Raw genomic sequence first — 57,671 nt, 5'->3', positions numbered from 1 at the left:
TTTTCTACAATTTCCGACTTCAATGGGACCAATGACTGTAACGGGCATGGGACTTTTGTGGCTGGACTTGCAGGTGGAACAACCTATGGTGTTGCCAAAAATATCAATTTAATTCCTGTCCGTATCGTCGGATGCACAGGCACAGGTCTTATGAGTAATATGATTGCAGGCATTGATTGGATACTCAAAAATGGGCAAAAACCAGCCGTGGTCAATATGTCGATTGGTGCACCTGCATACGCGCCATTAGATACCGCTATTAGCAACTTATACGACCAAGGTTTTGTCCCCGTTGTCGCTGCTGGAAATTCTAATACCAATGCCTGTGATCTTTCACCTGCACGTGCAGCAAAGGCAATTACAGTTGCAGCGACAGACAATACCGATACCCGTGCGAGTTATTCCAACTATGGCGCATGCGTCGATATTTTCGCGCCAGGTAGTGCTGTCTCGTCTGCTTGGAACAGAAGTAATAGTTCAGTTGCGACAGGTAATGGAACATCGATGGCTGCACCGCATGTTGCAGGTGCTGCTGCACTTTTATTAGAACAAAACCCAAATGCCACAGCTAAAATGATCATTGACCAACTACTTACATCAGCAACACCAAATGTCGTCAAAAACACTTCTGGCAGCCCCAATCGTTTACTCTTTAGTTCAACCACAACAGCCTCGGCATATACCACCACACCGACCTTAGTCACTCAGCCCTCTACAACCACCATTGCCCATGTCAAACAATTGATCGGATACACCACACGTAATTGGCTTTTTGGTACTTGGCGAGCAAATGTCAGCATTGGTGTTGTTGACCAGAATAATAAAGCAGTGAGCAATGCAACCGTCACAGGTGCTTTCACTGTTGGCGCATCATCTGTCAGTTGTATCACCAATAGTCTAGGTGAATGTCAGTTGAATAGCGGAACACTCGCACGTCATGTAACAAGCACCACATTTAACGTGAGTAATATCACCGGCACAAATTTAACTTACGCTGCGGCGAACAACACTGTGAGTCAGATTACTTTGACCCCTTGAAATCACTTGACCCACCCGTGAAACACCTGCAACATGGGCTTATACTCTTCTTTGAATGATAAAAAATATGTCTTACCAATACCATGATGAAAGCATCGTAACCGAACTTCCAGAAGATACTGTCTTTGTTTTTGGCAGTAATCTTGCTGGTCAACATGACAGTGGCGCAGCGCGTATTGCTGCACAACATTTTGCAGCAGTCAAAGGTGTTGGACGTGGTTGGGCAGGTCAAAGTTTTGCTATTCCAACATTGAATGAACATATTCAGCAAATGCCACTTTCACAAATTGAGCATTATGTGAATGATTTTAAAATCTATGCCGAAAATCATCCCAAAACAAAGTATTTTTTGACCGCACTCGGTTGTGGAATTGCGGGCTATAAAGTGTCAGAAATTGCACCTTTATTTAAAGGGATTCATTCCAATGTTATTTTCCCAGAATCATTCCGTCCCTACATTGAAGAAGATGCCGTTTCACAATTTCCAAACTTAACGGCAGAGATGGTCCATGCCTTTATCACCGATGATGTCATTTTCTATTTCAATCACGGCCATGAATCCTTTACTGAAGCTTTAGATAAAACCCAATTATCTCCTGCCGAAAAAGCCATTGCCTTAATTGTTCTGAATGAAGAACTATACCCACGTGATCGTTATGGACGTGGACGCGAACATGAAATCAACGATATTTTAGGAAAGTTAAATGGAAAAATTTTCCATTTTCAAAATAACACCGAAGGCGCGATGATATTTGTCAGTGTGATTATTGCGCTGATGGAACTTTATGACATAGATGAACAAGACTTCATCAAACTTTGGCGTGGCGAACTTGAGATTCAGCACCCAATTAATCGTACTTAAAATAAAAAAGCCAATCATATAATGATTGGCTTTTTTCTAACGTTTCCCCATCGAGCGACGAGTACCACGCGGTGGCATCCACGTTCGATCTGCGTATTGTTCAGGCTTTGGACGTACCTGATTATGCACAGCACTCTCAGAATCATCCAGTGCCGATGGCATCGGGAAAGGTAATTTGACCAAAGCTTTTTTGGCTTTTGGTTGTTGATCACTCATTGAAATTCTCTCGAAATCAAAATTTCTAACCGCTATTGTAATAGATTTTTTATGATGATGATAAAAATAAAATATGAAAAAAATGAGAACCAAACCAACACTTACAATTTGGTAACTTTTTATACGATTAAGGCAGGTTTCAACCACAACCATTTCTATTTAAGCTAAGATAACATGCTTTTTTATTTTTTAATCCCATAAGAAGGAATAATGCCGTGGACGTACGTCTCTCTGATCGTGTCAATGCCATCAAACCATCTCCTACACTTGCAGTTACCAACAAAGCTGCTGAGCTTAAAGCTGCTGGTAAAAACGTGATTGGTTTAGGTGCAGGCGAACCAGACTTTGATACCCCTCAACATATCAAAGATGCTGCAATTGAAGCGATTAATAACGGCTTTACGAAATATACGGCTGTAGATGGTACTCCTAGCCTAAAGAAAGCAATTATTGCAAAATTAAAACGTGACAATAATTTAGATTATCAAGCTAACCAAATTTTGGTGTCTTGTGGTGGTAAGCAAAGCTTCTTTAACTTGGCACTCGCTTTGTTAAACAAAGGCGATGAAGTGATCATCCCTGCACCTTTTTGGGTAAGCTACCCAGATATGGTGATTATTGCGGAAGGTACACCTGTGATCGTCAAATGTGGTGAAGAACAACGCTTCAAAATCACCCCTGAACAATTAGAAGCAGCCATTACTGCAAACACTCGTTTAGTGGTCTTAAATAGTCCATCTAACCCAACAGGCATGATCTACACGAAAGCTGAATTAGAAGCTTTGGCTGAAGTTCTTCGTCGTCATCCACATGTTTATGTCGCTTCTGACGATATGTATGAACCGATTCGTTGGGAAGATGAGTTCTATAATATTGCGACTGTCGCGCCTGATTTATATGACCGTACCATTGTATTAAATGGTGTATCGAAAGCCTATGCAATGACAGGCTGGCGTATTGGTTATGCAGCGGGCCCAGCAAAAATTATTGGTGCAATGAAAAAGATCCAATCACAATCAACGTCTAACCCGACATCGATTTCCCAAGTTGCTGCTGAAGCGGCATTGAATGGTTCACAAGATGTTCTTAAGCCGATGATTGAAGCATTCAAACGTCGTCACGACTTAGTGGTAAATGGCTTGAATGAAATCAATGGTATTTCTTGCTTAACTGCAGATGGCGCATTCTATGCTTACGCTAATATTCGCCCTTTAATTCGTGCCAAAGGTCTAAAATCTTGCACAGAATTTTCTGAATGGTTACTCGAAGAAACTGGCGTTGCTGTTGTTCCTGGCGACGCATTTGGTTTAGGTGGCTTTATGCGTATTTCTTATGCAACGGCTGACGAAGTTTTAGTTGATGCGCTTGCACGTATCAAACAAGCAGCAGATTCAATTGATGGTGTAGATGCAGCGATTGCATCAATTGAAGCAGAAAAAACTGCTAAATAATCACCCTTTCCGCTTTAAAAAAGGAAACTTCTCAATGGAGTTTCCTTTTTTATTATCCAATCAAATCCCTAATTCTGATCCGAAGATTCAGCATTAAATAAAGCAACGACATCAGCTTCGGTCAATTTCTTGGTTGAGTTTTCGAAAGCATAAAACTCAGGTTTGCAATCAATGTAGATTTCCATATCCAAGTTTAAGTCTTTCGGCTGTTCATTCAGTGAGAATACATTGATATTGCAGTAATTCTGGTCTTTAGTCCGCCAGAACAAAGTTGTACCACAAACATTACAAAAACCACGCTCACCCCAAGCAGATGAGTTGTAAACCGAAAGGTAATCTTGCTTAAGAAATTTTAGACTTCCCTGCTCAACATCAATCGTCATGATTACACCACTGGTCTGTCTACGGCAGATTGAACAATGGCAGACATGCACATCATGATTTTTTAATTCAACTTCAAAAGTGGTTTCACCACAAACACATTGTCCATTCATTATAAATTCACCTTACTTTTAAATTATTCTTAATAAGTTCAAATAGTTTAAAACAACGCATATTTTTAACAAACGGACAATTTGTAAAACCTCATGTTAAAAAATAATCTAAGTAAATTAAGCAATTGCCTTTTTTACTTTAAAATTTTTCGGTCTAGTACATAAATGACTGAATACCGCATATTGCCAAATACTCTTCACTTGTACTGTAACAATCTTCTCTTCTGCAACAGACCACGCCAAAGCTGTATTTGCGCCTAAAATCAATTCACCACCGAGTTGAAATAAATATAAAGGGCTTTGTTGGTTTACGGTGAGTGGATTTTTTTGACTCAATAAATTGCGTGAATCTAGGATTTTCCACTTATTACCGAACCATAACTGCAATAAATCACCCAAGAACAAAGCTTGTTGCTTAAAAGGAAATGTATTGATAAATGAACTTTGAACAGGCGTGTAATAACGCTCAGGATCTTGGAGGATATCAAGATAATGTTCTTGATAAAAAGATAGATTTGAAAAAATAGATTGAATACGAAGAATAGTCATTTTGACCTCCGGTTTAGCCATTTTAGTGCTGGCAAGTAGGGTTAAATCCACACTGTCTAGATCGATGTCTAAACGCTCTTTCTAAATTAAATCTAGCAATCACATGTTCAAGTTTCAAGTATTTTTTTCGATTTCACGCTAATTGTGCAAATAAAAAGCATACAACACAAAAATGAAAGAAACATGGCAGTTTTAACTTGACCGATCTTAAAAGCCGCCTATAATGGCTGTCAGATTCTCCCATAGCTCAGTCGGTAGAGCGACGGACTGTTAATCCGCAGGTCCCTGGTTCGAGCCCAGGTGGGAGAGCCAAGATTCTAAAAAGCCCATATCACTGATATGGGCTTTTTATTGCTTAATTAAAAATAGAAATAAAAAAACCTCTGAAATTATCAGAGGTCTTCTCAACTTTAGTTCAAAATTAAGCGACGATCTTTGCTGGCACGCCACTATGAAAACGGAAAGTATCATCTGGAGTTAAAATCAGATTCTTCTCCACTTCACGAATATACTCAATCCGTTGTTGAATGGTTTCTTCAGGATCTTTTAGTTTCGCCGTTTTCGCAACATCTAAAGCCAGCGCCAAATAATCCTCAAAATGACGTGATTCTGATTTAAGCAAGTAACGATAGTAGCGACCGAGCTCATCATCAACAATTGGTGCAAGTGCATAGAAACGCTCACAAGAACGTGCCTCTACAAATGCCCCGATGATCATCACGTCAATCAAGGCCTCAGGTTCATAGGTACGGATTTCTTTGCGTAATCCACCTGCATAGCGCCCTGCACTCAACCCCTTCCACTCTTGACCACGTTTGTTCATAAACTCAAGAACTTGCTCATAATGCAGCATTTCTTCACGCACGAGCTGCGCCAACTTCACTTGTAAGTCAGTAAAAAAGCTATAACGAAACATCAGGTTCATTGCCGTACTGGCAGCTTTCTTTTCACAATTTGCATGGTCTTGCATCAATATCTCAAGATTATTGATAGCTTCATCTAACCATGCTTGAGGTGTAGTACAACCTAAAAAACCAATCACAGGTTGCATCAACTCATCGTAATTTATACTACTCATCAACTTATCTCGCAGCAGCCTGAATCGCTGCTTTCATCTCTTTTACCGCTTGAGCCAAACCGACAAATACACTATCCGCAATAATCGAATGCCCAATATTTAATTCATGAATTTGCGGGATCGCGGCGATAGGCGCAACATTTTCTAGATTTAAACCATGTCCAGCATTAACCACTAACCCCTTCGCAGCGGCGTATTCAGCACCTTTGACGATGCGTGCCAATTCTGCTTGCTGCTGTTCATCCGTCTCCGCGTCCGCATAAGCACCTGTATGGATTTCAATGGTTGGCGCACCACAGGCAACTGCCGCATCAATCTGGACTAAATCTGCATCAATGAATAATGACACATCACATCCAATCGCTTTGAGTGCTTCTGTCGCAGCTTTAACTTTTTCAAAATGACCAACCACATCCAAGCCGCCTTCTGTGGTGACTTCTTGGCGACGCTCAGGCACGAAACAGACATGTTGCGGTTGAATTTCTTTGGCAAATGCAACCATTTCATCAGTCACTGCCAACTCAAGGTTCATGCGTGTTTTCAATAATGGACGCATACGACGAACATCATCGTCTTGTATATGACGACGATCTTCACGTAAATGTAAGGTTATGCCTTCTGCACCTGCTTGTTCACAGACCAATGCTGCCTGTACAGGATCAGGGTAAGTTGTACCACGTGCTTGTCTTAATGTCGCAACATGATCAATGTTTACACCTAATATTGCAGCCATAAAAATATCCTATTGTTTTTCACCCTAAAGCACTTAAAAGTTTTGCTTTTGAATGATTAAGTTTGAGTATTTTGAATCCAAAGTTGACGGCTTTTCAGCGGTCGATCACCCAACAATGAGCTAATCATTTGACGGTATAGTTTACCCAATAATTGCAATTGTTCGTGAGAAAAATCCTGACCTTGTTCATAACTGTGCATGGATGCAATTAGAGCACCATCCAGCGTTGAACGTGAGGCTTTTGCAACAGGCATAAAACCATCATTCAGCTGAAATTGATAATGCTGAGATGGTTGAACTTGTTGCTGGCTAGCATCCACTGAAAAATCAATTGCATAGCCTAGCTCTTGCAATAAAACATGCTCAAATTGACGCAAAATTTGACGCAAAAACAAAGATGCTTGTTCATGTGATGCAAGTAGCTGTAACTGCAATAAAACCATTTGATATTGTTGAAATGTTTGTGGCATCGCTTCTTCTAGTGAGCACAAACGCAAAATGACTTCGTTAAGATAAAAACCAGCAAAGAATGCATCACCATGGAAAAAAACGGGCTGATTTAGAATTTCCAACTTGGTGAAATTTTTAAGTTCAGACTTTCCTGTGGCTTGCACACGAATCGGTTGGTATTGGGGTGGCGGAGTCTGTCTCAGGATTCCATCCACCCGACCATATTCCTGCGTAAACAGATGCACAATATGGCTTTTTTCTCGATATTTACGATGATGAATTAAATATCCATGCAAGACTTCATTGCGCATCATAGCATGCGACTCATCCTAGTCCTTTGCATCCTTTTTTTCATCATCTTCACCATCAGGAATCACAGCACCCACCACAGCCGCTGTGCCTTTCACAACGCCCTTGGTGGTTTTATAGGCAACTTTAACAGGTACAGTCACCACTTTATGAATACACCCTTGCAACATGAATATACATGTCACGATCGCTATTACTCGTATTGTGATTTTCATACCTGCTTCCACCGACTTAATAGATCGTTTTAAATATCGCTATAACCTAGACTTTTCAGCGCACGTTCATCATCCGACCAGCCACCTTTCACTTTAACCCAAAGTGTCAGCATAATCTTTTGCTCAAACATTCTTTCCATGTCTGCACGTGCATCCATACCGATACTTTTCAGCTTCGCACCTTTATCACCAATCACAATGGCTTTTTGACCTTGGCGTTCTACAAAAATGGTCGCATCGATATAAGTACAAGCAGACTTCAATTTACCCGTCTTTTCATTCATCACTGCTTCTTCAGTTTTAAATGATTCGATCTGTACAGTTAAATCGTATGGTAGTTCTTCACCCAACTGACGCATAATTTTTTCACGGATAATTTCACTTGCAAGGAAACGTTCTGAACGATCCGTGATCTGATCCAATGAATATAATGGCGCTTGATAAGGTAAATACTTTTCAATGGTGTCACGCAAATGATCTAGATTCGCACCACGCAAAGCTGAAACAGGTACAATCTCTGCAAAGTTCATTAATTTGGCACGTTCACGAATCAGTGGAAGTGCTTCATTTTTATTTTCAAAAGTATCAAGTTTGTTGATCACTAAAATCACAGGCATTTCTGCGTTTTTAAGTTTCTCTAAAACAAGCTCATCATTTTGAGTCCACTTTTGTGCATCAACCACAAATAAAACCAAGTTCACATCACGCAACGCAGAATGTGCAGCACGGTTCATCATTTTATTGATCGCACGGACTTCTTTTTTGTGCATTCCTGGGGTATCAACAAATACTGCTTGTGATTTTTCACGCGAATCAATACCCACAATCTTATGACGCGTGGTTTGTGGTTTACGTGAAGTAATCGAAAGTTTTTGTCCTAATAAATGGTTCATCAACGTTGATTTACCCACATTTGGACGACCTACAATTGCGACAAAGCCGCTTTTGAAATCCGAAGGAATGGTAACTTCTTTAGAACTAAAAAATTGATCAACTACATTTTGATCATCTTGCTGTTCAGTAGTTTCTGATTGATTGTCATTTGAATGAGACATCAAGTTATTGCTCCAATAATTTTAAAATTTCAGCCGCTGCTGTTTGTTCAGCGAATCGACGACTTGAGCCCTCACCATGGATTTTAGGCAAACCATCAATCAAACATTCCACCGTAAAATGTTGATTTGGCGCATCGCCCTGAATATCTACAACCTCGTAAACTGGGAGAGGTTTTTTACGTGCTTGTAAATACTCTTGTAAGCGTGATTTCGGGTCTTTGAGTTGATCTGTGGGTTCAATATAATCGAGGTATGGTTCATACCATTTTAACACAATGCTTTGTAGCTGGTTTAGATCATTACAGTCTAAATAAATCGCACCGATAATCGCCTCAACCGTATCAGCAAGGATAGACTCGCGGTGATGACCACCTGATTTTAACTCACCAGTACTTAAGATTAATGACCGACTGAGCTGTAAATCATTGGCGATTTTACCGAGCGCTTCTTGTCTCACAAGCGTCGCTCGCATACGCGTCAAACGCCCTTCATTTTCTAAAGGGTAGACCTGATATAAATAATTGGCAATGATCATTCCCAATAATGAATCGCCTAGAAATTCTAGGCGTTCATAATTGTGTTTATGGCTAACAGAGCGGTGGGTTAAAGCCAGTGTCAACAAGTCAACTTGTTTAAACTGGTGACCGATTCGCCCTTGTAAGCGACTATCACTGAGTTTGTTTGGCAGATTTTTGGTCAAAAGTCTTCTCAAAAGTCATCACTAAACTAATATTGAGCATGAAAGGCTTCCGCACTTCATACTTTTTGTTTACGATCAAATCATCTTTATATGTGGCTTGTGCGACATCCTTAAAACGAAGATCACGTATTCCATTCATATCTAAACGCTGATCCATCTGAGATGCAAATTTACTCGGTGTCGTATTTTGCGGACTATCTTTTAATAGTCCCTCAATTTGACTGTCGATCACTTTGTCATCCCAGTACGCTGGCCAAATTGCAATTGCTGCTTTCACAGCAACTGCAAATAAAACCACCCCAAATAAAATTGCAATATACGAAGTCCCCAACTGAGATTTACGCATCTTTATATTTCCTATGTGTTTTTTATTTATTAGTCAATTTTAGCATTTCGGTTAAAACTTGGAAGTTTAAAACCAGGTTCTTTATGCATCCATACATAAAAAGCACGACCTGTTAAGTTTTCTTCAGGTACAAAGCCCCAAAAACGGCTATCAGCACTTTGATCACGGTTGTCACCCATAGCAAAGTACTGACCTTCTGGTACAGTCACTTCCCAATCTTGCCCTTGTGTTTGAATAAACACGTCATTGGCTTTAGCAACAAATGGAACCAATGCATCTGCACCTTTGGCTTGTGCAAATTGATAGGTTTCAACCAAAGAATTACGTCCGTCTATATAGCGAACCGAATACTGATGATCACCTAAAGTTTCTTTAAAATAAGAGACTGTTGGTGTTTCCAATAGATCTTTTTCACGCTTAACTTCAGTCGCAACTTTAGCAACCTGCTCACCATTAATAACCAATTGACCATCTTTATATTGAATATGGTCACCCGGCAAACCAACAACGCGCTTGATATAACTAATCGTAGGTTGTGGTGGATAACGGAAGACAATGACTTCACCACGTTTTGGCTCACCAACATTGATCACTTTGGTATTTACGATCGGTAAACGCACGCCATAATCAAATTTATTGACCAAAATAAAATCACCAATTTCTAAGGTCGGAACCATAGACTCAGATGGAATATTAAATGGTTCATATAGGAAAGAGCGCAAAACGAGTACGATCGCCAATACAGGCCAGAAATCATACGCCCACGTAATGATAAAATTTTCCTGATCTCGCCCTTTGTTTGCACGATGTTTGAGTACAAACTTATCAAGCAACCACACCATGAAAAATATAAGTGTGGCAGGTACCAGAATCAAATTAAAATCAAAATCCACACACCCTCACTTGCAGCCGACAAGCTGCTTGTCTTGGGCTGGACAAAGCAACACTTTGTTCTGCCAGCCACATTTATTTATCTTTCAACTTTCAACACAGCTAAGAACGCTTCTTGTGGGATTTCAACACTTCCCACTTGTTTCATGCGTTTCTTACCTTCTTTTTGTTTTGAAAGTAACTTTTTCTTACGCGATACGTCACCACCATAACATTTTGCTAATACGTTTTTACGCATCGCTTTTACAGTAGAACGTGCAATGATTTGCGCACCTATGGCTGCTTGAATCGCCACATCGTACATTTGACGAGGGATTAAGTCTTTCATTTTTTCAACCAGTGCAATACCACGGTGACGTGCATCATTACGATGACAAATCATTGCTAAGGCATCAACCTTTTCGCCATTAATTAACACATCAACCTTAACCAATGCTGAACTTTCAAAACGTACAAAGTTATAGTCGAGCGATGCAAAACCACGTGAACAAGATTTCAATTTATCAAAGAAATCCATGACCACTTCAGCCATTGGGATTTCAAAAGTGAGTGAAACTTGATTGCCCAAGAATTTCATGTCCTTTTGCACACCACGGCGCTCAATACACAAAGTCATGACATTGCCTAGATATTCCTGTGGCACAAGAATATGACATTCAGCAATTGGCTCACGCAAATCTTCAACTGTCGAACCATCTGGCATTTTTGATGGGCTATCGATATAGATGATATCGCCCTTCTTGGTCAATGCTTCATAAATCACTGTTGGTGCAGAGCTGATCAAATCAAGATCATACTCGCGCTCTAAACGCTCTTGTACGATCTCCATGTGCAGCATGCCTAAGAAGCCACAACGGAAACCAAAACCTAAAGCATCTGAACTTTCTGGTTCAAAAAATAAAGCAGAGTCATTAATCTGTAGTTTTTGTAGTGCTTCACGGAACGGTTCAAAATCGCTAGCATCAATCGGGAATAAGCCCGCATAGACCTGCGGTTTCACCTTTTTAAAGCCGGGTAAAATCGGAACATCTGGCGTGCTTGATAAAGTAATGGTATCGCCCACTGGCGCACCAAAAATATCTTTAATCCCTGCAATAACAAAACCAACTTCACCCGCTTCGAGTATATCAGTTTCACTATGTTTTGGATTGAACACACCTACAGAAGTGACTGGATGCGTCTGACCTGTCGATCGAACCAACATTTTGTCGCCCTTACGGATACGACCTTGTTTAATGCGAACCAACGAGACAACACCTAAGTAATTATCAAACCATGAGTCAATAATTAAAGCTTGTAACGGTGCATCACGATCACCTTCAGGTGCAGGAATCACATCCACCAAACGCTCTAAGACACCTTCAACGCCTAAACCTGTTTTTGCTGAACATGTCGGTGCATCTGTTGCTTCAATACCAATAATTTCTTCAATTTCATGGATAACACGTTCAGGCTCTGCTTGAGGCAAATCAATCTTGTTTAAGATTGGCAATACTTCTAAGCCTTGCTCAATTGCGGTATAGCAGTTCGCCACTGACTGAGCTTCTACGCCCTGTGCAGCATCCACAACCAACAACGCGCCTTCACATGCAGCCAAAGAACGCGAAACCTCATAAGAGAAGTCAACGTGTCCTGGTGTATCAATAAAGTTCAGTTGATATTCTTGACCATTTGGATGCGTGTAATACAACGTAACTGACGCAGCTTTAATGGTAATCCCACGTTCGCGCTCAAGCTCCATAGAGTCCAGTACTTGAGCCTGCATCTCACGATCTTGTAAGCCACCACACATTTGAATAAAGCGGTCAGCCAAAGTTGACTTACCATGATCAATATGAGCAATAATCGAGAAATTGCGTATATTTTTGATATCTACGGATTTTTTAGCTTGCGCCATGGGTTACCTTGAGAAAATAGAACGCTCTATCCTTTAAAAAAGCGATGAGCCAAAGCGGTTTAACAAAATTGTTAGGGATTATAACAGAACGACCTTTCAAAGTATTCAAAATAATGATGCCTATTTAAGAGCAAATAGAAGCATCTTATTTAGATTTAAACTGAAGAAATCTGTTCATAAGAAACCGAAAAATCCATCGGATTCAAATCGTTTGAGATAGGTTGATACGCCTGAGTAAAACTAGGTGACATACGCTTTGGACGACCTGTTGCAATTTCGATGCAAGCCCATTTGGTATTGCCAATAAACAATACACTCTGATCTTTTGGACGATAAAATGCATACTGACGGAACGAGTACAGCGCATTTATATCATCTAGCCATGTCCGTAAAATAATTTCTTCACCTTCAAGCGCAGCTTTGCGATATTGCACATGATGTTCAACTGCAACCATGGCATGTTTTAGTTCTAAATACTGCGCCAAACCTAAGCCTAATGTTTCAATATGCGCAGCCGCCACATCTTGCATCCACTGCACATAGATCACGTTATTGACATGACCCAGCACATCAATATGTTCAGGTTGAACCTGTATTTTTAAATCAAAAATCGTACTCATAATGTAGCTATACTTTTTAAATCCATACACTGCTGCACACAGTAATCCAAACCCATCGATATGACAAAATAAAAAACCACTCAAAGCGAGAGTGGTTTTTTTATTTGCATTATGAAATCTTATTGTAGGCGTAAACCCAATATTGCTCGTTGACCCTGACGAATAATTGCAACACGCGCAACGCTACCTTTAGGCAATCCAGCAATCGCTTTGGCAAAAGCTGCACTATCCGTAATCGCAACCCCGTTGACTTGTAGAATCACATCACCAGCAACAATATTTGACAACGAAGCTAAACCACCACGTTTCACCTCTTGTACCAAAATACCACCAGACACATCTAAGCGAGATTGCTCAGCAGGTGTCAGATTTCGGATACTCATTCCCAATCCATTGGTTGGGTTATTTTTATCTTCTGCTGCAGGTGTGTCATCTGGTGCAGTACTTAAAGTTGCTGAAACGGTACGAATTTTTTCATCACGTAAAACATCTAATCGAATGGTTTGATTCGGTGCAGTACGGTTTAGCGTATAGAGCAAATCACTGGTACGAGAAATAGCTGTGCCATTAATTTTTAAGATCACATCACCTGATTTTAAACCTGCTTTTTCTGCTGGTGATTTTGGTGCAACTTGAGTAATCAATGAACCTTCAGGTTTTGGTAATTTATATGCTTCAGCCAAATTACGATCAATATCTTGGAGCATGATACCCAGATAAGAACGGGTCACTTTACCATTGGCTTTCAGTTGCTGAACCACATCCATCGCGACATCAATCGGAATCGAGAATGACAAGCCCATATAACCGCCTGTGCCACTAAAAATTCGAGAGTTGACGCCGACCACTTCACCGCGTTGGTTAAATAATGGACCACCAGAGTTACCCGGATTTAAAGCTGCATCAGTTTGAATAAAAGGAACTGACGTCTCACCACTCATATTACGTGATTTTGCACTGACGATCCCTGCTGAAGCTGAATAATCAAATCCAAAAGGAGAACCAATGGCCAGAACAGGCTCACCAACTCTAAGCTGGTTTACATCACCCACTCTTAACTCAGGGAAATTCGCCCCTTCAACCTTAAGTACAGCGACATCGGTCCTTTCATCACTTCCCACCAATGTTGCGTCAAACTCACGACGGTCATTTAAAGTGATGCTGATACGTGAAGCATTTGAAATCACATGATGGTTTGTCACCAAGTAGCCATCTTTACTAATAAAAAATGCACTACCAAAAGCTGTTTTTTCTTGCGGGCCTTGGCGTTGAGGAATAATCACTTGATTGCCAAAAAACCGTCGTAAAATTTCTGGAACCTGTTGTTGTAATAACTCTTCCTGAGTCATTTTTTTCACAACATTGACACTCACCACAGCAGGGCTAACCTGCTCAACCAGATTTGAAAAATCTACTGGCGCTGCAGCATTGACTTGAGCAGCGGCAACTGTAAATACCGCAGCATACATTCCTTGTTGTAAAAAGCGACTTTTCATGAAGCAAGAACCTACAGACTGATGATCAAAAAATTTTAGACTATGTTTTTAGCATATGCCCACTCATATTTTCGTAAAAATATGTTTATCTTTTCAAGATATAAACAGGTGTTGCAGATAAAAATGTGAATAAATAATCAAAATACCGAACATCACTCATACTTTCATTTTCGAGCGTATGAGAATCACCAACAATAGCCCCATCACTCGATACGAAGATATAGTGAACCGCTACGCAGATTAAATATCATCACATTTGCTAAAAATTCATTCAACTCTAGGCAGATTAGCCCTTGCCTTTTTAATGAAAAAGCGTTGTCATTAGCGAACGTTTAAAACTGAAGCAGATCGACATGCCTGATTTAAAAGCAATTCACCATTTTGATGTGATTATTGTGGGCAGTGGCGGTGCAGGTTTAAGTCTTGCACTCTCTTTACCAAGTCATTACAACATTGCCATTTTAGCAAAAGCAGCTTTAACAGAAGCGAGCACTTTCTATGCACAAGGTGGGGTTGCTGCGGTCTTAGACGAAACAGACTCTATTCAACAACATATTAATGACACAATGATTGCAGGCGGGTATCTATGTGAATTAGATGCAGTCAAACATACGGTTGAAGGTGGTAAGCCTTCTGTTGATTTCCTCCTGAAGCAAGGCGTGCAATTCACTTTAGATGATGATGAACAACTTCATCTCACTCGTGAAGGCGGACATTCTCAACGTCGTATTATTCACTCCGCCGACGCGACAGGTAAGGCCATTTCAACGACCTTGGTTGAACGCGCACAAGAACGCGAAAACATTACAATTTTTGAAGATTATATTGCGATTGATCTTATTACGCTGCACAAACTGGGTCATCAAGATCAAACCAATCGCGCGATTGGTTTATATGCCTTAAATGAAAATACCGAACAAGTTCATACCTTCTTAGCCCCATTCACAGCTTTAGCTTGTGGTGGTGCGATGAAAGCGTATCTGTATACTTCAAATCCTGATATCGCAACAGGTGATGGTATTGCAATGGCCTATCGTGCAGGTTGCCGTGTTGCCAATATGGAATTTAACCAATTCCATCCAACCTGTTTATATCATCCGAAAGCGCGTTCTTTCTTAATTACTGAAGCGATGCGTGGTGAAGGTGCATATTTACGTCTGCCAGATGGTGAACGTTTTATGTTGCGTTTTGACGAACGTGCTGAACTTGCACCACGTGATATTGTGGCGCGTACGATCGACCATGAAATCAAGCGCCTCGGTATCCGCCATGTTTGGTTGGACATCACACACAAGACACCTGAATTTATTACTGAACACTTCCCTACACTCTATGCTCGTTTGCTTGAGCTGGGGATTGATATTACCAAAGACATGATTCCTGTGGTTCCAGCAGCGCACTATACCTGTGGTGGAGTGATGGTCGATGAACATAGCCAAACGGATCTCGATGGTCTATATGCGATTGGTGAAACCTCTTATACAGGTTTACACGGCGCAAACCGTATGGCGAGCAACTCACTGCTTGAATGCTTTGTCTATGGTATGAGTGCGGCAGAAGATATTCAGAGCAAACACAACACAAGCTTTGAATTTCCAGATGTACCCTCTTGGGATGAATCTCAAGTGACCGATGCAGATGAAGATGTGGTCATCCTACAAAACTGGGATGAACTACGTTCAACCATGTGGAACTATGTCGGTATTGTTCGTACGACTAAGCGTTTACAACGTGCTTTACATCGTATTGAAATGTTGAAACGTGAAATTAATGAATACTATCGAGATTATCGTGTCAGTAAGAACTTGATCGAATTGCGTAATTTGGTTTTGGTTTCTGAAATGATTGTACGTTGTGCGATGGAGCGTAAAGAATCACGTGGCTTGCATTACACGCTGGATTATCCTGAGCTTTCTAATGAAATTCGCAAGACAGTGTTGACTCCACCAAACTTTAAAGTGGAACAACCGTTGGTGAATGAGTGATACAAATATTTTTGGATTGCATTACATAAACATAATGTAATCCAAAATATAACCTACCTTCTTTTCAAATCACTACACATTTTCCCTGTTTGTGCTTTAAATAAACTACTATAGCCCTTAATATGAGATTCCGTTATTTTTACTTCTATATCAGTTCTTTTTTGATCAATTTTCCTATTCATTTTCAAAAAATCTAGATATGAATATTGCACACCAATTTGATTGCACAAAGAGTATTTAACATTTATTAATCCAGATAAAACATCAGCTTGATTAAGCAACTGTTTCACATAATCAAATTCTTGCTTAGTACTAACTTTAACTGGTGCAATATAGGTACTAAATGTTTGCCTATCTTCATTTAAATCAACTTCATGTTCATACATACTCATTTTTTTAACTGTATCACCCAATATCTTTTGATCAATTTCAGAGTAGGCGTTTGTCATTGTAAATAGTAAAAAAACTATTAATAAGAAATTTTGTTTTTTCATAAAATTCTACTTATTTAAAATGCTTAAGCAAAAGAATTATAACACTCAAATTCCACTTAATAAAAATTTAAAAGAAGCAGTTGTTAATATAAAAAACATAATCTTAAATTAACAACTCCATCTTTTAAAAAACAATGTAAAATAGTCTTAAACGGAATTTTTTACATAATTCAACGCTTCTTCAAACACAACATCCGCATTCTGTGTTGCATCCAAACGTTTGATCCGTTCCGGCTCTGCTTGCCACAAGGTCTCATAACCTGCACGAACTTTAGCAAAGAAACCCAATTTCTCTTGCTCAAAACGATCCAAGGCACCACGTTCTCGCGCACGGGTCATGCCCAACTCAATTGGTGCATCCAACCAAAAGGTAATATTAGGCATTTTCGCCACAAAAGTTTGATTCAACAGTTGCGACTTTTCCTGACTCAAACCACGCCCAGAACACTGATAAGCAAAACTTGCATCGGTAAAACGATCACTTAAAACAATTTTTCCAGCATCCAATGCAGGTAAAATCACTTGTTGTAGATGTTGAGCACGTGCCGCGTAAATCAATAATAGCTCAGTATCATGACTCATTTGCTCATCATGATTCACCGCCAATAATAATGAACGAATCTGTTCAGCCAAAGGCGTGCCACCCGGCTCACGAGTCAACACCACCTGTTTACCTTGCTGCTCAAAATACTGATGAATCTTACGAATCAACGTGGTTTTGCCTACACCTTCTGTGCCTTCAAAGCTAATAAACATTTACTCTTGCTCCTGCCTCTTGGCACGTAAAACCACCAAATACTCTTGAACGGCTCGGTTATGATCTTGCAAATTGGTTGTGAACTTATGTCCACCCGTTCCTGTTGCAACAAAATAAAGATTTTCCGCATCATCTGGATGCATCGCTGCTTCAATCGCTTTTTTACTTGGCAATGCAATCGGTGTTGGTGGTAAACCATTGATCGTATAAGTGTTATATGCCGTTGGAGTACGCAAATCATTACGTGTGATATTACCTTTATAGTTATCACCCATACCATAGATAACCGTTGGGTCCGTTTGTAGACGCATACCTATTTTTAAACGGCGTACAAATACACCCGAAACCTGTTGAAGCTCACTATCCAAACTGGTTTCTTTTTCAATAATCGAAGCCATGATTAACGCTTCGTATTTATTTTTATACGGCAGATTAGCCGCCTTATTTGCCCACGCCTCATCCAATGCTTTCATCTGACGACGATATAAATCCGTCAAAATCTTCTTGTCTGTTTCACCTTTAGCAAAAAAATAAGTATCAGGAGCAAATAGACCTTCAGGGTGAGAATAAGAAATATCTAAAGCTTTTAACAATTGATCTTGCGGTAAATCTAAAATCGTCTTGGTGACATTCGGATCATTTTTTAGCTTCTGCACCAACTGCTTAAAATTCGTACCTTCGATAACTAAGATTCGATTCATTTGCGCATTATCTGCATTGGCCAGCATTTCCAAAACCTGACGAACACTCATGCCCCGCGTAAGCTCATACACTCCAGCTTTCATACTGTCATGTATCATAAACTTCTGGTAAAGCTTTAAAATAATCGGAAAACTCACCTTTTGATCTTGGGCTAAGCGATCAATAAATTTTGAATAGGTGTCACCAGATGAAATCACCAATAATTGTTTTTTACTGTCTAATGGATACGGCTTAAATAAATTTGCCCATACAACACCAAAAACCACCAAAATAAAAATGCAGATGGCCAATAAAAATGCTTTAAACGTAAATCTAAATTTCGGTTTAGCTTTTGGTTTTTTCTTACTTTTGCTTGGGTTCGGTGGCTTTGGCATATTTAATCAATCTGGCTAAGTTTTAAAGTTTCAAATAAATCAAGATAAGGTTGTTGCTCGAAAGCTCGATCATTGAATCGAACAACCGCCTTCATCGGATGCAATGCATTACAAAAAAATAGGTTTTGAATACGATCAACTTCATCAATGCCCATACAACGTTGCTCACATGCCACATCGTACTGCTGCATTCTTGATAAGATTTTGGCTCGCATCACACCGTGGACGCCATTATAACGAAGTTCTGGGGTAATCCATCGATCATTTATACGAATAAAACAATTACTGCTCACCCCTTCAACAACATAGCCCTGTACATCACTGACCAATGCTTCAAGCCAACCGCGTTGATCAGCCTCTTGTTTCAGTAAAACCTGTTCTAAACGATTGAGGGTTTTCAATCCAACGAGATGCGGCATATTTAAGCCCATCGTATGATTTAACACGCCACTTTCAATCCACTCAGGTTGAAAAACTTGTGTTGCTCTCGGGTAATACCACACATAAAGATCGGCAGCATGTAAAGGTAAACTATAGCCACGATCCCCTTCACCACGGCTAATTACGATTTTTAAAGTGCCACTTAAATTTGCATATTGTTGTTTTAATTTTTCAAGTGAAGCCTCAATCTGAGACAAATCAGCATCTAAACCTAAGCGCTGGCAAGCCAATCTTAAGCGTGCCAAATGTTGTTCTTTGAGTTCAAAATGATTTTGGAACATTCGTGCTGTAGTAAAGCAACCATCACCATAATGAAATGCCCGATCAAGTAAAGGGATCGAATCAATCAACTGTCCATTTTTATAACATTGCATCGTTGAGTACAACCTAGATTTACTCTTTAAATAATACCCTTAAATTTGGTACTCGGAAACGTCATCTGCGACCTGCGTGGTATCAACACTATAATGTTTTTGCAATAAAATTAGAAAGATGAAAGAAGTGAACAGGTTTTGCAGATGACAATGGTTTTGCCTACTTTTGCCAAAACACTTGCGAAGCTTTAGTCGCTTCTCAGGTCGAGCCTGAACGAAGTTGAAATATATTTCAACTGAAGTGCAAGACGTAGTTGCTTATCCTAAAATTGGAGAAGAATCCAGTATTACTCCGTTATGATCATTAAATTATTTTGAATAATTAATAACAATCATAGTTTTTATGCAAAATAAAATATTGATTTTAAAAAATTAAATAAAAAAATTCAAAAACTAATATTTTCTTATTTATCAAAAATTCAGCATAGCTTATCTCTTTAATCTATTTCTATATTTTTCATATCAAATGCGTTTTTAATTATTTTTTTTGCAAAAAAACCAGCGTTATGCTGCATCCATATTCTAAATGCTTATGCAATTTTAAGGGGTTTTTATGCGTTTATCTCAACTCAAAGTCGGTCTTTTAGCCGCTTTACTTTCAGCATCTAGCTTGGCAGCCCAAGATTTTTTAAATGTCTCTTACGATCCAACACGTGAGCTATACACAGATTTTAATAAACAATTTGGTAGCTTTTGGAAACAACGCACTGGTCAAGACATCAACTTCAAACAATCTCACGGTGGTTCAGGTAAACAAGCACGTGCAGTCATTGACGGTCTCAATGCCGATGTGGTGACTTTAGCTTTGGCTGCTGATATTGATGAAATTGCAAAAAATGCCAAACTGCTTCCAAATGATTGGCAAAAGAAACTGCCAAATAACTCAACACCCTACACCTCTACCATTGTCTTTCTCGTTCGTAAAGACAACCCTAAACAGATTAAAGATTGGGGTGATCTAGTGAAACCCGGTGTAGAAATCATCACACCAAATCCAAAAACATCGGGTGGTGCTCGCTGGAACTATCTAGCTGCTTGGGCTTGGGCAAAACACCAAAAAGGCGGCAATGATACCAAAGCGCAGGACTTTGTCCGTCAAATTTATAAACAAACCAAAGTTCTTGATTCAGGTGCTCGTGGCGCAACCACAACATTTGCAGAACGCGGTATTGGCGATGTTTTACTGGCTTGGGAAAATGAAGCTTATTTAGCTGTGCGTGAACAACCGAATAAGTTTGAAATTATTACTCCTTCATTGTCGATTTTGGCCGAACCTCCTGTTGCAGTTGTAGAAAAAAATGCGACTAAAAACGGCAATCTGCAAATCGCACGTGGTTATTTAAATTACCTCTATTCACCAGCGGGTCAAGACATTGCTGCTCGTCATTTCTACAGACCTCGCAATGCCGATGTATTGAAGAAATATCAAACTGTATTTAAGCCACTGAAACTCGTCACCATTGATAAAGAGTTTGGCGGCTGGAGCAAAGTGCAGAAGCAGCATTTTGAGAACGGCGGCATCTTTGATCAGATCGTCAAGGCAAATAGTCGATAAGAATTACTTTTCAAAGAAATTTGAAGGAGAGCAGACATGACTCATACCCTCATTGTTCCTGGTGTAGGCGGTAGCGAAGTACAGCATTGGCAGTCTTGGTTACAACAGCAACTCGTGTCTAGCTCTCGCGTTCAACAGAAATATTGGGATCGACCAGTATTAAGTGAATGGGTGAGTCAATTTGTCAAAACCGTGGCAGAGATCAAAGCACCAATACAAATCGTTGCACATAGCTTTGGTTGCCTCACCAGTGTTGCAGCACTTGCAGAACATCCTGAACTTAAAGCAAAGGTGAAAAATCTAGTTCTGGTCGCGCCTGCAAATCCAGCTCGTTTCGGTGAAAGTGGTTTTGCACGCCATAGCTTGACAGACTATAAACAGTATTTCTATCAACTCAATATAGACGTGCCAACGACATTATTGATCAGTGAAAATGATCCTTGGTTGAACTATGTCGATGCACTACAACTCGCACAAGCATGGAGGCTCACACCGATCAATTTAGGTCCTGTTGGTCATGTCAATGTCGCATCTGGATTTGGTCCATTTCCTGAAATTTTCAACTATTTGTCGTCTGAAAAAAACATACAGCCAGTATCTCGAATGCATCAGTCGAATTTTAATGTGAAATTTGCCTAGCCATAGCTCCCTGTATTTTTATATTTAGCTTATTTACTTGTTTTAGCAAACATTTCTCTTTGAGGAAATATCATGTCGCAGCGTTCCCGAGTGCTGCCTGGGTTTGGTCTGTCATTAGGCTTTACCCTCGCTTACGTGTCTTTAATTGTGCTTATTCCTTTATCTGCTGTCTTTATCAAATCTTTTGGGATTGGATGGGATGGTTTATGGGAAATTTTAACCTCAGAACGGATTCTAAAATCCTTACAACTCAGCTTTAGTGCTGCACTGATCGCTGCATTTGTAAATGTGGTATTTGGTTTGTTGCTGGCTTGGTGTTTGGTTCGCTACAGCTTTCCCGGTAAAAGATTAGTCGATGCTTTAGTGGATTTGCCATTTGCGCTACCTACTGCTGTCGCAGGTATCGCCCTTACGTCTCTCTACTCAAAAAATGGATGGATTGGACAATATCTTGAACCATTAGGAATTCAGGTCGCCTATACCCCAATAGGTATTACCCTCGCATTAATTTTTATTGGTTTACCTTTCGTGGTCCGTACCGTGCAGCCAGTGCTGAGTGATATTGAAACTGAACTAGAAGAAGCAGCTTCTGCTTTGGGCGCAAATCGTTGGCAAACCATTACCAAAATCATTTTGCCGATTTTATTTCCTGCCCTACTGACAGGTTTTGCACTCGCCTTTGCACGTGGTGTTGGTGAATATGGTTCAGTGATTTTCATTGCAGGCAATATGCCTTATAAAACGGAGATCGCACCGCTGATGATTATTTCTCGTTTAGAAGAATATGATTATGCCGGTGCGACCACCATTGCAGTCGTCATGCTGCTGCTCTCTTTTGCCATCTTATTCTTGATCAACTTAGTACAAGCATGGGCGAGCCGCCGTACAGGGAGAGTTGCACAATGAGCTTAAACAACACTAGCGATACCTTAGCAATTAAGTTGCAAACACGAGATGCTACCCGTGAACCTGCGTGGGTGCGTTACAGCCTGATTGTGGTGGCACTGATTTTCTTCTTGAGCTGTTTAATCCTGCCACTCATTTTGGTTTTTGTTGAGGCATTTAAACAAGGTATCGAAGTCTACCTCAATGCTTTAATTGATCCAGACACATTATCAGCAGTAAAGCTGACTTTACTCACAGCAGCGATAGCCGTACCGATAAATGTGGTGTTTGGTGTTGCAGCAGCATGGTCTGTGGCGAAATTCCAGTTCCGTGGTAAAGCCATATTAACCACGATTATTGATATGCCTTTTTCGGTTTCACCAGTAATTGCAGGTTTGATGATCGTTTTAATTTTTGGTTCGCAAGGCTGGATCGGTGGCTGGTTAATGGATCATGACATCAAAGTCCTCTATGCCGTACCTGCAATTGTTTTAGCCACTATTTTTATTACCGTACCATTCGTTGCGCGTGAATTGATTCCACTGATGGAAGCACAAGGAACAGAGGAAGAAGAAGCCGCCATTGTACTCGGTGCTTCAGGCTGGCAAACCTTCTGGAAAATAACACTGCCAAATATTAAATGGGGTTTGATCTATGGCGTGATTCTGTGTAATGCCCGTGCCATGGGTGAGTTTGGCGCGGTGTCTGTGGTTTCAGGGCACATTCGCGGTGAAACCAATACCTTACCGTTACACGTTGAGATTCTCTACAACGAATATACCTTTAGTGCTGCATTTGCGGTGTCTTCATTATTGGCATTTTTAGCAATCATCACCTTGATCTTAAAAACTTGGTTGGAAATACGCCAAGAGCAAGCACACCAAGCAAATCCTTAAGGAATGAACTTATGAGTATTCAAGTTAAAAATATTGAAAAACACTTTGGTGCATTCCATGCGCTAAAAAATATATCTCTAGACTTTCCTGAAGGTCAGTTGGTTGCGCTTTTGGGTCCTTCTGGTTGTGGTAAAACCACACTTCTACGCATCATCGCAGGTTTAGAATCGGCTGACGGCGGTCAAGTTCTGCTTGAAGGTGAAGACGCAACCAATACGCATGTGCGTGAGCGTCAAGTCGGTTTTGTATTTCAACACTATGCGTTGTTCCGCCACATGACGGTATTTGACAATATTGCCTTTGGTTTAAGGGTTCGCCCCCGTTCGACTCGACCATCAGAAGCAGAAATAAAAAAACGTGTCACTCGCCTACTCGACCTTGTGCAACTGGGCTTCTTAGCAGACCGTTATCCTGCGCAACTCTCTGGTGGTCAACGGCAACGTATTGCGCTTGCTCGTGCTTTGGCGGTTGAACCGCGTGTGTTATTGCTAGATGAACCTTTCGGCGCATTAGATGCTAAAGTGCGTAAAGAACTCCGTCGTTGGTTACGTGCATTGCATGATGAACTACATATCACTTCGATCTTTGTGACGCACGATCAAGAGGAAGCTTTGGAAGTTGCGGATCAGATCATCGTGATGAATAAAGGTGATGTGGAACAAATCGGTTCACCACGTGAAGTTTATGACCAACCCGCAACTCCCTTTGTTTTTGATTTCTTGGGTCAAGCAAATCGTTTTGAAGGCGAACATACCAGCGGTATTATCCGTATCGGTGATGATCGTATTCAGTTACCAACTGCATTGGAAGCGCCGCAAGGAAAAGTCATTGCATTTGCACGACCAAATGAATTACATATTCACACCCAAGCTCAGCCAAATACAATTGAGGCAACATTCTTACGTGAAGTGTGGATTGCTGGTAAAGTCGTGGCTGAATTACAAGATCGCAGTGGACATAGCATTGAAATTTTATTAACTGTAGAAGAGGCGAATTTGCATCAATTCAGACCAAATCAAACGGTTTGGATTAGTGCAGCTCAATTTCACTTATTTGCAGATCAAACGACGCAAGTCGCTTAAAAAATCTCCCTTGTGCTGCTGTAACCGCAGCTCCCCCTCTTCTTAAAAGTGGGGAATTTAGAGATAAGGAAAAACTTTTATGAACTTTCAACAGCTCAGAATTATTCGAGAAACTGTTCGCCAAAACTTTAATTTAACTGAAGCATCTGCGGCACTCTATACCTCCCAATCAGGTGTCAGTAAACACATTAAAGATTTAGAAGATGAATTAGGTGTACAACTTTTTGTGCGTAAGGGGAAGCGCTTACTTGGTCTCACTGAGCCAGGTTTATCATTACTTAATATCGTTGAACGGATGTTGGTCGATGCAGACAATATTAAACGTCTGGCCGATGACTTTAATAAAGTCGATGAAGGCACACTTACTATTGCGACTACACATACCCAAGCACGCTATGTACTCCCCCCTATCGTCAATCAATTTAAAAAGCTATTCCCCAAAGTTCATTTGGTTTTACAACAAGCCAGTCCAGTTGAAATCGCAGAGATGTTGCTTCAAGGTGAAGCTGATATCGGGATCGCTACAGAGTCCTTAACCACAGAAGAAAACTTAGCCAGCGTACCTTATTATGAATGGCATCACAGCATCATTACCCCGAAAGACCACCCATTAGCCAAACTCGATAAAATTAGTCTAGAGCTTTTGGCTGAGTATCCATTGATCACTTATCATGGCGGTTTTACAGGACGTTCTAAAATTGATAAAGCCTTTGATGATGCACAATTACATGCTGATATCGTCATGTCAGCGCTGGATGCCGATGTCATTAAAACCTATGTTGAGATGAATATGGGCGTTGGGATCGTCAATGCTGTGGCTTATGATGCTGAGCGTGACCACCGTTTACAACAGATTCAAACCGATATTTTTGGTGTCAATACCACGTGGATTGCAGTCCGCAAAGGGCATTTGCTTCGAGGCTATGGCTATGAGTTTATTTCTTTATGCTCACCAGAAACCGATATCAAAACGCTAAAGAAAGTTGCTTATCCTGAAGAGTAACAGCATAAGTCTCTTGTTATTTAGAAAATAATCAAACATAAAAAAACGAGCATAAAGCTCGTTTTTTTATGTTGAATAGATGGATTAGAACTTGAAGCTCACACCAACTTTAGCAACTGGCATCCATTCGTAGCGACCTTTATTAGCAATTTTATTTTGCTCATCTGCTACAGCTTGGTCAATTGGTTTAGCTCCAGTAACACCCTCTAAGTTATATGCAGTAAGTTTCACATCTGGATTACCCGTGTAATATGCACCAACCTCTCCAAACAAGCCAAGGTTCTTATAAACTGGTGCATTCAAACCTAAGCCTAGGTAAGGAGCAATATCATTTTTATATGACATTTTACCATTTACACCACCCTCTTGATTTGCATTAACGACCTGATAATCATTGTTATTAATACTTAATGTACGGCCAGCCGATGTGCGTTTTTGCAGATCATAGTCATTGTCTAGATATGCAACACCTGCTGCTACATAAAGAGCACGAGCAAATGCATTCTCATTTGCACCCCATGGATAAATCTCAGCATTTAAGTAGGTGTTATTGTTATCCATATCTATATCATACTTAGTCCCATCGATTTTGATATCGTCAGACCAAGAAATATCACCGCCGTTATAACCTAAAGTTACACCAACGTATGGATTGACACGGTAAGAAATCGCACCACCATAACCAGTCGTACCAACTTCAGCACGAACTGAAACTGGAGCTAAGTAAGAAGGTAATCCATAAGCTGATTCTTTAACAATTTGCTCATCTGCAAAAGCAGTACCTGCAATTGCTGTTAATACACCAGCCGCTAACATAACGCGTAAAGTTTTCATCGAAGTCTCCTTAAAAAATACTTTTCTTAAATATAATTGTTTCTGTGATTGCATCATAAAGGATTGATCGCTATGTTTTTATACAAAAAATGATTACTTTTTGTTATTTTTTGATACAAATTAGACATAATTGTGTATTTGGAAATAATTTATAAAAAACAATATATTTCATTTTATGACAAACATATTGCATAAATTTTAATCATTTTATTGTAACAACTTTTTTCAAAGATTCTTGGTTCAAACTAGTGTAAAATCAACAAAATTTTTTTGGAAGAAGGAAGATCATGTCTCAGCTTTCTACAATCATTGAGCAAGCATTTGAAGACCGTGCCAACTATAGTGCAGCGGATTGCCCTACCGAAATCCGTCAAGCTGTTGAAGAAGCATTGACTGGTTTAGACAACGGTACACTTCGTGTTGCTGAAAAGATCGATGGTGAGTGGGTTGTCCACCAATGGTTAAAAAAAGCAGTTTTACTTTCATTTAAGCTGAATGACAATACGCCAATCGAAGCGTGTGATCTTCGTTTTTATGACAAAGTCGCAACCAAATACTCAGGCTGGACTGAAGAACAGTTTAAAGCTGCTGGTGTTCGTGTCGTACCACCTGCTGTTGCGCGTCGTGGTAGCTTCCAAGCGAAAAACGTCGTGTTAATGCCTTCTTATGTCAACATTGGTGCTTATGTAGATGAAGGCACCATGGTAGATACTTGGGCAACTGTAGGTTCATGTGCTCAAATCGGTAAAAATGTTCACTTGTCAGGTGGCGTAGGTATCGGTGGTGTTTTAGAACCATTACAAGCAAATCCAACAATCATTGAAGACAACTGCTTTATCGGTGCGCGCTCAGAAATCGTTGAAGGCGTCATTGTTGAAGAAGGCTCAGTCATTTCAATGGGTGTTTTCATTGGTCAGTCGACAAAAATCTTTGATCGTGAAACTGGTGAAGTACATTATGGCCGCGTACCAGCAGGTTCTGTTGTGGTTGCGGGCAGCCTTCCATCTAAGTGCGGTACATACAGCCTTTACGCTGCGATCATCGTGAAAAAAGTAGATGCAAAAACTCGCGCTAAAACAAGTCTAAACGACTTATTACGCGCTGACTAATTTAATCCCTATTACGCAACTTTAGTCGTCTTGCGTCTCTACGATCAGTCATGGTCGTAGAGATTTTGTTCTTTTATATGGTGTGGTTCTGATTATATGGCTTCCTTACGTTCTTCTGCAATTCCTGTCTCTGACCCTGCGGCTGGTTTACGCATTACCGAGATTTTTTATTCTTTGCAAGGCGAAGCGAATACTTTTGGTCTACCCACTGTTTTTATTCGCTTAACAGGCTGTCCATTACGTTGCAGCTATTGTGATACCACTTACTCTTTTGAAGGTGGCGAGCGTTTATCCCTTGAACATATCATCGAAACGGCTAACCAATTCAAAACACCTTATATTTGTGTCACAGGTGGTGAACCGCTTGCACAACCGAATTGTTTGATCTTATTACAACGCTTATGTGATCTTGGTTTTGAAGTTTCTCTAGAAACCAGTGGCGCTTTAGATGTCTCTAAAGTCGATCCTCGTGTTTCAAAAGTGCTCGATTTAAAAACACCAACATCTAAAGAAGATCATCGTAATTTATTCAGCAATTTTGACTATTTAACCCAGCATGATCAGATCAAATTTGTGATCTGTAATCGCGCTGATTATGAATGGTCAAAGCAACAACTTGAACAGTTCCAGCTACAAACGAAAGTAAGTACAGTGTGGTTCTCTCCTGCTTTCGCAGTTGAAAAAGGTGCTGCTGTTTTACCCGCTTTTGCGCGTGATTTAGCGCAGTGGATTTTAGATGACCATCTCCCCGTTCGTTTCCAACTCCAGTTACATAAACTGTTATGGAATGATGAATCTGGTCGTTAAAATCTCTCTCGTCGTACTTCTTATACTTTCAAAATGAGAAGTGTCATAAATTTATCTTTAGGTTGAATCATGGAAAATAATATGCGTTCACGTGCCATCGTATTATTATCTGGCGGCTTAGACTCAACAACGTGCCTTGCTTGGGCACAAGCTCGCTATGAATGTGTTGCCATAAGCTTTATGTATGGGCAACGCTCTACCACAGAACTTGATGCGGCGAGAACACTTGCACAAAGTGCTGGTGTAGAACATCGTGTGATTAATATTGATTTAGGTAATCTAGGCGGGTCTGCACTTACAGATCACAACATTGATATACCAGAACAATTACAAGAAGGTATTCCTGTAACTTATGTTCCAGCACGTAACACCATTTTCTTATCTTATGCCCTCGCTGCAGCCGAAGTTTTTGACGCTGAAGCCATTGTGATTGGAGTCAATGCTGTTGATTATTCAGGATATCCTGACTGTCGCCCAGAATTTATTGACGCTTTTGCCAATCTTGCTCGTCTCGCAACAAAAGCTGGCGTTGAAGGAAAACCCCTTAAAATTGAAACACCTTTGTTACATTTATCCAAAGCGAATATTATACGCTTAGGGATCGAACATGGCGTAGACTACAGTCAAACGGTATCCTGCTATCAAGCAGATGCTCAAGGACGTGCGTGTGGCAAATGCGACAGTTGCCGTTTACGTCATCAAGGTTTTATCGAGGCAGGTATTGCGGATCCTACGCGTTATACTGAACAGACGATATAGGGTAATAATTAGGTACATATATATGAAGTTTTTAAAATCAAATCTTATTCTTTCTACCATGATGTCTGCTGCTGCTTTAGTTGCGACAGCGACACATGCAAATACTAATCCTCTTGAAGCTGCATATAAAAGTACCAATGTTAAAGCAGGATTGGTCAATGTATGTAAAGATCAAACTGCTAAAGGCGGTAAACTTACAGCAGCAGAAGTAAGCAAGTTCTGTGGCTGTCAGATTGATGCTCAAGGAAAAGTAACCGAAGCGCAAAAATGGGAAATTCAAAGTGCAATTAATGCCAAGAAAAGCCCAAGTTCTTTAGCTTTTGTACAACAGCAAAATAAAGAATTGCAAAACTGCTTAGGTGCGCCACTTGTAAGCAAGTTAGAAAAGCTCACTGAAGAAGCAATGAAAGCTGCTCAACAACAAGCGCCGAAAAAATAAGCTCTTATTGTTAGAAGAAAGCCTGCATTTTATGCAGGCTTTTTTATAGCTCTGCTAAAATCCACTTATCTTTAAATAAGTTGAATGACATCATGCAGGATCAGTGGAAAACCAATACCCATAACAGCCAATGCATTGTCTCATTTAGTGGTGGCAAAGATAGCTCACTGGCGTTGTACCATGCGATGCAAACAGGCACGGTGACTGGATTAATCGTTATGTTAGAAGAACAAGGACAACGTTCTCGCTCGCATGCTATGCCCCTTGATGTGATTCAAGCCCAAGCCGATGCGATTGGTTTGCCAGTTTTCATGGCATCTTCAAGTTGGACTGACTATGAAAACAAATTTATAGAACTGCTCAATCAAGCCAAGCAACAAGGTGCTGAAGTGCTTGTTACAGGCGATTTAGATATGCCTCAACATGGTTGCTGGCATGATCGTGTAACACAGCAAGTCGGTCTAAAACTCGGCATGCCTCTTTGGTTACGCCCGCACAAAGAGGTGGTTGAAGAATTTATCTGCCTTGGCTTCCGCAGTATCATCGTCACTGTAAATCTCAAACTCGGTATGCAGATTGAAGATTTGGGGCAAATCTTAACCTTAGAATATATCCAAGCATTAGAAAATAGAGGTATCGATCCTTGCGGCGAAGGTGGTGAGTTTCATACGACTGTGATTGATGGTCCAATTTTTAACAAAGCTATTCCTGTACGTCAGGGCAATATTGTTTATCATGAGGAATATGCTTTTTTACCACTCGAATTAGATCAAATAGATTGAAGGATGAAAAATGTCTGAGAATATCCAACTACCGAATCACACATTCCCAACAACGCAAGGTGAAATTAATTTAGCTGAACTCGCAAATGGATGGTTGGTTTTATATTTCTATCCAAAAGATTCAACACCGGGCTGTACCACTCAAGCAGTCGGCTTCTCTTGCTTGAAAGATCAGTTTGATGCGTTGAATTGTCAAATTATCGGAGTATCACGTGACTCTGTAAAAGCACATCAGAATTTTACAGAGAAACAAGCACTCACGATTAACCTAATTAGCGATAAAGAAGAAGTGCTGTGCAAACACTTTGATGTGATCAAAGAAAAGAACATGTATGGCAAACAAGTTATGGGCATCGAGCGCTCAACGTTTATTTTCCATAATCAGCAATTGGTAAAAAGCTACCGAAAAGTCAAAGCTGCTGGACATGCGGAACAAGTGCTTGAGGATTTAAAAGCACTACAAGCTGCTCAATAAATTTGATAGCGTTATCATAAAGTGAGTCTGCGGCTCACTTTATTTTTTAAAGAGAATTATGCAATATCGTGCGCTTAGCTTATGATCAAAACATGACAATAATTATAGTAAGGGCTGACCAATGAATCATCTAAAATCATTTATTCAAGCACCTGTTTTTATTCTGCTCACTGCATGTAGTGCCAGTTCATCCAGTATTCCTCAAACGACCGCAGCATCCATCCCACAAACTCAAAAATCAAGCACCGAAATCAGTTGTCAAGATTTATCAAATCCAGCCTTTCAACAAGCAATGCTGAATGCGATCAATGAAATTCGAAAACAGCCCCGCCAATGTGGACAACAACATTTCCCTGCCGCTGCACCTTTAGTTTGGAATAATCCGTTATATCAAAATGCCTTTGCTCACAGCAAAGATATGACGAATCATAATTTCTTAGGGCACGTCAGTAGCACAGGACTCGATCTAAAAGCGCGGTTAAAACAATCTCAATTCAAAGGTCGTGGTGGTGGCGAAAATGTAGCGCGTGGTCATCAGAATCTGAATGACGTTACCCAAAAATGGCTAACCAGCCCAGTACACTGTAGCAATATCATGCACCCCAAATTTACGGATTACGCAATCGCTTGCGCCTCTGACCAAGCAAAGCAACCAAGCAATTACTGGACCCAACAATTTGGTGTTCGCTAAAAGGAATAATCATGCAAACTGGTTCAATCACCCCTATTCTTCGTATCTTTAATATCGAAGTCGCCCAATCTTTTTACATGGATTATCTCGGGTTTAACATCGATTGGCAGCACACTTTCGGAGATAACTTCCCTGTTTATTTACAGATTTCTAAAGGTGATTGCATTATTCACTTATCCGAACATTTTGGTGATGCAAGTCCACACAGTGCTATCCGTATTTACTGGGAAAATATAAGTTTGCTACATGCGGAACTAGATGCAAAAGACTATAAGTTTGCCAAACCACAAATTGAAAAAACGGATTGGGAAACACTTGAACTGAGCATCACAGACCCATTTTCTAATCGTCTAATTTTTTGGGAAGATGCTTAGCATTTCAACCTATTCAATCACTTGATAATCGAACACTTTGGTTATAATTTTCCAAACACCTTTGTCACAGATAAAGGTTAAGACATCATAAAAATATTTCGGTTCAATCGCACATTCAACATGAGCGATTGCTGTTTTTGCACTGATGATATTGATCGAAATGATCTTATCCTGCCTCAACTGTTGTTTTGAAGCAGGTGAAATCCGCTGTTCAACGATTGGGAAATACTCATCTAACGTCAGTTTCAGTAAGGGCTGATCCGTAACACAAATATATACGGCATCTGGATGAAAGACCTGATTGAGTAAAGCCACATCGCTGCGATATAGACCATCAAAATACCTTTGCAACTGCAATCGTATTGCTGCTATGTCAGCGTGGTCTTGCTCACTTGGCTTAGACATTTAGTTATTCCTCTAGATCTATCACATCTAAGTTACTGCGATCACCAGCTAAAAACTTCTGTTGTAATGCAGCATAAATGGTTGTTTTTTGGAATTTTTCTAAAAATTGAATCGTTCCTTTTGGGAAAGCTTGAGTTTTAATTTCACCTCGATAGTAAGCTTCACGCATCGGCGTTGCTGACATCGAAGCTTTAAGACTCTCTAACTCAACCATAGTCCACTCAGGAAACAGTTGCAAATAATAAGATGACTCATCCTTAAAATGACCGATTAATCCAACTTTTTCATTTAAGCCAACCACTTGAGCAACCAAATCCTTGACTTGTTTGACCCATTTTTCATCATTATAAACATCAATCACATGTACAAAATGGATGCGTTGCTTATCTTCATCACAAAAATTAGACAATATCATGGCCTCCCTTTCACTGGCGAGAAAAGGATTTTTAATATTTCGTTCTGCTTGCGCTGAGCCTAAAGCAAGAACCACATGCTGACTTTGTCGCAGCGCAATTTCAATGGTCAACATATGTGCCAAATGAAATGGCTGAAAGCGTCCAATAAAAACAAGATAGTCAAATTTGTACATAAATAGAAATTCACTTTTTATGAACTCATCAGTTACACCAAATTGCAGTAAGATGCGACATAATGAACACTTAAAAATTAACAAGACGGTTTAAAGCAAGGATAGTACGATGACACTTAGCTGTATTCAACAACCTCATCCACATTTGCAAGCAAATTTAGAAGATGGCGTACTCACCTTAGCCATTAACCGCGCAGAAGCTAAAAATGCGCTTTATGGTGAGCTTTATCTTTGTATTGCACAAGCATTTGATGAAGCAGATACGGATAAAAATGTTCGTGTAGTCATTTTCCGTGGTGCAGAACAAGACTTTACTGCGGGTAATGATATGAAAGACTTCATGGGCTTTATTCAAAAGCCACATGAAGGAAAAGCTGGTGATCAACCACCGTTTGTATTATTAAAAGCAGCTGCTCGTTTTTCTAAACCACTAATTATCGCTGTAAAAGGTGTAGCAATTGGTATTGGCGTTACGATTTTACTCCATGCTGATCTCGTATTTGCTGACAACACTGCCCTATTCCAAATTCCATTTGTGAGCCTCGGTTTGTCTCCTGAAGGTGCAGCAAGTCGTTTACTGGTCAAGCAAGCAGGCTATCAAAAAGCTGCTGAGCTATTATTTACAGCGAAGAAGTTTGATGCGGCTACCGCGATAAAAGCAAACCTTGTGAATGATGTGGTTGAAGATGTATATGCAACTGCTCAACAAACAGCACAACATCTAGCTGCTCTACCATTGGCTTCAATCAAACAAACAAAAGCACTCATGAAAAAAGACCTCGCTGAAATCATCGCATGTGTCGATGAAGAAGCAGAAATCTTTATGCAGCGTGTACGCTCACCTGAAATGATGGAAGCAGTTCAAGCCTTTATGCAAAAGCGTAAGCCTGATTTTTCTCAGTTTAATTAAGTACAGTTGCACAAAGAACAACCTAAATAGATGTTTATAAAATGTATCATCAGGGAAATTTGTAAGATTTTCACCTCGATATCTTTTTGAGCATCTGTTAAAGTTTAAATTAAGAAGCTAAACCATGATTGTCTCGGACATGAAGTGGAAATTAGCTTCTTTTTTTTATCTTTGACGTGCGCTGTTGACCGCTGGTACGGCTGCATGTGACATAAACGGTTACTCTAAAAATATCTTTGTTGACAGGTCTAAGCGTGGACTTAACAGAGACTATTATTTTCATCATCAAAGGATGTTTTATGTTTGTACTTGAACCACAACATGTACATATGAATCAATCTGCTAAGGATAAGGCAGAAGCACTCGAATGTTTAGCCAATATTTTGGTTCAAGATCAATTAGTCAAATCAGATTATTTATCTGGATTACATGCACGTGAAGCCCAAAGTGCAACCTATTTGGGTCAAGGGATCGCGATCCCTCATGGCACCCCCCAATCCCGTGAATTTATTTTAGAAACAGGGATTCGCTTGGCACATTTTCCTGAAGGTGTGGTTTGGGATGGTGAAAACACAGTTTATTTGGCAGTTGTCATTGCCGCAAAGTCTGATGAGCATTTACAAGTTTTACAAATTCTGACTCGTGCACTTTCTCAAGAGGTTTCAGATCAAGTCCAACACGCCAAAAGTGCAGCGCAAATTATTGAGATTTTACAGGCTCAACCTGAAACACTGGTTTTGCATGAAAATTTGATCGAAACTCAAATTCAAGCGACTGATATTGACGATTTCTTATGGTCAGCAAATAAATTACTCAAACAACAAAAATTAGTTGAAGCAGGTTTCATTAGCCAACTTGATCCCAAAAATCTCATCCAAATCCAAGATACGCTTTGGTCTATTTCAGCGAAAAATTATGTTTCACAATCTGCGGTCAGTATCGTCAAAGCTGATCAAACCATCGATTTTAAAAACGGACAAATTCAAACCTTGATTTGTATTGCCCAGCACGAACAATTAGATTACCAACAATTACAACGTTTACTCGATTTATTATTCCAACCACAAATCCAGCAACAACTCAGTGATCAGCATCATCGCCAAGACATTGCCAAACTGGTTGGCGCAGAAACGATCCCAGATTGGCCATCACAACGTATTGTGTTGGCAAATGCGCATGGACTACATGCCCGCCCTGCAACTCAACTGGTAAATATTACCAAAACTTATCAAGGTGAAATTAGAGTTGCTGTGGATGATGGACAATTCATCTCTGCAAAAAGCTTAACCAAACTACTCGCAATGGGTTGCAAATATGGGCAAACACTTACTTTCATTGCTGAACCGGATACAGATGCTGTAGAAGGCCTTTCGAAAATTATCCAAGCTGTTCAACAAGGTTTAGGTGAAGAGGTCGAAGCAATTGAACATAAAATTAACACTCAACAGACCAATACTCTTGAGTTTGAAGAAGAGATTACAGCACCAACAACAGGTATTCCTGCATCCACAGGACTCGCTTTTGGTCCAGCTCATGTAATCAAACCGAAACATTTCCAATATGAACGTTTTGGAAATAATGTAAAAGCAGAAAAGGAAAAACTAGAAATTGCACTACATAGTGTAAAAAACACACTCCATCAACTCATAGCCAAAACTGAAGCCAATGAAATCAAACAAATCTTTATGGCACATTTGGAAATGCTGGATGACCCTGATCTCATTCAGCAAGTTCACCAAGCACTGAATCAGAACCTAACTGCCCCAACTGCATGGTACGAATATATTGAAAAAGCCGCGCAAGCCCAAGCTGCTTTACCTGATCGATTACTCGCTGAACGTGCTGCAGATTTGCGTGATATTGGAGACAAAGTCTTAGCAGTTTTATGTGATGAAGTGGCGGTTCAAGAACCTGAACAACCTTATATTTTAATCATGCATGATGTTGGGCCAAGTGATGTCGCTCGTCTGAATAAAGACCGTGTCGCAGGCATTCTGACTGCTGTGGGTGGTGCAAGTGCACATAGTGCGATTGTTGCTCGTGCTTTAGGTATTCCTGCTGTTGTAGGTGCAAGTAAAGCGGTATTAGATATTGCTCCACATACAACGGTGTTGATTAATGGAGATACAGGTGCATTTGAAATCAATCCATCTCAAGCACAGATTGACGATGCTATCCAAGAACGTGAGTTACAACATCAACGTCGTCATGAAGCTGAGCAACATTGTCACGAGCCAGCTATTACCTTAGATCAGCATCGAGTCGAAGTGGCAGCTAATCTTGGTAAAATTTTAGATACTGAAAAAGCGGTGAACTACGGTGCAGAAGCAATTGGTTTATTACGCACTGAGTTAGTCTTTATGGCGCATCGCCAAGCACCTGACGAAGACGTACAAGAAAAAGAGTACCGCCATGTATTAGATACCTTGGCTGGTCGACCTTTGGTAGTCCGTACTTTAGATGTCGGTGGTGATAAACCGTTACCTTACTTACCGATAGATGCTGAGGAAAACCCCTTCTTGGGTGTGCGTGGTATCCGTTTAACCTTACGTAAACCACAATTATTACGTCAACAATTAATGGCATTGGTTCGTGCTGCGGATGATCGCCCTTTAAGAATCATGTTTCCAATGGTCGGACGTATTGAAGAATGGCGCGCTGCTAAAGCAATTTTAGATGAGGTTTTGCTTAAGCATCCCTGCCCGAACCTCGAAGTCGGCATTATGATTGAAGTTCCATCAGCAGCCTTAATCGCACCCTTGCTTGCAAAAGAAGTCGATTTTTTCAGTATCGGCACAAATGACTTAACCCAATACACGTTAGCGATCGATCGCGGACATCCTATTTTATCTGCCGAAGCTGATGGACTACACCCAAGTATTTTAATGTTAATTGATCAAACTGTACGTGCAGCTCACGCACAGCAAAAATGGGTCGGTGTCTGTGGCGAACTTGCCGCAGATCCCAAAGCTGTGCCCGTTTTACTGGGTTTGGGTGTAAACGAACTCAGTATGTCAGCATCCAGTATTCCGCTAGTGAAAGCACAAATTCGTCAGCTTAATTTTGCTGATTGCCAACAGCTTGCCCAACACGCACTCAAATGTGAAAGTGCACCTGCCGTTCGATCATTCGTGGAGCAAACACATGGCTAAAATTTTAACCATTACCCTCAACCCTGCGATTGATGCCACCATCGAACTTGAACAGTTACGTATCGGCGAAGTCAATCGTCAGCAGAACATTCAATATCATGCCGCAGGTAAAGGACTTAATGTTGCCCAAGTGCTACATGATTTAGGACATGAATTGATTGTGTCTGGTTTTTTAGGCACTAAAAATCAAATGCTCTTTAAGCAGCATTTTCAAGCGATGCAGTTTGACGACCAATTTATCTATATTGAGGGTGAAACTCGCCAAAACATCAAAATTGCTGAACAGTCTGGACGAATGACCGATATTAATGGTCAAGGCTTTCAAGTGTCTACCGAAGATAAACAAGCATTGTTCAAACGCATTCAACAATGTAGCGACTCAGTAGATTATGTAGTGATTGCGGGTAGCCTACCATTGGGCTTTGGCGTGGATGATTTAAAACAACTCATGCAAATCCTACACATACCAAACAAACCTGTTGCTGTAGACACGAGTGGAAAAGCTTTAACGGCTGCGATCGCCATGAATCCGTGGATGATCAAACCCAACACCGATGAATTACAAGAAAGTTTTGGGGTGTCTGTTGAAAGTCTTGAAGATCAACAACACTTATTCAAATCACTCAATTCTCAAATTGAACATATCGTCATTTCAATGGGTGAACATGGCGTACATTGGCTTCATCAAAACAAAGCTTATGCTGCACAACCACCTAAAGTACATGTGAAAAGTACTGTAGGTGCTGGAGATTCCCTTTTGGCTGGCATGATTCATGGACTAGCGAACCAGTTATCGACAGACGATATCCTAGCAACAGCAACGGCAATTGCCAGTCATGCCGTAACTCAGGTGGGCTTTCGTGTTCCAACCCCTGAACTTTTAGCTGATTTAAAACAACACACAACGATCAAAACCTTGAGTGAATCTGATGCAAACCCTTAACTCTCTCTTATTGGTCATCAATCATCCTCAAAATCCTGTTGATGCATTGATTCTGACAAAAAAATTGGCGCAGCTTGCGAAACAACAAGGTTTTGAAAGTCATACCATTTCAGTAAAAGATCAAATTCCTGACATTGAATTTAATAAAGTTATTTTTATTGGCCAGACACCGACTCAACTTGACCCATTTAAAGCCTATCCAGTCGTCACTATTTCACTGGAACAAGCGAACCAAGATATTCAACAGGCCTTTCAATACGCTTTAGCGCATGCACAGCCAATTGATCAACTCAAAGCTGAAACCCAACTGAACAGCACACAGCAAGCTCAACGTTTTGTTGCGATTACCGCTTGCCCAACGGGTGTTGCTCATACGTTTATGGCTGCCGAAGCATTACAACAAGGTGCAAATAAACTTGGCTATCAGATTGATGTTGAAACACAAGGCTCTGTAGGTGCAAAAAACATCCTCACTGATGAAGCGATTGCCGCAGCTGACATTGTTATTCTAGCCACTGATATTGAAGTGAATACCGATCGTTTTGTGGGTAAACGTGTCTATCGTTGCAGTACAGGTTTTGCGCTTAAACAAACAGATAAAACATTTTCCGAAGCAATCAGTGAAGCAACCGTTCTTGAATCATCCAAACAAAGTAAACAAACGGCAGAAAATAAAAGCCAAGAAAAAACTGGCGTTTATAAACACCTACTGACTGGTGTGTCTTTCATGCTGCCTATGGTCGTGGCAGGTGGTCTTTTAATTGCGCTATCACTTTGTTTCGGTCTTAATGCAGCGGAAGAAACAGGAAGCCTAGCTTATATACTAAAACAAATCGGTGCAGCAGCATTTACCTTAATGGTACCAATGCTGTCGGGTTATATTGCCTATTCAATCGCTGACCGACCTGGTTTAGCGCCCGGCTTGATTGGTGGATTAATTGCCACACAACTTGATGCTGGTTTTCTTGGTGGTATCGTTTCAGGTTTCCTCGCAGGTTACATTGCCCTTTTTCTCGCCAAGAAAATTAAATTGCCAACCAGTTTAGAGTCATTAAAACCTATTCTGATCATTCCGCTTTTAGGCACACTATCAGTAGGTCTGATTATGTACTATGTAGTTGGACAGCCAGTCGCACATATCTTTGAAATGATGAAAGATTTCCTTAACAATATGGGTACAACCAATGCTGTTTTGATGGGCATCGTACTCGCATCAATGATGTGTATTGATTTGGGCGGTCCAATTAATAAAGCAGCTTATGCCTTCACAGTAGGGCTACTCACCACAAATACCTATATGCCAATGGCGGCGACCATGGCTGGCGGTATGGTTCCCGCCATTGGTATGGCGATTGCAACTTTGTTAGCAAAAAATAAATTCAATCAAAGTGAACGTGATGCTGGCAAAGCTGCCTTTGTACTAGGTCTATGTTTTATTTCGGAAGGTGCAATTCCCTTTGCAGCTAAAGATCCAATGCGTGTGATTCCAGCTTGTATTTTAGGTGGTGCTGTTACGGGTGCATTGGTCGCCTTATTCCACTGTGAATTGGTTACACCACATGGCGGCGTATTTGTTTTACTTATTCCAAATGCGATTAATCATGCGTGGCTGTACCTCGCTGCAATTACAGCGGGTAGCTGTATTACAGGAATCAGTTATGCATTACTCAAACGTCCAGAACCAAAACTAGAAACTGCAACGGCTTAATCTTCATATCATTTTTAATTTTAAAAGCAAGTTATTCCCCTTGAGTAACTTGCTTCTTTATTTAGACTTTTTTGATTCTAAAAAAATTTACTGATTCAATATTTTTATAAAAAAGTAACTTGTTCACTTCATCAGTTGGTTTTTGTCGGAATGTCCCAATAGAAGAATAAATATTTAGGAAAATATCGAACTCATGACAACCCAAAAAACATCTTCCGAAAAAAAACGCTATTACGAACCTGCGCCACAAGACATTGATGTTGCCAACTTCCGCAAAGTCGTTGAAAGCCGCCGTTCAGTACGTAAATTTACCGATAAACCGATTCCAAGCGAAATTTTAGATGAATGTTTGGATTTGGCATTGCTTGCGCCAAACTCATCGAATTTACAACCTTGGACGTTTTACGTTGTGCAAAATCCAGCCAAGAAAAAACAACTGGTCAAAGCATGTTTAAACCAACTTGCGGCCAAAACAGCACCTGAATTGATCGTATGTGTTGCTCGTACGGATCGCGTTGATGAAATGGCAAAACTGAATATCACGGAGTTCCCTTTCCCTGAAGCACCACCTGCTGTACAAAAGTATTATCGTTTTATTCCATATAACTATAAAACAGGTTACTTCAATGCATTGGGTAATTTTAAGAAAGTTGCATTTAAGGTTGCCCGCACACTCGATAAACAACTTCCTGTGACTGCATTTAACCCTGCCGATGCAAAACTATGGGCGACTAAAACGACCGCTTTAGCATGTGAAAATTTTGTATTGGCATTACGTGCCTATGGTTTTGATAGTTGTATGATGGAAGGTTTTGATGAACCTTTAGTACGTAAAATTCTGAAATTAAATGATCAGCAACATCCTGTGATGGTGATTGGTGCAGGTGAACGTGCCAAAGATGGCGTATTCTTCCCTCAATATCGTTTTGATCGTGACCTATTTATTCAAAAAGTATAGGGTCTGTTGACATTTCACAGATGCTTGCGACAGAGGACATTTTTTAGACGGTACAAGGCATGTTTTGCGAAACTTAGTCATTCTAAGTAAGCAAAACATAACGCAGAAGCGGCAAAAAATGTCCCTGTCCCGTAGGGTTATGGCTAAAACCTCCCTAAACTGTGTTATGAAACTTGACAAGGGGATCACCATTGCCTGCATTTCATGCCTTGTTTATGTCGTTTTAGCCGATAACGCAATGCATGGCTGAAATGTCAGCAGACCCTAATTATTCAATATCTAATATTTGGATAAACTCAAAGGCAGGCTCTTCATAAGGATGGCTTGCCTTTAATGCTTTGGCGACAGCACTGGCTTTTTCTTCTGGGACAATCGTTTCAACACGCCATTCTTCGAGTTGCTCTAATTCATCTAACTGCCCTAAAAATGGATTTGCACCTTTAACGGGCTTAAACTGCCCGATGCCTTTCACTTGCCATGCGCAGTGTTCATAATTCCCTATCCCACCTGCACCAACTGAAAATATGGCTTGTTTAGTTGATTCAAGATGTGATTCAGGTACGTAGTAGATGAGTTTTAGCATATGTTTAGCAGCTTTGATCTTTACGAATTTAGCTAGATCATAGTCTTAAAAATAAAGAAAAATCAAAGTGAAATATTCATCACAAGATAACTCACAAAGATAAATAAAATTTGGATGACGACGGTTAAGCCAAACCAAAACCAACCTTTGTCTTTGCTATAGATGATTCTTATGTGATTTTCGTTTTTCATCATATTGTTCTCCGATTTTTATGATCATTATTGAGAAAGCAAAAATTGAACCAATTGAAACTAAAATGAGATTTATGTATTTCGTATCCTAAGACTGTAGTTTTTTATAAATTAAGTAAAGTTCTTTATAAGCTTCTAGAGCTAAATAAATATCTCTTTTAATGTCTTCAAATTTTGGTCCTCCACTTTGATATCTATCAATAATATCTTGAACCATTTCATCTTTTAGTTTTATGTATAGATCTTGAGGCTTCCATAAATCATCTAAACAGTATTGTTCGCTTTTCTTTTCTGACTCATGAATGAAATGTAACTTATTATATTGAGATGTTATTAATACACTTAAAGCGTTTTTAAGATCATCACTCAAAGCTTCTACGCATTCAAATTTAACAATAACATCATAAGTATTAAGAAAATCTTTGACTCTTTCTTCCACTTTTGATCCATTTCCCCACCCACCACTAAGTTTTAATACTTGAACCAACATCAATCTAAAAGTATCAGCCCGTGCCTGCTTTAACTCATCAATAGTTTTAAGTGCTTCACCTCTTAATTCTTTTAATTTAACAGCATTCCCAGCTATTGAAAACTCTTGTATTTCAGAGGAAAAATAAACAACGAAACCTATGAGTACCCCACCCAAAATAAGAACTACTGACTCAGTACCATTTAATTTTCCATTGTATAGAAAGAAAATACCTAATCCTGTGATAAAAATACCAATTATTATTGATAAAAAAATTCGCATCTAATTCTTTCCTTTATTTTCATATTCATCATTTATTTTTAATCTTTAAAAAAAGAATGCCACTCTAAAGTGGCATTCCTAGCAATCAATCTTTTATATCAACCAATAAATTTACGGGCATTGCGGAACATACGCAACCAAGCACCATCTTCAGCCCAATCTTCAGGCTTCCAAGAATGCTGTAAAGCACGGAAGTTACGTTCTGGATGCGGCATCATCACTGTCGCACGACCATCTTTAGAGGTTAAGCCTGTAATTGCTTCAGGTGAACCATTCGGGTTCAACGGATAGTGCTGAGTTGGATTACCCAAGCTATCCACATAACGTAACACCACTTGGTTCTCAGCATTTAAAGCTGCAAGTTGTTGTTCAGTTGCAACTAAACGACCTTCACCATGCGCAACCGCAATCGGTAAAATTGAACCTTGCATATCTTCAAGCAAGATAGATACCGATTTCTCTACACGAACATTGACTGCACGCGCTTCAAATACCTCTGACATGTTGCGATGGAAACGTCCCCAATGCTCTGCACCCGGAATCAATGGCGCAAGTTGAGAGATCATTTGACAGCCGTTACACACACCTAAGCTGAAGGTATCTTCACGATGGAAGAATTGTTCAAACTGATCACGTAGTTTCGCGTTGAACAATACTGATTTAGCCCATCCACCACCAGCACCCATCACGTCACCGTATGAGAAACCGCCACACGCCACTAAGCCTTCAAAATCGCTTAAGCTCACACGACCAGCAAGTAAGTCACTCATATGCACGTCGATGGTATTGAAACCGACTTTATCAAAAGCAGCTGCCATTTCAACATGACCGTTGACACCTTGCTCACGCAAGATCGCCATACTTGGACGACGTGTATTGATAAATGGCGCTTCTACAGGCTCATTTAAGTCATAGGTTGCTTGCGCAATTAAACCTTTGTGGTTTTGATCTGCAATTAAGGCAAACTCTTGATCAGCAGTTTCAACGTTATCACGTAAACGTTGGATCTGATGAGATACTTCAGCCCAAGCTTGTTGTAATTCAGCACGTTCTAAAATTAAACCATTGATAACCAATTGATCAGTTGTGTTCACGTGACCAACAACAGCGATGGCATCTTTCAAACTTGACGCTGCAACTTCAACTTCTAACTGCGCCCAATCAGCAGCAGTAATTTGAAGTACTGCACCAATTTCTTCAGCAAATAAGCTTTCAGTCGATTGATTTTCTAGAGCAACACCTAAGCGTGAAGCAAACATCATTTCAGCAACAGTCGCTAATAAACCACCATCACCGATGTCATGGTAAGCCTTGATCAAACCACGATTGTTCCAATCTTGAATCAATGCAAAGAATGCTTTGAAGTCATCAAAACTATCGACATCAGGGGTAACAGAACCGATTGCTTTATAAACCTGAGCAAGGATCGAACCACCTAGGCGGAACTGACCTTTAGATAAATCAATACGAACCAATACTGAATCAGCGATATTTTTTAATTCAGGTGTTAGTGTTTTACGTACATCTAAAACTGGTGCAAATGCAGTGATCACGCCTGTCATTGGAGAAGTTACAGCTTTGTCTTCACCATCATTCCAAGTAGTACGCATTGAAAGTGAGTCTTTACCGACTGGAATGGCGATGCCCAATGCAGGACACATTTCCATACCAATCGCTTTCACACCTTCAAACAATGCTTGGTCTTCACCTTTTTGACCAGCTGCAGCCATCCAGTTTGCAGAAAGTTTGATATCACTGATTTGTTCGATGTTGGCACATGCAATATTGGTAATCGCTTCCGCAACTGCTAAACGAGCAGATGCAGCAGGGTTTAACAATGCAACTGGTGGACGTTCACCCATTGCCATTGCTTCACCTGTGAAGCCTTGTAAGCTCGTTGTGGTTACTGCTGCATCTGCAACAGGAACTTGCCAACGACCGACCATTTGGTCACGTGCAACCATACCTGTGATCGAACGGTCGCCAATGGTGATCAAGAACGATTTAGAAGCAACCGTTGGATTTTTCAATACGCGGAAGATCGCATCTTTCAAATCAACTTTTGATGCATCAAAGTCAGTGCCTGTACGTTCAATGGTTTCATACGCACGTTGCATACGTGGCGTACCACCCAACATCACTTGCATCGGGATATCGACTGCATTGTTTTCAAACAATGGATCTTCAACTGTTAAATGACGTGCTTCAGTCGCTTCACCCAATACAGCAAACGGACAACGCTCACGTGCACAGATTGATTCAAATTGTGCTAAAGACTCAGGGCGAATCGCAAGGACATAACGCTCTTGCGCTTCATTTGACCAAATTTCCATTGGGCTCATGCCCGGCTCTAATGATGGAATCTTACGAAGATTGAGCACCGCACCTAACTCGTGATCGTTCACAAGTTCAGGCATCGCATTTGATAAACCACCCGCACCGACATCATGTACAGAAACGATTGGGTTGAAGTCTTCTAAACGCCAGCACGTATCGATCACTTCTTGGCAACGGCGTTCCATTTCTGGGTTTTCACGTTGTACTGAAGCGAAATCAAGGCTCTCACCCATCGTACCACTGTCTACAGAAGATGCAGCACCACCACCGAGACCGATCAACATTGCTTGGCCACCCAATACAATGAGTAAGTCACCCGGTTGAATCGCATCTTTTTCCACATGGTCAGGACGAATATTACCGTAACCACCTGCGATCATGATTGGTTTATGGAAGCCTTTTACTTCACCATTTACATTCTGTTCGAAAGTACGGAAATAACCATTCAGCGCAGGACGACCAAATTCATTGTTAAATGCCGCGCCGCCTAATGGACCTTCAATCATAATTTGTAATGGCGATGCCATACGTGAAGGTTTGCCGTAGTTCTCTTCCCAAGGCTGTTCAAAGCCCGGAATATTTAAGTTAGAAACCGTAAAGCCTGTTAAACCTGCTTTAGGTTTACCACCACGACCTGTCGCACCTTCATCACGGATTTCACCACCCGAACCAGTTGCAGCACCAGCGAATGGAGAAATTGCGGTCGGATGGTTGTGCGTTTCAACCTTCATTAAGATGTGAGCTGCTTGGCTCTTATATTTATATACGAAGTGACCATTTTCATCCGCTTTTGGGTAAAAACGCATGGTGTCATAACCGACGATCACAGAAGCATTATCTTTATAAGCTGATAACACATCGTTTGGAGATTCTTTATAGGTGTTCTTAATCATTTGGAACAATGATAATGGTTGTTTCTCACCATCAATTGTCCATTCAGAACCAAAGATTTTATGACGACAATGTTCAGAGTTTGCCTGTGCAAACATCATCAATTCGATGTCATTTGGATTACGGTCCAACTTAGAAAATGCTGCGACTAAGTAATCAATTTCTTCATCAGAGAGCGCAAAACCAAATTCATTATTGGCTTTAACTAGTGCATCTTTGCCTTGACCCAAAATATCAATCGAGTTCAACGGTTTTGGTGCAGTTTCAGAAAACAGTGCAGTTGCATCTTCAATTTGAGCAAAAACATTTTCTGTCATGCGGTCATGTAATGCCAATTTCACTTCGTTCGAAATCTCTTTCACCCCTTTTAAGGTAAATAAAAGACCACGCTCTAAACGATGAATCGGCGTATTACAGTTTTGGAAAATATCGGTTGCTTTAGATGACCACGGCGAAATTGTGCCAACACGTGGTGTCACTAAAATCTGGATTTCATCACTTGCAGCTTGGCGAAGTTCAAAAGATTGACCATCGTTTAATAGTTGTAATGCCGATTGATACTGCTGCTCGTTGAGCGCTTGATCAAACAAATAAACCCACTGGCTGTCAAAAGATTGAACAGAACTCATTGACGTTAAACGGTTTAAGAGTTGAGCTTTCTTAAAAGAAGAATGTGCTGATGCACCGGCCACGATAAACATGTTGACTTTGGCTCCACGGGCAGATCGAACAGACCTACCGCAATGTGACTTATGAAAGAGCGCATATTCTACTGTGAAAGGCTCTTTTCAGCTAGCCATATCCATCTTAAAAACTAGAGTTTTCTGCTGTAAATTAGCGAATTCCTTTTAGCCTTATGACTGTGACTGTATTCGTAACAATTCTTTTAGTTTGTAAAACAATCAATATCACTTATTTTTACTGCATCTTTTTTAATAATTTCTAGTTTAGATAAGCGTTTATCACAATAAATTATATTTCTATTCATCTCGACATTTATGATGCAGACTGATCTAAGACAACTTATGTCGCTCCACCCTAGTGCTTTGATATTTTTTTTGGCATGATGATCGTGAATTGATAGTGAATCATGATACATGGAACAAATGCGTTGGTTGGAATTGCTTTCTGCAATTCGTTTAGGTAGTAAAAAAAGCAGTTCAGAATTGGCTCGAAGTCCATTTCATAAAGATTATGACAGAATTATATTTTCCCAAAGCTTTCGTCAACTGAATAGAAAAACACAGGTTCATCCGCTTACCCAACATGATGGTATCCATACTCGTTTAACCCATTCGCTGGAAGTGTCTTGTATCGGACGCTCTTTAGGCATGCTCGCTGCGGAAAAGATTAAAGATGAATTACCCGTTTGGATTTCACCGGCGGATGTCGGTGCAATTATTCAAGCAGCCTGTCTCGCCCATGATATTGGCAACCCACCTTTTGGGCATGCGGGCGAATATGCCATTCGAGAATGGTTTGATGATGCATCACATCGAGACTTTCTTACAAAATTGACTCCAGAAGAAGCTGCCGATGTGCGTCAATTCGAAGGTAATGCTCAAGGTCTTCGCTTATTGAGTCGTATTGATTATCATCCTGACGATGGTGGTATGCGTCTGACTTGCGCCACTTTAGGGGCTTATCTTAAATATCCGTGGTTATCCAAAACCATTGAAGCACAAGGTGATATCCCATCTCACCAAAGAGCAAAGTTTGGTTGTTATCAATCAGAAAAAGAGATCTTAAAACAGCTTGCTGAACAACTAGGATTAATCCAACTCGGTGAATATCATTATTGTCGCCATCCATTGACCTATTTATTAGAAGCCGCAGATGATATTTGCTATGCGCTGATTGATTTAGAAGATGGCATTATTTTAAACATGTTGGACTATGATGAAGTCGAACCCATATTTCTGAATTTAATCGCCGACTTTGGTCGTCCCGAAGAGTTGTATTTACCCCACACCACATGGCAACAAAAAATCGCAGCTTTACGTGGACGTGTCATGAAACGTCTCGTCGAAGAAGTCAGTTCAGCATTTGCCAAGCATCATTATGAAATCTTGACAGGTCAGCTCAAAGGTAGCCTTTTACAATACTGCTCACCTGATATTGAAGCAGGCATTCAAACTGCAAAAAATCTTGCCCGAGATCGGATCTTTGAACATCCACAAAAATCAGGTTTGGAAATTATTGCACATCAAAGCTTACAAACGATTTTAGATGCTTTTGTTCCATTGACCATGCCACATAAGAGCTTAAGTTTTAAAGAACAGCGTTTGCTTTCAATTTTGCAGCACTCTGGGGCAAATTTCCAAAGCAATCATTATCAAAATATTATGCAGGTCTTGGATATTATTAGTAAGTTCTCTGACCACCAAGCCTATAGTTTGGCACAAGAGCTGAAAGGCAATAAAATAGGTTTCTTTTAGTGATGTAAGATCGAGCTTTTAGATTATGAAATATAGCGAATCAGTAGAAAATAGAGTTTTGACTGTAAGTATGTTTCTATCTGATTCAGAATATTTACTATGGCGGAAAGAACTTGATGGTAAAGAATGTAGTAAAGTGTATTTCGAGTTTAATAACCAAAGTAATGGTGGCTACAATCACATAGCTGAAATTTCACTTATGCGTGATGGTATCCATTTAGTAAAATCGGATTATACGCTAGAGCACTTTTATTTTGATATTAGTTTTAAAGATTACAACAAGCTTGTTCGTGCTTTAATTCAAATATATAGCCATAACCCAGAAGTTATTGATGTCATTGATGAGTAAATAATGCTGTTCAAGCACACAATACCAGATTATTTAGATTAAGTAAGAAACCTTTTTTGCTTTTACCCTACAAACTCAATCATTTATAAAATAGTGAAATATACCTCATGATCGGATGTTTAATTGGCGAAGTGTTTGCCTTAGAAGCCCCAACTGTATTACTGAATGTAAATGGTGTCGGCTATGAAATAGATACTCCTCTTTCGACATTTTGCCAATTACAAAAAGGACAAAAAGTGACTTTATGGACGCATTTGGTGGTTCGTGAAGATGCACAACAACTCTATGGGTTTATTGATACCAATGAAAAAACCATTTTTCGCACCCTACTTAAAGTCAATGGCGTTGGCCCTAAAATGGCTTTAGGTATTCTTTCAACCTTGAGCGTGGATATGCTGATACATACCGTTGAAAATGGTGATGTCAAAACATTGGTGAAAGTCCCTGGTGTCGGCGCGAAAACCGCTGAACGCTTGATGATTGAACTACGTGATCGTTTCAAAGCATTTTCAACTCATACGACCTCGAATAACTCAGCATCAACTCAAATACAATTCACTGGAAACTCTGCTGTTGCTGAAGCTGAAGCTGCCTTACAATCATTAGGCTATAAACCACTTGAAGCTCAAAAACTGATTCAATCCGTTAAAGCCGAATTTACCGAAGCGAGTGATATCATCCGTGCTGCGCTTAAATCATTGAATAAATAAAGATAGACCAAATCAATTATGCAAGACCGTTTAATCAGTGGTTCTGAAAAACCTGAAGATCATTTTGATCGTGCCATTCGTCCAACCTCATTAGCCGACTATATTGGTCAGCCTGTAGTGCGTGAGCAAATGGAAATCTTTATTGGGGCTGCTCGTGGACGAGGTGAAGCCTTAGACCATACCTTGATTTTCGGTCCACCAGGATTGGGGAAAACGACACTCGCAAATATTATCGCACGTGAAATGGGGGGTAATTTAAAGTCAACCTCCGGGCCTGTATTGGAACGTGCAGGAGATTTGGCCGCGATGCTAACCAACCTTGAAGAAGGTGACGTTTTATTTATTGACGAAATTCATCGCCTATCTCCAGTGATTGAAGAAATTCTTTATCCAGCTATGGAAGACTACCAACTGGATATTATGATTGGTGAAGGCCCTGCTGCTCGCTCAATTAAATTAGACCTTCCCCCATTCACTTTGGTCGCTGCAACAACACGTGCTGGTCTACTCACCTCGCCTTTACGTGACCGCTTTGGTATTGTGCAACGTTTAGAATTTTATTCAGTCGCAGATCTCACTCACATTGTCACGCGCTCTGCCAACCTGATGGATGTGCCGATAACTAAAGAAGGTTCAACGGAAATTGCTCGTCGTGCGCGTGGCACACCACGTATTGCCAATCGCTTATTACGTCGTGTCCGTGACTACGCACAAGTCAAAGGCAATGGTGAAGTAACGCAAGACATGGCTCAACGCGCTTTGGATATGCTCAATGTCGATAAAGATGGTTTAGATACTTTAGATCGCCGTTATTTATCTATGCTTCTAGAACGTTTTGAAGGACGACCGACTGGTGTTGAGGCCTTAGCCGCAGCAATGGCAGAAGATAGTGGAACATTGGAAGATGTAATTGAGCCTTATTTAATCCAACAAGGTTATGTGATGCGAACCGCACGTGGTCGTATTGCAACCAATATGGCGTATTTACAGTTTGGTTTGACACCGCCTGAATAAGCTTTTATAGAATATAATATCGTATTAACACGATATTTATTCTATAAAAATATCAATTTTTTTTAAATAAAATTTCCTGTTATAATTTATCGTCTTAAAATCAAATTAGATATCTAAACTAACCAAAATTTAATATAAGGGTAAGAAATGACAAACAAATTATTAATTTCTACAATATGCTCAGGAGCACTGTTATTGACAGCATGTGGGGGTGGAGATAATAACCAACCATCATTCAATAGCAAAGAAAAATTAGACTTTTCAAAGAAAGAGAATATTGAGATTATTAATGAAACAGTAGTCTCTATTTCAAACGAATATGAAAATCCAATAATTGAAATTGGCACCATAGCACAAGAAATCCACAATCTAATTAGCAACCAAAATCCTGATCACCATACAGTTTCTTGCCAATCAGGCAGTGCAATATTAAACAATGATAGTAGTGTGACCTTAAACAACTGTAAAAACCTCACTGTTAACTCCAATAACGGATCATATCCTATTTTTGGGCGAGATGAAGTAGTCATTGCATCTGGTACTATTCAAGCTAAATTTAGCCAATCATCAAATTCAGAAAAAATTGATTTAACTTTAATTAATTTTAATATTGATTTTGCAGATGAGCTCCATACAGTTAATGGAAAACTGACTAAGACCTCCACTTCTATGAGCAATGATATTTATCGTGATTTATTCGAAGCTAATCAATTCACTTATAAGTCTCTAGATAAACTCGACAAAACCAACAACTATCAGTTTATTATAAATAATTACACGTTGACTTCTGATTACTCAATCTCTACAGGGGAAATAGATAGCAATGCGAAAGGTCAGTTAACCGGAGACGTTAAAGCAAAATTTTTCTCTGTCAACTTTAACTCCCATTTTGCATTTAACAACATTCAATATCTTGAAAAAATGGATCCAAGCCAAGCTAAATTAGATATCGAAGATATCAATAACAAACAAAATTCGATTGTTATTACTCGAACTACCAATGGTCAAGCGTTAATTAATGCTTATGCCAATAATCGCAGCGTTATGGGCTTCCCTCAAACAATCGACTGGATTGAATTCTATTAATTTCTGCTTAAACAAAAATGAAGCCCTTTCACAGGGCTTTATTTTTCCCCTCTGTCACCAATATGTTATTTATTACTATTTCCATCGCTATCTCGAAACCCTATCATTCCACCATCGCCCGAAACATACTGAAATAGGTTAAAGGACATGGCAAATCATTTCGAATTCAATATCCGTGTATATATCGAAGACACTGACGCAGGCGGTATTGTTTACCATGCCAATCATATCCGTTTTATGGAGCGCGCCCGTACTGAATGGCTACGTGCAGCAGGCGTAGATCACTACTGGCATCAACAAGACTACAACTTCGTGGTACATCAAATTCAGGTCAAATATGTACGTCCTATATTAATGGATGATTTGATTACCGTTACAGCACGTGTTATTTCGTGTAAAGCGGCATCTTTTGTGTTGCAACAAAATATTTATCGTGGTGAAATCTTGCTGGCTTCAGGTGAGGTTGTGTTGGCATGTCTCAACAAAGAGTTAATGCCACGTAGACTTCCTGACGAAATTCGTGATCTGATTCAAAAAGAATTAGCACAGGACGAAAAATAAACTTTTGGCACTGAACTTATGGCAACTAATTTAGACTCTTCAATGCATATTTCCGACCTTATTTTACAAGCAAGCCCTGTTGTACAACTGGTCATGCTGATCTTGTTATTTGCTTCTATTTATAGCTGGTATGTGATTGCGAAACTACATATGAGCTATAAAAAAACAGGACAAGCCGATGAACATTTTCAAAAAATGTTTTGGTCAGGTGCCGAGTTAAATACGCTTTACAATAATGCTCAACTCAACTCAAAACGTCATGGTTTGGAAGATATTTTTTATCAAGGTTTAGCTGAGTTTTTTAAACTAAAAAAACGCAAAGCCGACACCACACAAACCATTGATGGAACCGAACGTATTCTTCGTGTCGGTTTAAGTCGTGAACAAGGTCACTTAGAACAAAGTTTAGGTGTACTTGCAAGTATCGGTTCTGTTGCCCCATATATTGGTTTATTTGGTACTGTTTGGGGCATCATGAATGCTTTTATTGGTCTAGCCGCAGTCGATCAAGTAACGTTGGCAACTGTTGCACCAGGTATTGCAGAAGCACTCATTGCGACAGCGATTGGTTTATTTGCTGCGATCCCTGCTGTACTGGCATTTAACCACTTTACTGCTAAAGGTGAAGCAATTTATACAGATCGTGCTTTATTTGCAGAAGAAATGGTTGCCCTGTTACAACGCCAATCTGTTGGAACGACTCAGGAAGATGCATAATGGCGATTCAACGATCTGGACGTTTTGAGCGCATCAAAAAACCACTTAAAAGTGATATGAATGTCGTTCCTTATATTGATGTCATGCTCGTGCTGTTGGTTATTTTTATGGTCACAGCACCCATGATCACTAGTGGCATTAAAGTTGACTTGCCTCAAGCAAACACACCTCCTATCGAATCCAAAGATATGCCTGCAATGGTCACACTGGGAGAAAATGGCAATATATATTTGCAATTTCAAGATCATAAAGATGATCAACCAGTATCTTTAGCAGAGCTAGAGCAAGTTTTGAGCGCTGCTCAAACAAAAGCTGAGCAAGAAAATAAAATGCTTACCGTCTTAGTCAGTGGTCATAAAACACGTCCTTATGGGGATGTCATTGAACTCATGGCAAGTTTACAAGATGCAGGTTTAACCCAAGTGGGCTTACTGACAGAGCCGTTAAAATAAGCTATGAAAAAATTTCAAAAGCCACCTTATCAACAAAAACAAAATGCGATTGCACTGGGTTTTACACTCGGTGTTCATGTCGTGGCTATTGTTGGCTTATTGTATTTGGGTATGAGCAAACCACTTGAGCAACCTAAAAAGTTGACGACTACTTTGGTAAAACCCGAAGATTTACCAAAACAAATAGACTCTGAAACAACAGCCGAGAACCAAGCTGAAGAAATTCAAGCGCCTATTGTCGACGATACATTGCCACAAAATTTACCTGCAACACCATCACAACCGACTGAACAACAGCTTGCTGCTGAAAAGCAAAAAGCTGAACAAGCACAACAAGAAAAATTAGCAGAGCAAAAACGTCAGGCTGATGAAGCAAGTAAAGCCAAACAAGTCGATGCAGACGCGAAACGCAAAGCTGATGCAGAAGCTCGGGCAAAAGCCGATGCAGATGCAAAACGCAGAGCTGACGCTGATGCTAAGGCAAAAGCTGACGCAGATGCAAAACGTAAGGCCGACGCTGACGCTAAGGCAAAAGCCGAGGCTGATGCAAAACGCAGAGCCGATGCAGACGCGAAACGCAAAGCTGATGCAGACGCTAAGGCAAAAGCCGACGCAGATGCAAAACGCAGAGCCGACGCTGAGGCCAAACGTAAGGCCGATGCAGACGCGAAACGCAAAGCTGATGCAGACGCTAAGGCAAAAGCCGACGCAGATGCGAAACGTAAGGCCGATGCAGACGCTAAGGCAAAAGCCGATGCTGATGCGAAACGTAAGGCCGATGCAGACGCTAAGGCAAAAGCCGATGCTGATGCTAAACGTAAAGCTGACGCAGATGCAAAACGCAGAGCCGATGCAGATGCGAAACGTAAAGCTGACGCAGATGCGAAACGCAAAGCTGACGCTGATGCTAAGGCAAAAGCCGATGCAGATGCGAAACGCAAAGCTGACGCTGATGCTAAGGCAAAAGCCGATGCAGATGCGAAACGTAAAGCTGATGCAGACGCTAAGGCGAAAGCTGACGCAGATGCGAAACGTAAGGCCGACGCAGATGCCAAGGCAAAAGCTGATGCAGACGCGAAAGCTGCTGCTGCAAAACAGGCTGAACAAGAAGCCGCACAGAAAAAAGCTGAATCTAGACGTATTGCTTCAACAGCTAAGCGAGATTTCACCAATAAAATTGAGCGTGCTTGGAACTTACCAACAGGGTCGTCAGGACAAAAAGCTACAGCTCGTGTAACACTCAGTGATAGTGGTGCCGTTTTATCTGTCATTGTTAATGCAAGTGACCCTGACGTAAAAGCAAGTGTAGAAGCCGCTGTACGAGCTGCTGCCCCCTACCCAATGCCTGAAGATCCTGACGCTCGTCGAGAAGCAAGAAGCTTTACTTCGAGTTTCACAGCGAAATAGTAATAAATAGTTAACGTTACATGCTTTTAATAGCACAAAGCATGTAACTATGTTAAATAATCAACAGCCACAAAAACACGAAAGCAAGTAATTTTAAATATGGAAAAGACTCGTAAGCATCTCATCGCCATCGCAGTTTTCACTGCGATTAGTGCCGCTATTCCTGTAACAGCTTTTGCTCAACTTCACCTAGAAATTGCAAAAGCACCCGAAAAAGCACCTAAAATCGCAATCGTGCCATTTACAAATGACTCTGCGATCTACCCGATTGTTGAAAATGATTTAAACCGTTCTGGTCGCTTTACCAGCGCCTCAAAAAATCTGCCAGCAACAGCAAGTATGAATCAGATTCAGGCTGGTGATTGGCAAAATGCTGGCGTTCCATACGTTGTTGTTGGTCAAAGTAAAGCCATTAATGCCAATACCTTTGAAATTCACTATCAACTCTACGATGTCCAAAAGCAACAATACTTACTCAATGAAGTTTTAACAGTACCTGCGGGACGTGTTCGCCAAGCTGGACACATGATCAGTGATGCAATCTATCAAGCCTTGACGGGCATTGCTGGAGATTTTAGTGGGCGCATCGCTTATGTATTGCGTAACCAAGCAACTCCTGCTCAACGCTACACATTGCAAGTTGCAGATACCGATGGTGAGCAACCGAAAACAGTATTGGCATCACGTGATCCAATACTTTCCCCAACGTGGACACCTGACGCTAAAAAAATTGCTTATGTTTCATTTGAAACCAAACGTCCTGCGATTTATCTCCAAGATTTAGCGACAGGTCAACGTGAAGTCTTAGCAAGTTTTAGAGGACTAAATGGAGCACCAAGCTTCTCTCCAGATGGTCGATCTATGCTCTTCACCGCATCAATGCATGGCAATCCAGAAATCTATCAAATGAATCTGAATACACGCCAAGTACAACGTATGACTAACGATACTGCGATTGATACTGAAGCACGCTATGCACCAGATGGTAAATCATTTATTTTCACCTCTGATCGTGGTGGTTCTCCACAGATTTATCGCTACACCTTTGCTGATAATTCTGTTAGACGTTTGACATTCAGAGGCGCTTTCAATGCACGCGGTACGCTAAGTGCCGATGGCAAAAAGATTGCTTTAGTACATCGCCCTAGCGGTAGCAATTATAAAGTTGCCCTTCAAGATATTAATACAGGCATCACCAATATTTTAACCCCAACCAGTTTAGATGAATCACCAAGCTTCTCACCGAATGGTCAAATGGTTGTTTATGCGACCCGTGAGGGCAATCGAGGTTTATTGTCGATCATGTCTACTGATGGTCGTTTCCGTATGAATCTACCAAGCGAGCAAGGTGAAGTCCGTGAACCCGCTTGGGCACCAAAATAACTTTAATCTATTGAAGAAATCGGATCTATTGGAGAATCACATGAATATGAAATACCTAACCCTTCCCCTCATTGCAGCGACGCTTGTATTTACTGGTTGTGCAAGCCGTAAACCAGCGACTGACATTACTGCTGGAAACACACCTACTGGTACGACTGTCAGTACTGAAGGTTTAAGTGAAGATGCCGCATTAAACGCTCAAAACTTAGCGGGTGCATCATCTAAAGGCGTAACCGCTGCCAACAAAGCATTCTTAGCTAAACGTGTTGTACATTTTGGTTTTGATAGTAGTGATCTATCAAATGAAGATTACCAAACACTACAAGCGCATGCTCAATTTCTAATCGCCAATGCAAACTCACGTGTTGCACTTACTGGACATACGGATGAACGTGGTACACGTGAATACAACATGGCACTAGGTGAACGTCGTGCCAAAGCAGTTGAAAGCTTTTTGGTCACCAATGGTGTAAGCCCACAGCAACTTGAGGCTGTAAGTTATGGTAAAGAAGCACCAGTAAATGCAGGTCATAACGAAGCTGCATGGAAAGAAAACCGCCGTGTAGAAATTAACTATGAAGCAGTTCCACCATTATTGAAATAAACACATTGCAATAAAAAATGCTCACATCATGTGAGCATTTTTTATGTTTGTGATTTGGTATCGTCTGTTTCCACTGGTTGCATTGACTCAATCAAATCATGCTTATTAAATTCCTTATATTCAGGTTTAGCTTCGTAAGCTTTCCAAGCATCCTTCACACTTTCTTTAGAAATTTTCTCTAAGCTGATTGCTTCGCTATCGGTCGGTGTCGCTTCAAAATTTTTGGTTGACATTTTAATCTCCAAACATCCTGTCTATTATCCGTCCAACATAGCATGTAATGGCATGCTTGTAATCATAAAAGCAACATAAATAAAGTAAGATAATTTTTATTTTTGAGCGTTCTCATCTAGAATAGCCACATTCATTTTCATCTATTTTGACGCTGCTAAATCGGAGCTATTTAATATGTCAAACCTCAGCTTGACCCAATACCTAGAACAACAAAATGGGAATTTGACTCCAGAGTTGGCACAAGTCATCGAAACAATTGCAGCGACATGTCAGACGATTGATCTAGCACTTCAAAAAGGCGCTTTAGCTGGAATTCTAGGTAGTGCTGGCAACGAAAATGTTCAAGGTGAAACGCAAAAAAAACTAGACGTGATCTCTAATGATTATTTAATTGATGCTTTAAAAGTTCACCCTCAGGTCGGCGGTCTAGCATCTGAAGAATTAGACGATTTCACCCCTGCCCAAGAAAATGGAAAATATCTTGTTTTGTTTGACCCTTTAGATGGTTCAAGCAACATCGACATTAATATGTGTGTCGGTACGATTTTCTCTATCTTACCTGCTAAAAATGCAGTGACTCAATCTGTTGACTTTATGCAAGCAGGTACCGAACAAGTTGCTGCAGGCTATGTACTCTATGGCCCATCAACGATGTTAGCACTCACTATCGGTGCTGGAGTCGCATTCTTTACATTTGATCCAACAACTCAAACATTCTTGTTAACGACTGAACAAGTTCAAGTTTCAGCAGATACTCAAGAATTTGCAATTAATGCATCCAACCAACGTCATTGGGAAAATCCTGTAAAACGTTATATTGATGAACTTCTCGCTGGGAAAACCTCAGTCCGTGAAAAAGACTTCAATATGCGTTGGGTTGCATGTATGGTCGGCGATATCCATCGTATTTTATGTCGCGGCGGTATTTTCCTCTACCCTTACGATTTGAAAGACCCGAAAAAAGCGGGCCGTTTACGTTTAATGTATGAGGCAAACCCGATGAGTATGTTGATTGAACAAGCTGGCGGTGCATCAACAACAGGACGTGTGCGTATTATGGAAATTCAACCAACGGAATTACACCAACGTGTGCCCGTGATTATTGGTTCAAAAAATGAAGTTGAACGCGTCACAAGTTATCATTAATTACTTTTAATTATCAGGGCATTATAATCAACTTATACTGCCCTTTTGGATGTTTATTTTATGTCACTTATTTTTCTAGAATCAAAAGACAATGCAAAAATCAAACATTTGCGTGGGCTGATTGAACTCAATAGTGCTCGAAAAAAAAATCAGCAAACCGTTCTAGAAGGCATCCATCTTTGTCTTGCATGGTTGCAACAACAAAATAAAATCGCGTCTTTATTTACCACTGAAAAAGCATTAGAACACCCCGATTTAGAGAAAATCATTGACCAATATCCTGGTCATGTCTTTG

Annotated in this window: 61 protein-coding genes and 1 tRNA gene (2 of these 62 running past the window's edge); 37 read left to right on the top strand and 25 right to left on the bottom strand. The window is 40.3% G+C overall.

Annotated elements, in window-relative coordinates; genetic code table 11:
• Together J2Y37_RS07960 and J2Y37_RS07955 are read left to right on the top strand one after the other, a co-directional pair.
• Positions 1-1,038, top strand: partial view of a S8 family serine peptidase gene (locus J2Y37_RS07960; protein ID WP_349032478.1) — the 3' portion only. Its footprint begins 600 nt before the window's first position; the window shows 1,038 of its 1,638 coding nt (coding positions 601-1,638); the start codon falls outside the window, past its left edge; its stop codon occupies positions 1,036-1,038.
• Between the two features lie 67 nt (positions 1,039-1,105).
• Complete coding sequence (locus J2Y37_RS07955) at positions 1,106-1,900, top strand: hypothetical protein (RefSeq protein WP_349032477.1); 795 nt, start codon at positions 1,106-1,108, stop codon at positions 1,898-1,900.
• Positions 1,901-1,936: 36 nt separating this feature from the next.
• Here J2Y37_RS07955 and J2Y37_RS07950 read toward each other — a convergent pair whose 3' ends face one another.
• The gene (locus J2Y37_RS07950; protein WP_004668838.1) at positions 1,937-2,116 is read right to left on the bottom strand and encodes a hypothetical protein; all 180 of its coding nucleotides are present in this window, start codon (positions 2,114-2,116) and stop codon (positions 1,937-1,939) included.
• A 215-nt stretch (positions 2,117-2,331) separates the two neighbouring features.
• Between J2Y37_RS07950 and J2Y37_RS07945 the strand changes: the two genes are divergently transcribed.
• Positions 2,332-3,567: a pyridoxal phosphate-dependent aminotransferase gene (locus J2Y37_RS07945; protein ID WP_349032476.1), complete on the top strand. Its 1,236-nt coding sequence runs from the start codon at positions 2,332-2,334 to the stop codon at positions 3,565-3,567.
• A 68-nt stretch (positions 3,568-3,635) separates the two neighbouring features.
• Here the strand turns inward: J2Y37_RS07945 and J2Y37_RS07940 are convergent, their stop codons facing one another.
• Entirely contained in the window at positions 3,636-4,061 is a 426-nt protein-coding gene (locus tag J2Y37_RS07940; RefSeq protein ID WP_349032475.1) for a GFA family protein, read from the bottom strand.
• Positions 4,062-4,178: 117 nt separating this feature from the next.
• Positions 4,179-4,610 (bottom strand): hypothetical protein, encoded by a 432-nt coding sequence (locus J2Y37_RS07935; RefSeq protein ID WP_349032474.1) that lies wholly within the window; start codon positions 4,608-4,610, stop codon positions 4,179-4,181.
• Positions 4,611-4,846: 236 nt separating this feature from the next.
• On the opposite strand from J2Y37_RS07935, the gene J2Y37_RS07930 reads away from it, so the two are divergent.
• A tRNA-Asn gene (locus tag J2Y37_RS07930) sits at positions 4,847-4,922 on the top strand.
• Between the two features lie 109 nt (positions 4,923-5,031).
• Here J2Y37_RS07930 and J2Y37_RS07925 read toward each other — a convergent pair.
• The 11 genes from J2Y37_RS07925 to J2Y37_RS07875 all read right to left on the bottom strand — a co-directional run bounded on the left by J2Y37_RS07925 (position 5,032) and on the right by J2Y37_RS07875 (position 14,400).
• On the bottom strand, positions 5,032-5,688 hold the full coding sequence (locus J2Y37_RS07925) for a tRNA-(ms[2]io[6]A)-hydroxylase (protein WP_241323075.1): 657 nt from the start codon (positions 5,686-5,688) through the stop codon (positions 5,032-5,034).
• 4 nt (positions 5,689-5,692) lie between these two features.
• Complete coding sequence (gene pdxJ, locus J2Y37_RS07920; protein WP_349032473.1) at positions 5,693-6,421, bottom strand: pyridoxine 5'-phosphate synthase; 729 nt, start codon at positions 6,419-6,421, stop codon at positions 5,693-5,695.
• A gap of 56 nt (positions 6,422-6,477) precedes the next feature.
• A complete protein-coding gene (locus tag J2Y37_RS07915) occupies positions 6,478-7,185 on the bottom strand; it encodes a DNA repair protein RecO C-terminal domain-containing protein (protein ID WP_349032472.1) in 708 nt (235 codons plus the stop codon).
• A gap of 15 nt (positions 7,186-7,200) precedes the next feature.
• Positions 7,201-7,395, bottom strand: coding sequence for an NF038104 family lipoprotein (locus J2Y37_RS07910; protein WP_121928431.1), 195 nt, complete (start codon positions 7,393-7,395; stop codon positions 7,201-7,203).
• Between the two features lie 29 nt (positions 7,396-7,424).
• A complete protein-coding gene (gene era, locus J2Y37_RS07905) occupies positions 7,425-8,450 on the bottom strand; it encodes a GTPase Era (protein ID WP_349032471.1) in 1,026 nt (341 codons plus the stop codon).
• Positions 8,451-8,454: 4 nt separating this feature from the next.
• A complete protein-coding gene (gene rnc, locus J2Y37_RS07900; protein ID WP_004668855.1) occupies positions 8,455-9,150 on the bottom strand; it encodes a ribonuclease III in 696 nt (231 codons plus the stop codon).
• Positions 9,119-9,496 carry a DUF4845 domain-containing protein gene (locus J2Y37_RS07895; protein WP_241323071.1) on the bottom strand — a complete coding sequence of 126 codons (378 nt, stop codon included), beginning with the start codon at positions 9,494-9,496 and terminating at the stop codon, positions 9,119-9,121. The genes rnc and J2Y37_RS07895 overlap by 32 nt, the downstream gene beginning before the upstream one ends.
• 29 nt (positions 9,497-9,525) lie before the next feature.
• Positions 9,526-10,389 (bottom strand): signal peptidase I, encoded by an 864-nt coding sequence (gene lepB / locus J2Y37_RS07890; protein WP_034594949.1) that lies wholly within the window; start codon positions 10,387-10,389, stop codon positions 9,526-9,528.
• A gap of 77 nt (positions 10,390-10,466) precedes the next feature.
• Complete coding sequence (gene lepA, locus J2Y37_RS07885; protein ID WP_349032533.1) at positions 10,467-12,257, bottom strand: translation elongation factor 4; 1,791 nt, start codon at positions 12,255-12,257, stop codon at positions 10,467-10,469.
• Between the two features lie 182 nt (positions 12,258-12,439).
• Positions 12,440-12,904, bottom strand: a complete 465-nt coding sequence (locus J2Y37_RS07880; RefSeq protein ID WP_349032470.1) for a thioesterase family protein — start codon at positions 12,902-12,904, stop codon at positions 12,440-12,442.
• A gap of 119 nt (positions 12,905-13,023) precedes the next feature.
• Positions 13,024-14,400 carry a Do family serine endopeptidase gene (locus tag J2Y37_RS07875; protein ID WP_349032469.1) on the bottom strand — a complete coding sequence of 459 codons (1,377 nt, stop codon included), beginning with the start codon at positions 14,398-14,400 and terminating at the stop codon, positions 13,024-13,026.
• Between the two features lie 353 nt (positions 14,401-14,753).
• Between J2Y37_RS07875 and nadB the strand changes: the two genes are divergently transcribed.
• Entirely contained in the window at positions 14,754-16,385 is a 1,632-nt protein-coding gene (nadB, locus tag J2Y37_RS07870) for an L-aspartate oxidase (protein ID WP_349032468.1), read from the top strand.
• 53 nt (positions 16,386-16,438) lie between these two features.
• On the opposite strand, the gene J2Y37_RS07865 is transcribed toward nadB, so the two are convergent.
• The 4 genes from J2Y37_RS07865 to pabC form a co-directional block, all read right to left on the bottom strand.
• Complete coding sequence (locus J2Y37_RS07865) at positions 16,439-16,879, bottom strand: hypothetical protein (RefSeq protein ID WP_349032467.1); 441 nt, start codon at positions 16,877-16,879, stop codon at positions 16,439-16,441.
• Positions 16,880-17,026: 147 nt separating this feature from the next.
• Positions 17,027-17,635, bottom strand: coding sequence for a dTMP kinase (tmk, locus tag J2Y37_RS07860; RefSeq protein ID WP_349032466.1), 609 nt, complete (start codon positions 17,633-17,635; stop codon positions 17,027-17,029).
• Positions 17,636-18,712, bottom strand: a complete 1,077-nt coding sequence (mltG, locus tag J2Y37_RS07855) for an endolytic transglycosylase MltG (protein ID WP_349032465.1) — start codon at positions 18,710-18,712, stop codon at positions 17,636-17,638.
• 2 nt (positions 18,713-18,714) lie between these two features.
• Entirely contained in the window at positions 18,715-19,527 is an 813-nt protein-coding gene (pabC, locus tag J2Y37_RS07850; protein WP_004668868.1) for an aminodeoxychorismate lyase, read from the bottom strand.
• A gap of 553 nt (positions 19,528-20,080) precedes the next feature.
• Here pabC and J2Y37_RS07845 point away from each other — a divergent pair.
• From J2Y37_RS07845 to J2Y37_RS07820, 6 genes are all read left to right on the top strand, one after another.
• Positions 20,081-21,082 (top strand): sulfate ABC transporter substrate-binding protein, encoded by a 1,002-nt coding sequence (locus J2Y37_RS07845; protein ID WP_005195849.1) that lies wholly within the window; start codon positions 20,081-20,083, stop codon positions 21,080-21,082.
• A gap of 36 nt (positions 21,083-21,118) precedes the next feature.
• A complete protein-coding gene (locus tag J2Y37_RS07840) occupies positions 21,119-21,721 on the top strand; it encodes an alpha/beta hydrolase (RefSeq protein ID WP_349032464.1) in 603 nt (200 codons plus the stop codon).
• A 72-nt stretch (positions 21,722-21,793) separates the two neighbouring features.
• Complete coding sequence (gene cysT, locus J2Y37_RS07835; protein ID WP_349032463.1) at positions 21,794-22,627, top strand: sulfate ABC transporter permease subunit CysT; 834 nt, start codon at positions 21,794-21,796, stop codon at positions 22,625-22,627.
• Complete coding sequence (gene cysW / locus J2Y37_RS07830) at positions 22,624-23,502, top strand: sulfate ABC transporter permease subunit CysW (protein WP_349032462.1); 879 nt, start codon at positions 22,624-22,626, stop codon at positions 23,500-23,502. The genes cysT and cysW overlap by 4 nt, the downstream gene beginning before the upstream one ends.
• Before the next feature lie 11 nt (positions 23,503-23,513).
• Positions 23,514-24,584: a sulfate ABC transporter ATP-binding protein gene (cysA, locus tag J2Y37_RS07825; RefSeq protein ID WP_349032461.1), complete on the top strand. Its 1,071-nt coding sequence runs from the start codon at positions 23,514-23,516 to the stop codon at positions 24,582-24,584.
• Between the two features lie 79 nt (positions 24,585-24,663).
• Positions 24,664-25,587, top strand: coding sequence for a CysB family HTH-type transcriptional regulator (locus J2Y37_RS07820; RefSeq protein WP_004668874.1), 924 nt, complete (start codon positions 24,664-24,666; stop codon positions 25,585-25,587).
• 84 nt (positions 25,588-25,671) lie between these two features.
• Here J2Y37_RS07820 and carO read toward each other — a convergent pair whose 3' ends face one another.
• Positions 25,672-26,421: an ornithine uptake porin CarO gene (gene carO / locus J2Y37_RS07815; RefSeq protein ID WP_241323062.1), complete on the bottom strand. Its 750-nt coding sequence runs from the start codon at positions 26,419-26,421 to the stop codon at positions 25,672-25,674.
• A gap of 287 nt (positions 26,422-26,708) precedes the next feature.
• Between carO and dapD the strand changes: the two genes are divergently transcribed.
• The 8 genes from dapD (at position 26,709) to J2Y37_RS07775 (ending at position 31,857) form a co-directional block, all read left to right on the top strand.
• Entirely contained in the window at positions 26,709-27,530 is an 822-nt protein-coding gene (gene dapD / locus J2Y37_RS07810) for a 2,3,4,5-tetrahydropyridine-2,6-dicarboxylate N-succinyltransferase (RefSeq protein ID WP_005195842.1), read from the top strand.
• A 96-nt stretch (positions 27,531-27,626) separates the two neighbouring features.
• Complete coding sequence (gene queE, locus J2Y37_RS07805; RefSeq protein WP_241323061.1) at positions 27,627-28,337, top strand: 7-carboxy-7-deazaguanine synthase QueE; 711 nt, start codon at positions 27,627-27,629, stop codon at positions 28,335-28,337.
• Between the two features lie 81 nt (positions 28,338-28,418).
• The gene (gene queC, locus J2Y37_RS07800) at positions 28,419-29,096 is read left to right on the top strand and encodes a 7-cyano-7-deazaguanine synthase QueC (protein ID WP_212749527.1); all 678 of its coding nucleotides are present in this window, start codon (positions 28,419-28,421) and stop codon (positions 29,094-29,096) included.
• A 22-nt stretch (positions 29,097-29,118) separates the two neighbouring features.
• Positions 29,119-29,535, top strand: coding sequence for a hypothetical protein (locus tag J2Y37_RS07795; RefSeq protein WP_004668884.1), 417 nt, complete (start codon positions 29,119-29,121; stop codon positions 29,533-29,535).
• A 92-nt stretch (positions 29,536-29,627) separates the two neighbouring features.
• Complete coding sequence (locus J2Y37_RS07790; protein ID WP_349032460.1) at positions 29,628-30,317, top strand: diphthine--ammonia ligase; 690 nt, start codon at positions 29,628-29,630, stop codon at positions 30,315-30,317.
• Between the two features lie 10 nt (positions 30,318-30,327).
• Positions 30,328-30,792, top strand: a complete 465-nt coding sequence (locus tag J2Y37_RS07785) for a peroxiredoxin (protein ID WP_005195834.1) — start codon at positions 30,328-30,330, stop codon at positions 30,790-30,792.
• A 121-nt stretch (positions 30,793-30,913) separates the two neighbouring features.
• Entirely contained in the window at positions 30,914-31,483 is a 570-nt protein-coding gene (locus J2Y37_RS07780; protein WP_349032459.1) for a CAP domain-containing protein, read from the top strand.
• Positions 31,484-31,494: 11 nt separating this feature from the next.
• Positions 31,495-31,857, top strand: coding sequence for a glyoxalase superfamily protein (locus J2Y37_RS07775; protein ID WP_241323057.1), 363 nt, complete (start codon positions 31,495-31,497; stop codon positions 31,855-31,857).
• 9 nt (positions 31,858-31,866) lie between these two features.
• Here the strand turns inward: J2Y37_RS07775 and J2Y37_RS07770 are convergent, their stop codons facing one another.
• On the bottom strand, positions 31,867-32,262 hold the full coding sequence (locus J2Y37_RS07770) for a nuclear transport factor 2 family protein (RefSeq protein WP_349032458.1): 396 nt from the start codon (positions 32,260-32,262) through the stop codon (positions 31,867-31,869).
• Positions 32,263-32,266: 4 nt separating this feature from the next.
• The gene (locus J2Y37_RS07765) at positions 32,267-32,851 is read right to left on the bottom strand and encodes a nicotinate-nicotinamide nucleotide adenylyltransferase (RefSeq protein WP_349032457.1); all 585 of its coding nucleotides are present in this window, start codon (positions 32,849-32,851) and stop codon (positions 32,267-32,269) included.
• Between the two features lie 109 nt (positions 32,852-32,960).
• On the opposite strand from J2Y37_RS07765, the gene J2Y37_RS07760 reads away from it, so the two are divergent.
• The 5 genes from J2Y37_RS07760 to J2Y37_RS07740 all read left to right on the top strand — a co-directional run bounded on the left by J2Y37_RS07760 (position 32,961) and on the right by J2Y37_RS07740 (position 40,522).
• Positions 32,961-33,761, top strand: coding sequence for an enoyl-CoA hydratase-related protein (locus J2Y37_RS07760; RefSeq protein ID WP_349032456.1), 801 nt, complete (start codon positions 32,961-32,963; stop codon positions 33,759-33,761).
• A gap of 299 nt (positions 33,762-34,060) precedes the next feature.
• Entirely contained in the window at positions 34,061-36,913 is a 2,853-nt protein-coding gene (gene ptsP / locus J2Y37_RS07755) for a phosphoenolpyruvate--protein phosphotransferase (protein ID WP_349032455.1), read from the top strand.
• Entirely contained in the window at positions 36,906-37,856 is a 951-nt protein-coding gene (gene pfkB / locus J2Y37_RS07750; protein ID WP_349032454.1) for a 1-phosphofructokinase, read from the top strand. The genes ptsP and pfkB overlap by 8 nt, the downstream gene beginning before the upstream one ends.
• Positions 37,843-39,564 carry a fructose-specific PTS transporter subunit EIIC gene (locus J2Y37_RS07745; RefSeq protein ID WP_349032453.1) on the top strand — a complete coding sequence of 574 codons (1,722 nt, stop codon included), beginning with the start codon at positions 37,843-37,845 and terminating at the stop codon, positions 39,562-39,564. Before pfkB ends, J2Y37_RS07745 begins: the two co-directional genes overlap by 14 nt.
• 193 nt (positions 39,565-39,757) lie before the next feature.
• Complete coding sequence (locus J2Y37_RS07740; RefSeq protein WP_349032452.1) at positions 39,758-40,522, top strand: nitroreductase family protein; 765 nt, start codon at positions 39,758-39,760, stop codon at positions 40,520-40,522.
• A gap of 268 nt (positions 40,523-40,790) precedes the next feature.
• Here the strand turns inward: J2Y37_RS07740 and J2Y37_RS07735 are convergent, their stop codons facing one another.
• The 3 genes from J2Y37_RS07735 to purL form a co-directional block, all read right to left on the bottom strand.
• Positions 40,791-41,105 (bottom strand): hypothetical protein, encoded by a 315-nt coding sequence (locus J2Y37_RS07735; protein WP_004668903.1) that lies wholly within the window; start codon positions 41,103-41,105, stop codon positions 40,791-40,793.
• A 279-nt stretch (positions 41,106-41,384) separates the two neighbouring features.
• Complete coding sequence (locus J2Y37_RS07730; RefSeq protein ID WP_349032451.1) at positions 41,385-42,047, bottom strand: hypothetical protein; 663 nt, start codon at positions 42,045-42,047, stop codon at positions 41,385-41,387.
• Positions 42,048-42,145: 98 nt separating this feature from the next.
• The gene (gene purL, locus J2Y37_RS07725) at positions 42,146-45,976 is read right to left on the bottom strand and encodes a phosphoribosylformylglycinamidine synthase (RefSeq protein ID WP_349032450.1); all 3,831 of its coding nucleotides are present in this window, start codon (positions 45,974-45,976) and stop codon (positions 42,146-42,148) included.
• A 396-nt stretch (positions 45,977-46,372) separates the two neighbouring features.
• Here purL and J2Y37_RS07720 point away from each other — a divergent pair, with 396 nt between their 5' ends.
• The 11 genes from J2Y37_RS07720 to pal all read left to right on the top strand — a co-directional run bounded on the left by J2Y37_RS07720 (position 46,373) and on the right by pal (position 55,996).
• Entirely contained in the window at positions 46,373-47,713 is a 1,341-nt protein-coding gene (locus tag J2Y37_RS07720; RefSeq protein WP_004668910.1) for a deoxyguanosinetriphosphate triphosphohydrolase, read from the top strand.
• A 25-nt stretch (positions 47,714-47,738) separates the two neighbouring features.
• Positions 47,739-48,062, top strand: a complete 324-nt coding sequence (locus J2Y37_RS07715) for a hypothetical protein (RefSeq protein WP_349032449.1) — start codon at positions 47,739-47,741, stop codon at positions 48,060-48,062.
• 107 nt (positions 48,063-48,169) lie between these two features.
• Entirely contained in the window at positions 48,170-48,772 is a 603-nt protein-coding gene (gene ruvA, locus J2Y37_RS07710) for a Holliday junction branch migration protein RuvA (RefSeq protein WP_004668911.1), read from the top strand.
• An 18-nt stretch (positions 48,773-48,790) separates the two neighbouring features.
• The gene (gene ruvB, locus J2Y37_RS07705) at positions 48,791-49,786 is read left to right on the top strand and encodes a Holliday junction branch migration DNA helicase RuvB (RefSeq protein WP_004668912.1); all 996 of its coding nucleotides are present in this window, start codon (positions 48,791-48,793) and stop codon (positions 49,784-49,786) included.
• A 147-nt stretch (positions 49,787-49,933) separates the two neighbouring features.
• Positions 49,934-50,872: a hypothetical protein gene (locus J2Y37_RS07700; protein ID WP_349032448.1), complete on the top strand. Its 939-nt coding sequence runs from the start codon at positions 49,934-49,936 to the stop codon at positions 50,870-50,872.
• A 147-nt stretch (positions 50,873-51,019) separates the two neighbouring features.
• Complete coding sequence (gene ybgC / locus J2Y37_RS07695) at positions 51,020-51,433, top strand: tol-pal system-associated acyl-CoA thioesterase (RefSeq protein WP_004668915.1); 414 nt, start codon at positions 51,020-51,022, stop codon at positions 51,431-51,433.
• Positions 51,434-51,451: 18 nt separating this feature from the next.
• Positions 51,452-52,150, top strand: coding sequence for a protein TolQ (gene tolQ / locus J2Y37_RS07690; protein ID WP_004668917.1), 699 nt, complete (start codon positions 51,452-51,454; stop codon positions 52,148-52,150).
• The gene (gene tolR, locus J2Y37_RS07685; protein WP_349032447.1) at positions 52,150-52,602 is read left to right on the top strand and encodes a protein TolR; all 453 of its coding nucleotides are present in this window, start codon (positions 52,150-52,152) and stop codon (positions 52,600-52,602) included. Before tolQ ends, tolR begins: the two co-directional genes overlap by 1 nt.
• Before the next feature lie 3 nt (positions 52,603-52,605).
• Complete coding sequence (gene tolA / locus J2Y37_RS07680) at positions 52,606-54,009, top strand: cell envelope integrity protein TolA (protein WP_349032446.1); 1,404 nt, start codon at positions 52,606-52,608, stop codon at positions 54,007-54,009.
• A 99-nt stretch (positions 54,010-54,108) separates the two neighbouring features.
• Positions 54,109-55,392, top strand: coding sequence for a Tol-Pal system beta propeller repeat protein TolB (tolB, locus tag J2Y37_RS07675; RefSeq protein WP_004668921.1), 1,284 nt, complete (start codon positions 54,109-54,111; stop codon positions 55,390-55,392).
• A 40-nt stretch (positions 55,393-55,432) separates the two neighbouring features.
• Positions 55,433-55,996: a peptidoglycan-associated lipoprotein Pal gene (gene pal / locus J2Y37_RS07670; RefSeq protein ID WP_005195772.1), complete on the top strand. Its 564-nt coding sequence runs from the start codon at positions 55,433-55,435 to the stop codon at positions 55,994-55,996.
• A gap of 41 nt (positions 55,997-56,037) precedes the next feature.
• On the opposite strand, the gene J2Y37_RS07665 is transcribed toward pal, so the two are convergent.
• Positions 56,038-56,229: an NF038105 family protein gene (locus tag J2Y37_RS07665; protein ID WP_349032445.1), complete on the bottom strand. Its 192-nt coding sequence runs from the start codon at positions 56,227-56,229 to the stop codon at positions 56,038-56,040.
• A 175-nt stretch (positions 56,230-56,404) separates the two neighbouring features.
• Between J2Y37_RS07665 and J2Y37_RS07660 the strand changes: the two genes are divergently transcribed.
• Both J2Y37_RS07660 and J2Y37_RS07655 read left to right on the top strand, forming a co-directional pair.
• Entirely contained in the window at positions 56,405-57,376 is a 972-nt protein-coding gene (locus J2Y37_RS07660) for a class 1 fructose-bisphosphatase (protein WP_349032444.1), read from the top strand.
• A 60-nt stretch (positions 57,377-57,436) separates the two neighbouring features.
• Positions 57,437-57,671 carry the beginning of an RNA methyltransferase gene (locus tag J2Y37_RS07655; protein ID WP_349032443.1) on the top strand. The gene runs 542 nt beyond the window's last position, so the window shows 235 of its 777 coding nt (coding positions 1-235); its start codon is at positions 57,437-57,439; its stop codon lies beyond the right edge, outside the window.

Source organism: Acinetobacter sp. 3657, assembly GCF_031456775.1.
In the GTDB taxonomy this organism is placed as follows: Bacteria; Pseudomonadota; Gammaproteobacteria; order Pseudomonadales; family Moraxellaceae; genus Acinetobacter.
The sequence above is the reverse complement of the archived record's forward strand: the minus strand, read 5'-3'. Positions and strand labels throughout refer to the sequence as shown.

Coding starts and splice junctions, on each gene's coding strand:
- J2Y37_RS07955 (WP_349032477.1), top strand. CDS start 1,106: ATGTCTTACCAATACCATGATGAAAGCATCGTAACCGAACTTCCAGAA.
- J2Y37_RS07950 (WP_004668838.1), bottom strand. CDS start 2,116: ATGAGTGATCAACAACCAAAAGCCAAAAAAGCTTTGGTCAAATTACCT.
- J2Y37_RS07940 (WP_349032475.1), bottom strand. CDS start 4,061: ATGAATGGACAATGTGTTTGTGGTGAAACCACTTTTGAAGTTGAATTA.
- J2Y37_RS07935 (WP_349032474.1), bottom strand. CDS start 4,610: ATGACTATTCTTCGTATTCAATCTATTTTTTCAAATCTATCTTTTTAT.
- J2Y37_RS07925 (WP_241323075.1), bottom strand. CDS start 5,688: ATGAGTAGTATAAATTACGATGAGTTGATGCAACCTGTGATTGGTTTT.
- pdxJ (WP_349032473.1), bottom strand. CDS start 6,421: ATGGCTGCAATATTAGGTGTAAACATTGATCATGTTGCGACATTAAGA.
- J2Y37_RS07915 (WP_349032472.1), bottom strand. CDS start 7,185: ATGATGCGCAATGAAGTCTTGCATGGATATTTAATTCATCATCGTAAA.
- J2Y37_RS07910 (WP_121928431.1), bottom strand. CDS start 7,395: ATGAAAATCACAATACGAGTAATAGCGATCGTGACATGTATATTCATG.
- era (WP_349032471.1), bottom strand. CDS start 8,450: ATGTCTCATTCAAATGACAATCAATCAGAAACTACTGAACAGCAAGAT.
- J2Y37_RS07895 (WP_241323071.1), bottom strand. CDS start 9,496: ATGCGTAAATCTCAGTTGGGGACTTCGTATATTGCAATTTTATTTGGG.
- J2Y37_RS07880 (WP_349032470.1), bottom strand. CDS start 12,904: ATGAGTACGATTTTTGATTTAAAAATACAGGTTCAACCTGAACATATT.
- J2Y37_RS07875 (WP_349032469.1), bottom strand. CDS start 14,400: ATGAAAAGTCGCTTTTTACAACAAGGAATGTATGCTGCGGTATTTACA.
- nadB (WP_349032468.1), top strand. CDS start 14,754: ATGCCTGATTTAAAAGCAATTCACCATTTTGATGTGATTATTGTGGGC.
- J2Y37_RS07865 (WP_349032467.1), bottom strand. CDS start 16,879: ATGAAAAAACAAAATTTCTTATTAATAGTTTTTTTACTATTTACAATG.
- tmk (WP_349032466.1), bottom strand. CDS start 17,635: ATGTTTATTAGCTTTGAAGGCACAGAAGGTGTAGGCAAAACCACGTTG.
- mltG (WP_349032465.1), bottom strand. CDS start 18,712: ATGCCAAAGCCACCGAACCCAAGCAAAAGTAAGAAAAAACCAAAAGCT.
- pabC (WP_004668868.1), bottom strand. CDS start 19,527: ATGCAATGTTATAAAAATGGACAGTTGATTGATTCGATCCCTTTACTT.
- J2Y37_RS07845 (WP_005195849.1), top strand. CDS start 20,081: ATGCGTTTATCTCAACTCAAAGTCGGTCTTTTAGCCGCTTTACTTTCA.
- J2Y37_RS07840 (WP_349032464.1), top strand. CDS start 21,119: ATGACTCATACCCTCATTGTTCCTGGTGTAGGCGGTAGCGAAGTACAG.
- cysT (WP_349032463.1), top strand. CDS start 21,794: ATGTCGCAGCGTTCCCGAGTGCTGCCTGGGTTTGGTCTGTCATTAGGC.
- cysW (WP_349032462.1), top strand. CDS start 22,624: ATGAGCTTAAACAACACTAGCGATACCTTAGCAATTAAGTTGCAAACA.
- cysA (WP_349032461.1), top strand. CDS start 23,514: ATGAGTATTCAAGTTAAAAATATTGAAAAACACTTTGGTGCATTCCAT.
- J2Y37_RS07820 (WP_004668874.1), top strand. CDS start 24,664: ATGAACTTTCAACAGCTCAGAATTATTCGAGAAACTGTTCGCCAAAAC.
- carO (WP_241323062.1), bottom strand. CDS start 26,421: ATGAAAACTTTACGCGTTATGTTAGCGGCTGGTGTATTAACAGCAATT.
- dapD (WP_005195842.1), top strand. CDS start 26,709: ATGTCTCAGCTTTCTACAATCATTGAGCAAGCATTTGAAGACCGTGCC.
- queE (WP_241323061.1), top strand. CDS start 27,627: ATGGCTTCCTTACGTTCTTCTGCAATTCCTGTCTCTGACCCTGCGGCT.
- queC (WP_212749527.1), top strand. CDS start 28,419: ATGCGTTCACGTGCCATCGTATTATTATCTGGCGGCTTAGACTCAACA.
- J2Y37_RS07795 (WP_004668884.1), top strand. CDS start 29,119: ATGAAGTTTTTAAAATCAAATCTTATTCTTTCTACCATGATGTCTGCT.
- J2Y37_RS07790 (WP_349032460.1), top strand. CDS start 29,628: ATGCAGGATCAGTGGAAAACCAATACCCATAACAGCCAATGCATTGTC.
- J2Y37_RS07785 (WP_005195834.1), top strand. CDS start 30,328: ATGTCTGAGAATATCCAACTACCGAATCACACATTCCCAACAACGCAA.
- J2Y37_RS07780 (WP_349032459.1), top strand. CDS start 30,914: ATGAATCATCTAAAATCATTTATTCAAGCACCTGTTTTTATTCTGCTC.
- J2Y37_RS07775 (WP_241323057.1), top strand. CDS start 31,495: ATGCAAACTGGTTCAATCACCCCTATTCTTCGTATCTTTAATATCGAA.
- J2Y37_RS07770 (WP_349032458.1), bottom strand. CDS start 32,262: ATGTCTAAGCCAAGTGAGCAAGACCACGCTGACATAGCAGCAATACGA.
- J2Y37_RS07765 (WP_349032457.1), bottom strand. CDS start 32,851: ATGTACAAATTTGACTATCTTGTTTTTATTGGACGCTTTCAGCCATTT.
- J2Y37_RS07760 (WP_349032456.1), top strand. CDS start 32,961: ATGACACTTAGCTGTATTCAACAACCTCATCCACATTTGCAAGCAAAT.
- ptsP (WP_349032455.1), top strand. CDS start 34,061: ATGTTTGTACTTGAACCACAACATGTACATATGAATCAATCTGCTAAG.
- pfkB (WP_349032454.1), top strand. CDS start 36,906: ATGGCTAAAATTTTAACCATTACCCTCAACCCTGCGATTGATGCCACC.
- J2Y37_RS07745 (WP_349032453.1), top strand. CDS start 37,843: ATGCAAACCCTTAACTCTCTCTTATTGGTCATCAATCATCCTCAAAAT.
- J2Y37_RS07740 (WP_349032452.1), top strand. CDS start 39,758: ATGACAACCCAAAAAACATCTTCCGAAAAAAAACGCTATTACGAACCT.
- J2Y37_RS07735 (WP_004668903.1), bottom strand. CDS start 41,105: ATGCTAAAACTCATCTACTACGTACCTGAATCACATCTTGAATCAACT.
- J2Y37_RS07730 (WP_349032451.1), bottom strand. CDS start 42,047: ATGCGAATTTTTTTATCAATAATAATTGGTATTTTTATCACAGGATTA.
- purL (WP_349032450.1), bottom strand. CDS start 45,976: ATGTTTATCGTGGCCGGTGCATCAGCACATTCTTCTTTTAAGAAAGCT.
- J2Y37_RS07720 (WP_004668910.1), top strand. CDS start 46,373: ATGGAACAAATGCGTTGGTTGGAATTGCTTTCTGCAATTCGTTTAGGT.
- J2Y37_RS07715 (WP_349032449.1), top strand. CDS start 47,739: ATGAAATATAGCGAATCAGTAGAAAATAGAGTTTTGACTGTAAGTATG.
- ruvA (WP_004668911.1), top strand. CDS start 48,170: ATGATCGGATGTTTAATTGGCGAAGTGTTTGCCTTAGAAGCCCCAACT.
- ruvB (WP_004668912.1), top strand. CDS start 48,791: ATGCAAGACCGTTTAATCAGTGGTTCTGAAAAACCTGAAGATCATTTT.
- J2Y37_RS07700 (WP_349032448.1), top strand. CDS start 49,934: ATGACAAACAAATTATTAATTTCTACAATATGCTCAGGAGCACTGTTA.
- ybgC (WP_004668915.1), top strand. CDS start 51,020: ATGGCAAATCATTTCGAATTCAATATCCGTGTATATATCGAAGACACT.
- tolQ (WP_004668917.1), top strand. CDS start 51,452: ATGGCAACTAATTTAGACTCTTCAATGCATATTTCCGACCTTATTTTA.
- tolR (WP_349032447.1), top strand. CDS start 52,150: ATGGCGATTCAACGATCTGGACGTTTTGAGCGCATCAAAAAACCACTT.
- tolA (WP_349032446.1), top strand. CDS start 52,606: ATGAAAAAATTTCAAAAGCCACCTTATCAACAAAAACAAAATGCGATT.
- tolB (WP_004668921.1), top strand. CDS start 54,109: ATGGAAAAGACTCGTAAGCATCTCATCGCCATCGCAGTTTTCACTGCG.
- pal (WP_005195772.1), top strand. CDS start 55,433: ATGAATATGAAATACCTAACCCTTCCCCTCATTGCAGCGACGCTTGTA.
- J2Y37_RS07665 (WP_349032445.1), bottom strand. CDS start 56,229: ATGTCAACCAAAAATTTTGAAGCGACACCGACCGATAGCGAAGCAATC.
- J2Y37_RS07660 (WP_349032444.1), top strand. CDS start 56,405: ATGTCAAACCTCAGCTTGACCCAATACCTAGAACAACAAAATGGGAAT.